This is a genomic window from Pseudoalteromonas sp. MEBiC 03607 (genome assembly GCF_004792295.1).
Classification (GTDB): domain Bacteria; phylum Pseudomonadota; class Gammaproteobacteria; order Enterobacterales; family Alteromonadaceae; genus Pseudoalteromonas; species Pseudoalteromonas lipolytica_C.
Genome location: NZ_SRRY01000001.1, coordinates 2,797,501 through 2,855,171, shown reverse-complemented (window position 1 = coordinate 2,855,171; position 57,671 = coordinate 2,797,501). Strand labels below are relative to the sequence as shown.

General features: G+C 39.9%; 36 protein-coding genes, 10 tRNA genes and 1 rRNA gene (2 of these 47 only partly in view). 33 read left to right on the top strand and 14 right to left on the bottom strand.

Annotation, left to right across the window (positions count from 1 at the left end; genetic code table 11):
• Nucleotides 1–2,741: the 3' portion of a TonB-dependent receptor gene (locus E5N72_RS13060; RefSeq protein ID WP_135925363.1), read on the top strand. 118 nt of this gene lie to the left of the window's left edge; 2,741 of the gene's 2,859 nt are visible here — the last part of the coding sequence; the start codon falls outside the window, past its left edge; it ends in the stop codon at nt 2,739–2,741.
• A gap of 59 nt (nt 2,742–2,800) precedes the next feature.
• Nucleotides 2,801–4,450: a sulfotransferase gene (locus tag E5N72_RS13055; protein ID WP_168246739.1), complete on the top strand. Its 1,650-nt coding sequence runs from the start codon at nt 2,801–2,803 to the stop codon at nt 4,448–4,450.
• Nucleotides 4,451–4,496: 46 nt separating this feature from the next.
• Here the strand turns inward: E5N72_RS13055 and E5N72_RS13050 are convergent, their stop codons facing one another.
• The 3 genes from E5N72_RS13050 to E5N72_RS13040 form a co-directional block, all read right to left on the bottom strand.
• Nucleotides 4,497–6,287, bottom strand: a complete 1,791-nt coding sequence (locus E5N72_RS13050) for a putative 2OG-Fe(II) oxygenase (RefSeq protein ID WP_135925358.1) — start codon at nt 6,285–6,287, stop codon at nt 4,497–4,499.
• A gap of 53 nt (nt 6,288–6,340) precedes the next feature.
• On the bottom strand, nt 6,341–6,778 hold the full coding sequence (locus E5N72_RS13045) for a hypothetical protein (protein WP_135925356.1): 438 nt from the start codon (nt 6,776–6,778) through the stop codon (nt 6,341–6,343).
• Between the two features lie 771 nt (nt 6,779–7,549).
• Complete coding sequence (locus E5N72_RS13040) at nt 7,550–8,725, bottom strand: DUF547 domain-containing protein (RefSeq protein WP_135925352.1); 1,176 nt, start codon at nt 8,723–8,725, stop codon at nt 7,550–7,552.
• Nucleotides 8,726–9,365: 640 nt separating this feature from the next.
• Between E5N72_RS13040 and E5N72_RS13035 the strand changes: the two genes are divergently transcribed.
• The 5 genes from E5N72_RS13035 to E5N72_RS13015 all read left to right on the top strand — a co-directional run bounded on the left by E5N72_RS13035 (nt 9,366) and on the right by E5N72_RS13015 (nt 22,157).
• The gene (locus tag E5N72_RS13035) at nt 9,366–12,002 is read left to right on the top strand and encodes a TonB-dependent receptor (protein WP_135925349.1); all 2,637 of its coding nucleotides are present in this window, start codon (nt 9,366–9,368) and stop codon (nt 12,000–12,002) included.
• 735 nt (nt 12,003–12,737) lie between these two features.
• On the top strand, nt 12,738–15,557 hold the full coding sequence (locus E5N72_RS13030) for a TonB-dependent receptor (RefSeq protein WP_135925347.1): 2,820 nt from the start codon (nt 12,738–12,740) through the stop codon (nt 15,555–15,557).
• A 150-nt stretch (nt 15,558–15,707) separates the two neighbouring features.
• Complete coding sequence (locus tag E5N72_RS13025) at nt 15,708–19,925, top strand: transporter substrate-binding domain-containing protein (protein WP_346763507.1); 4,218 nt, start codon at nt 15,708–15,710, stop codon at nt 19,923–19,925.
• A gap of 113 nt (nt 19,926–20,038) precedes the next feature.
• Nucleotides 20,039–20,344 carry an H-NS histone family protein gene (locus tag E5N72_RS13020; RefSeq protein ID WP_135925343.1) on the top strand — a complete coding sequence of 102 codons (306 nt, stop codon included), beginning with the start codon at nt 20,039–20,041 and terminating at the stop codon, nt 20,342–20,344.
• Nucleotides 20,345–20,411: 67 nt separating this feature from the next.
• Nucleotides 20,412–22,157, top strand: coding sequence for a DEAD/DEAH box helicase (locus E5N72_RS13015; RefSeq protein WP_135925340.1), 1,746 nt, complete (start codon nt 20,412–20,414; stop codon nt 22,155–22,157).
• Between the two features lie 26 nt (nt 22,158–22,183).
• On the opposite strand, the gene E5N72_RS13010 is transcribed toward E5N72_RS13015, so the two are convergent.
• On the bottom strand, nt 22,184–22,516 hold the full coding sequence (locus E5N72_RS13010) for a ribonuclease E inhibitor RraB (RefSeq protein ID WP_135925338.1): 333 nt from the start codon (nt 22,514–22,516) through the stop codon (nt 22,184–22,186).
• A 201-nt stretch (nt 22,517–22,717) separates the two neighbouring features.
• Between E5N72_RS13010 and E5N72_RS13005 the strand changes: the two genes are divergently transcribed.
• The 6 genes from E5N72_RS13005 (at nt 22,718) to E5N72_RS12980 (ending at nt 33,820) form a co-directional block, all read left to right on the top strand.
• Nucleotides 22,718–24,415: an autotransporter assembly complex family protein gene (locus tag E5N72_RS13005; protein WP_135926293.1), complete on the top strand. Its 1,698-nt coding sequence runs from the start codon at nt 22,718–22,720 to the stop codon at nt 24,413–24,415.
• On the top strand, nt 24,415–28,101 hold the full coding sequence (locus tag E5N72_RS13000; RefSeq protein ID WP_135925336.1) for a translocation/assembly module TamB domain-containing protein: 3,687 nt from the start codon (nt 24,415–24,417) through the stop codon (nt 28,099–28,101). Before E5N72_RS13005 ends, E5N72_RS13000 begins: the two co-directional genes overlap by 1 nt.
• 91 nt (nt 28,102–28,192) lie before the next feature.
• Complete coding sequence (locus E5N72_RS12995) at nt 28,193–29,065, top strand: peptidylprolyl isomerase (RefSeq protein WP_135925334.1); 873 nt, start codon at nt 28,193–28,195, stop codon at nt 29,063–29,065.
• 69 nt (nt 29,066–29,134) lie between these two features.
• A complete protein-coding gene (hrpA, locus tag E5N72_RS12990) occupies nt 29,135–33,025 on the top strand; it encodes an ATP-dependent RNA helicase HrpA (RefSeq protein ID WP_135925332.1) in 3,891 nt (1,296 codons plus the stop codon).
• Nucleotides 33,026–33,107: 82 nt separating this feature from the next.
• On the top strand, nt 33,108–33,515 hold the full coding sequence (locus E5N72_RS12985; protein ID WP_276605837.1) for a response regulator: 408 nt from the start codon (nt 33,108–33,110) through the stop codon (nt 33,513–33,515).
• A gap of 8 nt (nt 33,516–33,523) precedes the next feature.
• Entirely contained in the window at nt 33,524–33,820 is a 297-nt protein-coding gene (locus E5N72_RS12980; protein WP_135925330.1) for a PilZ domain-containing protein, read from the top strand.
• Here E5N72_RS12980 and E5N72_RS12975 read toward each other — a convergent pair.
• Nucleotides 33,817–35,007, bottom strand: a complete 1,191-nt coding sequence (locus tag E5N72_RS12975; RefSeq protein ID WP_135925327.1) for a class I SAM-dependent methyltransferase — start codon at nt 35,005–35,007, stop codon at nt 33,817–33,819. The two genes, E5N72_RS12980 and E5N72_RS12975, sit on opposite strands and share 4 nt — an antisense overlap.
• 135 nt (nt 35,008–35,142) lie before the next feature.
• Between E5N72_RS12975 and E5N72_RS12970 the strand changes: the two genes are divergently transcribed.
• Together E5N72_RS12970 and E5N72_RS12965 are read left to right on the top strand one after the other, a co-directional pair.
• Nucleotides 35,143–35,790: an HD domain-containing protein gene (locus E5N72_RS12970; RefSeq protein ID WP_135925325.1), complete on the top strand. Its 648-nt coding sequence runs from the start codon at nt 35,143–35,145 to the stop codon at nt 35,788–35,790.
• Nucleotide 35,791: 1 nt separating this feature from the next.
• Nucleotides 35,792–36,184: a VOC family protein gene (locus E5N72_RS12965; RefSeq protein WP_135925323.1), complete on the top strand. Its 393-nt coding sequence runs from the start codon at nt 35,792–35,794 to the stop codon at nt 36,182–36,184.
• Nucleotides 36,185–36,200: 16 nt separating this feature from the next.
• Here the strand turns inward: E5N72_RS12965 and E5N72_RS12960 are convergent, their stop codons facing one another.
• Both E5N72_RS12960 and E5N72_RS12955 read right to left on the bottom strand, forming a co-directional pair.
• Nucleotides 36,201–37,190, bottom strand: a complete 990-nt coding sequence (locus E5N72_RS12960) for a two-component system response regulator (RefSeq protein ID WP_135925320.1) — start codon at nt 37,188–37,190, stop codon at nt 36,201–36,203.
• The gene (locus E5N72_RS12955) at nt 37,187–40,516 is read right to left on the bottom strand and encodes a PAS domain S-box protein (RefSeq protein ID WP_135926291.1); all 3,330 of its coding nucleotides are present in this window, start codon (nt 40,514–40,516) and stop codon (nt 37,187–37,189) included. The genes E5N72_RS12960 and E5N72_RS12955 overlap by 4 nt, the downstream gene beginning before the upstream one ends.
• A gap of 136 nt (nt 40,517–40,652) precedes the next feature.
• Here E5N72_RS12955 and E5N72_RS12950 point away from each other — a divergent pair, with 136 nt between their 5' ends.
• On the top strand, nt 40,653–41,723 hold the full coding sequence (locus E5N72_RS12950) for a GGDEF domain-containing protein (RefSeq protein WP_135925317.1): 1,071 nt from the start codon (nt 40,653–40,655) through the stop codon (nt 41,721–41,723).
• Here the strand turns inward: E5N72_RS12950 and E5N72_RS12945 are convergent.
• Entirely contained in the window at nt 41,720–42,700 is a 981-nt protein-coding gene (locus E5N72_RS12945) for an ion channel (RefSeq protein ID WP_135925315.1), read from the bottom strand. The genes E5N72_RS12950 and E5N72_RS12945 overlap by 4 nt on opposite strands.
• A 101-nt stretch (nt 42,701–42,801) precedes the next feature.
• Here E5N72_RS12945 and E5N72_RS12940 point away from each other — a divergent pair, with 101 nt between their 5' ends.
• Nucleotides 42,802–43,482 carry a SprT family zinc-dependent metalloprotease gene (locus E5N72_RS12940; protein WP_135925312.1) on the top strand — a complete coding sequence of 227 codons (681 nt, stop codon included), beginning with the start codon at nt 42,802–42,804 and terminating at the stop codon, nt 43,480–43,482.
• A gap of 39 nt (nt 43,483–43,521) precedes the next feature.
• Here the strand turns inward: E5N72_RS12940 and E5N72_RS12935 are convergent.
• Nucleotides 43,522–43,606, bottom strand: a tRNA-Tyr gene (locus tag E5N72_RS12935).
• A gap of 44 nt (nt 43,607–43,650) precedes the next feature.
• Nucleotides 43,651–43,735 (bottom strand) — tRNA-Tyr (locus E5N72_RS12930).
• A 112-nt stretch (nt 43,736–43,847) separates the two neighbouring features.
• On the opposite strand from E5N72_RS12930, the gene E5N72_RS12925 reads away from it, so the two are divergent.
• Together E5N72_RS12925 and E5N72_RS12920 are read left to right on the top strand one after the other, a co-directional pair.
• Nucleotides 43,848–44,363 (top strand): VC2046/SO_2500 family protein, encoded by a 516-nt coding sequence (locus tag E5N72_RS12925; protein WP_135925310.1) that lies wholly within the window; start codon nt 43,848–43,850, stop codon nt 44,361–44,363.
• Nucleotides 44,364–44,520: 157 nt separating this feature from the next.
• Complete coding sequence (locus E5N72_RS12920; RefSeq protein ID WP_135925308.1) at nt 44,521–44,820, top strand: DUF6172 family protein; 300 nt, start codon at nt 44,521–44,523, stop codon at nt 44,818–44,820.
• Nucleotides 44,821–44,880: 60 nt separating this feature from the next.
• On the opposite strand, the gene E5N72_RS12915 is transcribed toward E5N72_RS12920, so the two are convergent.
• The 3 genes from E5N72_RS12915 to E5N72_RS12905 form a co-directional block, all read right to left on the bottom strand.
• Nucleotides 44,881–45,276 (bottom strand): hypothetical protein, encoded by a 396-nt coding sequence (locus E5N72_RS12915; RefSeq protein WP_235383619.1) that lies wholly within the window; start codon nt 45,274–45,276, stop codon nt 44,881–44,883.
• 192 nt (nt 45,277–45,468) lie between these two features.
• The gene (cysK, locus tag E5N72_RS12910; protein WP_135925303.1) at nt 45,469–46,437 is read right to left on the bottom strand and encodes a cysteine synthase A; all 969 of its coding nucleotides are present in this window, start codon (nt 46,435–46,437) and stop codon (nt 45,469–45,471) included.
• A gap of 194 nt (nt 46,438–46,631) precedes the next feature.
• Nucleotides 46,632–48,965 carry a carbohydrate binding family 9 domain-containing protein gene (locus E5N72_RS12905; protein ID WP_135925301.1) on the bottom strand — a complete coding sequence of 778 codons (2,334 nt, stop codon included), beginning with the start codon at nt 48,963–48,965 and terminating at the stop codon, nt 46,632–46,634.
• Nucleotides 48,966–49,180: 215 nt separating this feature from the next.
• On the opposite strand from E5N72_RS12905, the gene E5N72_RS12900 reads away from it, so the two are divergent.
• The 13 genes from E5N72_RS12900 (at nt 49,181) to E5N72_RS12840 (ending at nt 55,108) form a co-directional block, all read left to right on the top strand.
• Nucleotides 49,181–50,332, top strand: a complete 1,152-nt coding sequence (locus E5N72_RS12900; RefSeq protein ID WP_135925298.1) for a dicarboxylate/amino acid:cation symporter — start codon at nt 49,181–49,183, stop codon at nt 50,330–50,332.
• A 106-nt stretch (nt 50,333–50,438) separates the two neighbouring features.
• Nucleotides 50,439–51,089 (top strand): UvrY/SirA/GacA family response regulator transcription factor, encoded by a 651-nt coding sequence (uvrY, locus tag E5N72_RS12895; RefSeq protein WP_054553647.1) that lies wholly within the window; start codon nt 50,439–50,441, stop codon nt 51,087–51,089.
• Between the two features lie 8 nt (nt 51,090–51,097).
• Nucleotides 51,098–52,921: an excinuclease ABC subunit UvrC gene (uvrC, locus tag E5N72_RS12890; protein WP_135925296.1), complete on the top strand. Its 1,824-nt coding sequence runs from the start codon at nt 51,098–51,100 to the stop codon at nt 52,919–52,921.
• 42 nt (nt 52,922–52,963) lie between these two features.
• On the top strand, nt 52,964–53,509 hold the full coding sequence (pgsA, locus tag E5N72_RS12885) for a CDP-diacylglycerol--glycerol-3-phosphate 3-phosphatidyltransferase (RefSeq protein ID WP_062566986.1): 546 nt from the start codon (nt 52,964–52,966) through the stop codon (nt 53,507–53,509).
• Nucleotides 53,510–53,648: 139 nt separating this feature from the next.
• Nucleotides 53,649–53,724 (top strand) — tRNA-Gly (locus tag E5N72_RS12880).
• A 12-nt stretch (nt 53,725–53,736) separates the two neighbouring features.
• A tRNA-Cys gene (locus tag E5N72_RS12875) sits at nt 53,737–53,810 on the top strand.
• Between the two features lie 34 nt (nt 53,811–53,844).
• Nucleotides 53,845–53,931 (top strand) — tRNA-Leu (locus E5N72_RS12870).
• A 60-nt stretch (nt 53,932–53,991) separates the two neighbouring features.
• Nucleotides 53,992–54,067 (top strand) — tRNA-Gly (locus E5N72_RS12865).
• Nucleotides 54,068–54,106: 39 nt separating this feature from the next.
• Nucleotides 54,107–54,193: transfer RNA gene (locus E5N72_RS12860), tRNA-Leu, on the top strand.
• Between the two features lie 19 nt (nt 54,194–54,212).
• Nucleotides 54,213–54,288: transfer RNA gene (locus E5N72_RS12855), tRNA-Gly, on the top strand.
• An 18-nt stretch (nt 54,289–54,306) separates the two neighbouring features.
• Nucleotides 54,307–54,380, top strand: a tRNA-Cys gene (locus tag E5N72_RS12850).
• Between the two features lie 35 nt (nt 54,381–54,415).
• Nucleotides 54,416–54,502 (top strand) — tRNA-Leu (locus E5N72_RS12845).
• Between the two features lie 159 nt (nt 54,503–54,661).
• The gene (locus E5N72_RS12840; RefSeq protein ID WP_135925293.1) at nt 54,662–55,108 is read left to right on the top strand and encodes a hypothetical protein; all 447 of its coding nucleotides are present in this window, start codon (nt 54,662–54,664) and stop codon (nt 55,106–55,108) included.
• A 17-nt stretch (nt 55,109–55,125) separates the two neighbouring features.
• Here the strand turns inward: E5N72_RS12840 and E5N72_RS12835 are convergent, their stop codons facing one another.
• A complete protein-coding gene (locus tag E5N72_RS12835) occupies nt 55,126–56,544 on the bottom strand; it encodes a sodium:alanine symporter family protein (RefSeq protein WP_135925291.1) in 1,419 nt (472 codons plus the stop codon).
• Between the two features lie 649 nt (nt 56,545–57,193).
• Here E5N72_RS12835 and E5N72_RS12830 point away from each other — a divergent pair.
• A 16S ribosomal RNA gene (locus E5N72_RS12830) occupies nt 57,194–57,671 on the top strand; it runs 1,063 nt beyond the window's last position.

The following is a 57,671-nucleotide window of genomic DNA, read 5'->3' as shown; positions in this document are numbered from 1 at the left end:
AACGTATTGAGGTTACAGGTTCACGTATCAAACGTACTGATATCGAAACTGCAAGCCCTGTACAAGTTACAACAGCTGAAGAAATTGCTGTAGCTGGTTTTACTCGTGTTGAAGACATGATGAACAGCTTACCTCAGTTAGAAGCATCTAACACTGCATTCCAATCAAACGGTGCATCTGGTACAGCAACACTTGACTTACGTGGTATGGGTTCACAACGTACTCTTGTACTAATCAATGGTCGCCGTGTGCAAGCTGGTGGTATTTACACTCAATCAGCGGATATCAACCAAATCCCAGCGGCGCTTATCAAGCGTGTAGATGTGATGACTGGTGGTGGTTCGTCTACATACGGTGCCGATGCGGTAGCGGGTGTTGTAAACTTCGTAATGAACGACGATTTTGAAGGTTTTGAAGTATCATTAGGTTCAACTGCGTATCAGCATGACAACGATAATGACTACATCCAAGACCTTATGGATAAGCGTGGGTTTGATTATCCAAGCGGTAGCTCTGGTTTCGACGGTGCTTCATTTGACCTATCGGCTACGTTAGGTGGCTCATTCGATAGTGGTAAAGGCCATGCTGTTGGTTACTTCACATACCAAAAACAAAACGAGCTTCGCCAAGGTGCACGTGATTACTCATCTTGCGCATTAAATGCTGCAGGCACAGCGTGTGGTGGTTCTGGTAATGCTGTTGTTCCTAACTTCTACGTCTCTGCACCGACTGACTCTGGCGCATTTAACTGGGATGATTATGATTACTGGACACTAGGTTCAGATAGTAGCTTTATTCCTTCAAGTGGTAACGTTTACAACTACGCGCCAATCAACCACTTTATGCGTCCTAACGAGCGTCACACATTAGGCCTATTTACTAAGTATGAAATTAACGATCACTTCCAACCATTTATGGAAGCGATGTTTATGCGTGACCGCACTACTGCACAAATCGCAGAGTCAGGTACATTCTTTAATGAAAACTACGTTATTGACTATGATAGCCCGTTATTAACAGATGCACAGCGTCAAAGTCTTACAGATCGCTTTGGTCTAACTTCTGGTGATGAGTTTGCTACTTACATTGGTAAACGTAACGTTGAAGGTGGTCCTCGTGCAGATAGCTTAGAGCATAACTCTTTCCGCTTAGTATTAGGTAGTAAAGGTGAGCTAAGTGACCTTTGGTCATACGAAGCATTCGTACAATATGGTTCAACATCTTCATCTTCAGCATATGAAAATGACTTCTTCGGTCCACGTATCAGCACAGCACTTTCTGCAAACGGTGAAGATTGTGCGGCAACATCAGGCTGTATCCCTTACGAAGTATTCACATACGAGGGTGTAACACCTGAATCTGCAGGCGCCTTAACAGGCACTGCAATCCTTAACGGTGTAACTGAGCAGTTTATCGTGAATGGCTTCGTTACTGGTGAGTTTGAGTGGGGTCTTCCTTCATCAGATTACCCAATTGCAGCTGTATTCGGTGCTGAGTACCGTGAAGAGACATTTAGCCGTACAGCAGACGAAGTTTATGCACAAGGTTTACTACTTGGTCAAGGTGGTACAACTAAGAGCCTTAATGGTGAGTACGATGTAACAGAGGTGTTTGGTGAGTTAAGCTTACCGATCGTTGAGGGCATTACTGGTGTTGAAAGCTTATTAGTTGAATTAGGATATCGTTGGTCAGATTACAGCACGTCAGGCTCAGAGCCTACTTACAAAGTAGCAATGAACTGGGATGTAACTGAAAACTGGAAGATCCGTTCAAGTTACAACCGCGCTGTACGTGCAGCTAACAACGGTGAGCTATTCGCACAACAAAGCACTGGTTTATGGCCAGGAACAGATCCATGTGCGGGTGCAACACCATCTCTTAGCCAAGCAGAGTGTGCGAATACAGGCGTTCCAGCGTCTCAATACGGTAGCGTAGGTAAGAGCCCTGCTGACCAATACAATGGTTTCTTTGGTGGTAACCCTGAGCTTCGTCCAGAAATTGCAGATACAATCACATTTGGTGTTGTTGGTAACCCATTTGAAGGTTTCAACTTCTCAATCGATTACTGGGATATCGACCTAGAGGATGCTATCGGTAATATTGACCCTGAGCTTATCGTAGAGCAGTGTGGTAAAACAGGCCAGGCAGTATTCTGTGATAACGTACAACGTACGCCAGGTAGCTCTAGCCTTTGGATTGGTTCAGGCCAAGTTGTGGCAACAAACACCAACTTAGGTAAAATCCATTATGAAGGGGTTGATTTAAGTGCTAACTACGATTTTGACGTAGCAGGTGGCACACTTTCTACAAGCCTAATCGGTACTTATATGCTTACTAAGGAATTTGATAATATTCCAGGTGTAAGTGAGGTATATGATTGTGTGGATACACTAAATGATGGCTGTTACCCACAACCAGAATGGCGTCATGTTCTTACTGCAAGCTACGATACAGGCAGCTGGTGGAGAGCAACAGCTAAATGGCGTTACTTCAGTGCTGTAAACGAATATGATGGTGCTGATACTTTAGTTCAAGGCGGCATTGGTTCACAAAGCTACCTTGACCTTAAAGGTACATTTACAGTTAATGATTACACAACTGTGTTAGTTGGTGTGAATAACATCCTAGATAAAGAGCCGCCAATGGTAGGTGGTTCATTATCTACTAATGCGAACGCGATTGCTGGTTTCTACGACACATTAGGTCGTTACTTCCACGCAAGTGTAACGTTAAAATTCTAATTTGAATTAATTAATGTATGATAAAGCGAGCTTCGGCTCGCTTTTTTTATGGGGAAACAATGACACCAGAAGAATATACCTTTAACCAGGCTGTAGCTTTACTTCAGCAAGGTAAAGTTAGCCAGGGGATAGAATTATTAAAACCTCTAACACATAACAATGAGTTTGCTGAAAAAGTGTTACAGATCTTTTTTAAAGTTGCTATGCAGCAACAAGATACTGAAACAGCCATTGCATATTGCCAGCAACTGGTATCAATTGCCCCAACAAAGCTTGATTACGTACTCACCTTAGTACAATTAAGTTTAAGTTGTGGTGAGTTCAAAATAGCAAAAAGCGCGCTGCTACCTTTATATGAGGCAAACCCTAAGCAAGCTGATATTTGTTTTCAACTAGGTAAAGTAGAAAGAAAGCTTTATAACGCAGATGCGGCTACACGTTATCTTAAACAAGCGATGCAATTGTCTGAGCAGTTTAAAGTACCTGCACTGATTGAAATCGCTTTTATGCATAATGAGCAATTACATCAACCCGATGAAGCCGTACATTACTTAGAACAAGCTATTATCCATGATAAGAATAATCTACAAGCCCACTTTGCTTTAGCAAATATTTATGAACAGCTTGGTCATAAAGACAAAGCTAAACAAGGCTTTCAACGAGTACTAGCAATAGATGCATTAAATGCGATGGCTCAAGCAAGATTAGCCGATATTGAAACCTTTTCTGAACGCGATGCAATTGACTATGAACAAGCATGCTTAACTATATTGAAGCGTGAGTCAGATGATATAGCGTCTGCTGACCTTTATTATGCACTTGGTAAAGTGTTTAATGATTGCAAAAACTATCAGAAAGCATGGCATTACTATGTAAAAGCAAATCAATATAATAAAAAATACTTGCCTAAATATGTTCGCCAATCTGTCGAAGAGATTACTGACTTCACCTTAGCTCGTAATATTACTCTGCAAGAAGCTAACAGCTCGATAACACCCATTATAATTTGCGGTATGTTTCGTTCAGGCTCAACATTAATTGAGCAAATCATCAGTTCTAACGAGCGAATAGCTGCCGGCGGCGAAATTGCCTATTTACACTCGTCGTTATTTAATTTGATTGGTGATGTAAAGGCACTTGTTAAAAAGGCTAAACTGCCTGAGTTTGTCAATGGTTACATTGAGCAACTAACTCTAAGAAGCGAAGGTGCGCAGTATGTAACAGATAAACGCCCTGAAAATTACCTTTACTTAGACATCATCAAGCAGTTATATCCAAAAGCGAAGATTATATGGACAGAGCGAGATATTAAAGACAATAGCTTGTCAGCTTTTTTTCAGCATTTAGGCCCGAGCTTAAACTATGCAGTTTCACTTAGTGATACTCTGCACCATTATGAGCAGCAGCAACGAATTAAGTCGCATTGGCAGTCACGTTTTGGTAATAATGATATTTTTACTGTCAATTACGACCAGCTTGTTTGCTCACCTGAGCAGGTGTTAGTACCTCTGTTTAGTTTTTTAGGACTTGAATATAATAATGAAGCGCGGAGTTTTCACAATAAATCTGGAGCAGTTAGTACCGCAAGTGTATGGCAAGTTAGAAAGCCCCTGTACAAGTCATCATCAGGACGATTTGCAAATTATCTTGAATACATACAGTCCGATGAAGAATCATATTTAGATGCTAAAAAGCTTTTAAATAGTTAGCAATTATTTATCGAAAAAGACCATCAGTTTGATGGTCTTTTTTTTATTATTTTAAGGGCATGATATCACATGGAATAGTTAGCCGAGGTCTATTGCTTTTTAGTTGGTAGGTACCATGCCAAATATAGCTTGGGAATATAATAATTTGACCTTCCTCAGGGCATATTTCACGAGCTATAGACTCTCGTTCACCTAAGTTAAGACTGGTTTCTCCTAGCTTAAGCCAGCCATTTTTAGTGTCATCATCTTTACTCATCTCATCAGGAATAGAAATATAGCTCGGCGCTGATAACCAACCTTGAGGGTGGATATGATTAGCATGAAAACCGCCTTCTTCTAGTTTTACCGACCAACTACCTCTGGCAACAAAGCGTTTATGGTTACGTGCTAATAGAGGATGATTAGCATCCTCAGGAAGCTGCATCAAGTATCGATTAATGCATTGGCTCATAGATGACTTAAATAAATCAATAAGTTGGTTTGAGCGGTGTAATAAGTGACCTTGTGTTTGACTACCGCTGCGCACACTTTGATCTAATGGTTGTAGTTTATTTGTGTGAAGGCTGAACATTAGTTCCTGCAACTGCTTATTAAAATCAGCAAAGGTTTTAAAACCAGGCGGAGCAGGGAGCTCCATCACTTTAACGAATTTATCTAGGTCAGTTAACCAGTGATATTTATCATTATTTGATAAGCGCCAGGCAATACTTAAATATGCCCAAAGTTCTTGGTTATGAGGATTAAATTTTACAGCACCTTCTAAATGAGAGCTCGCTGAGCTGTAATCGCCTTGTTGTATGTAAAAGTTTGCTAGATCAATACAGTAACGTGCATTTTGTGGGGCTGCTTTAACGAGTTGTTGAAGTAGTGAAAATGCTTTTTCTTCGTCACCTATTCTATCTAGAATAATACTGTGGGCATGATGTAAATCTAAATTTTGCGGGTGGTTTTGTATTGCTTTACTGCTTACTAATAATGCTTCTTCTAATTTATCTAGTTGCAGTAGTTGGCCAATTTGAGAGTGGATCAGAACGGGGTTTGCATCATAGTTTTTGAAAGTTTGAGCATATGAACTCATTAACTGGCCCTGCGAGTGTTCCCAGTAGAGCTTATTTAGGCTTTCATGTGCAGGTACATAGTTAGGAGCAAGTTCTAAGCATGCCTTAAGATGAGCTTGTGCTTGTTCATATTGCTGTAAATCATAATATGTGCAACCAACTATGTAATGCAATTCGGCGCTTGGTTGCTGTTTTAAAAGCATTTGCAAAAGCGTTAACGCCTCGGAAAATTGACCTAAATTTCGATAATTACAGGCATGTTTATAAACGAAATGAAATTGCCCCTTTAATTGACCAGGCAATTGGGTTTGAAAATAGTCTTCGATGCGTTTTAAATCCCCCAATCGCTCGAAAAGCTCTAAAGTGAGCCAGTGATATCTAATTATTGTGCTTTGCGAAGGGGATGTTTCATTAATTAACTGCTCTGCTTTAAGTAATTCATCCTGATTAATTAGGCTCTCAATGTAATTAAGTCGTGGCTTTTCAAGTGACAAAGAAGCTGTGTTGTATTCACAAAACTGAATACAGTGTGCATATTTTTTTTGTTTACATAGTAGGTTGGTGTAGTTGTCTAAAAGGCCGACATGATCACTAAATAGGCTTAAGCCTTGCAAATAACATTGCTCTGCTTCTATTGTTTTGTTTACAGCTGATAAACATAAGCTATTTAATGTATACCAATCAGCGGTTTTGTTTGTTTGTAAAGAAAGAAGTTGTAATGCCTGCACATATTGTTGTTGATTGAACGCGCGCAAAGCTTGTTGAAATGTATTATCCACACTTACACCCTGTTTTTGCTTTATGTTAACAGGGTGTAGTATAAAGTAAAATGTTAGTCTTGATTTACATCAAGGTCTTTGATTTCTACAGTGCCTTTAATTCGTTCTTTCTGTTTATGTAATTTCTGGATTTTGTTCCAAATTTGCGGAGGATATCGGCCGAATTGAGCCAATCTTTTAGTCAACGGATCAGTCATAGAGCTACCATCTGGAGCACGAAAACCATATGTTCTTCCGCCAATGTCTGCTAACGCAGCCCTATTGGTAGCATATGCCGTACCATAAGCCCTTTGTGTACGATACAAATCAACTACCTGCCAATCATCTATTGTAAGCTTAAACCCTTTAGATGACTCCACAGCATCTTTTAAAGAGCCATTAGTATAGTGTTCAATATGAGACTTTAAATCTTGCTCAAAGTCGTCAAACAAGACTTCTGTTTGCTGGTAGTCGACGGATAGGTAAAGCCTATCTTTCCCTTTAATTTGCATACCTCGGTTAGAATTAACAAATTCCTCACCATTGTTTGCTAGTTAGTAATAAACTTTGCTTCCTAACATAGGCTTCTGGGCGTAAGTTTGGGCTACCGATATTCCCTTGATGAAAGCCGTACTTTACAATTGCTTTACTTTTGCCAAACTTTTTAAAGACAATGTTGTGTTGTATGTCATTTAAAGACAGGCTTTATCCCATATCAGGAATAAATTCCTCATCAAGTAATGAATTATCACCAAATAATAAATCTTCAGGACTGAAGATAGGGTAGTGCTCAATGAGTTTCTCAAATAATGCTGTGGTATATAAATTTAGCCAATAAGCCAGTTGCTCAGATAGAACGAGCTCATTGAGAGAGATTTGGTCAGGAACTCGTTCAAGGCTCAGGCGTATTTTTTAAAACCAGTTTTCAGGTTTGCCTTTACAACTTCTTCATAATAAAAACGATTTGCCTCTAAAGCTGTATCGTTATTTTTGTGTGCTCGGGTACGTGTGCCAATGCCTGACTGGCCTTTTCGAAAACCTCGGTCTGAGCGGCCTAAGTCAATAACCGTGATTTTAAGTAACTGATCTAAATCACCATAAGATATTGATAAATCACTATCCTAAGCCGAAATCGGCAAATTCTTCAGGTAGAGTGCCTAGTTTTGCTGTCGAGTGTGCAGTAAAGAAAATTGCGGTAATTAATAAGAGTGGTTTAAGCATAGCGAACTCCCTGTTCAGAAAAAGCCACCCGTCATATTCTTTTGACGAGCGGCCTTTTTATTTTAATTGTTTGAATCAAGGTCCTTAATTTCAACAGAGCCACTGTTATCTTGGCGCTTTAAGTTAAGCTTTTTGATTTTTTCTAACATTTCTGGAGAGAAACGGCCAAAGTTCATTGTACGCATCATGATAGAGTCGTTAATAAAGTTAATATTTACGGCTCCCATACCTGAGCTGCTACCATCTGATGCAACAGGAGCGGCTGAATTACTCACTACTGCATTTAGCATTGCTGCTGGGTTTGTTGACGCTGTCGCTCCAAAACTTCTTTCAGTTCCATAAAGATCAGTGATACTCCAGTCCTCGATGTCTACTTCGAAGCGTTTTGCGTATTTAACATCTGATTTCATTGAACCTTCGGCATAATCCTCTAAATGCTCTCTTAAGTCGGCTTCAAAATCATCAAAAAGAGGTTTTGCTTGTTCGTAATACTTAGACACATAAAGTCGATTTTTACGCTTGATTTGCATGCCCCGGTTTGAATTTACAAACTCTTCGCCATTATCAACTAGCTGGTGATAAACCTTGCTTCCTTTATAAGCTTCGTTACGAAGGTTCGGACTCCCAATATTGCCTTGATAAAAACCGTACATAACAATTGGCTTTTTCTTGCCGAATTTTTCGAAAACGATTTTTTGCTGGATATCATTTAATGACAATTTATAACCAGCAACCGTCAAAAACTCTTCTTCTAAGATTGAATCATCACCAAAAAGAAGATCTTCAGTATCACGGATAGGGTAGTGCTCAATTAACTTCTCAACCATTGCTGTGTTGTAAAGATTTAACCAATATGCAAGCTGCTCATCAAGGCTCAATTCATTCAAAGATACTTCATCAGGAAGCTTCTCTAAGCTAATGCGAATTTTATGGAAACCATCTTTAATCTCAGATTGAGATACACTTTCAAAAAGGAAGCGATTGGCCTCTAAGGCTGTATCGTTATTTTTGTGTGATTTCATCCGAGTGCCAATTGATGATTGCGACTTGCGTGAGCTTCTATCAGACATGCCCATATCAAGCACAGTTATTTCTAGTAACGCATCTAAGTCTTCGTAAGACACTTTAATATCACGGTTCAAACTAAAGTCTGAAAACTCTTCTGGTAATTTATCAATCTTTGCGAACGCTGAAAGTGAGCAAAAAGTAAATGTTATTAGTAAAAGTTGTTTAATCATTTTTTTTCCTTGTCATTTTAACAATCTAACTATTGCCGATTGTAACGTTTTTATCAAGTTTACATGTCCCTGATTTGATTGGTGAGTGTATATGTACTCTTTACTGATAAAGAAGGAAGGTTTTGTAATGCTTGGTGATTACTTTTAATGTCGTTAATAGAATGTTCATTCTATTAACTTTTGCATTGTTCATTCATAATCAGGAAAAATTTGTGTTTTTTGTCTTGTTTTTACGTTAACTCACCTTTTTTATTGCTATTTTTTATTTATTAAAAAATAAAATAAACAAATATTAATCTAAAATGCTTTTGCTGTATTGTTGATATTTTTGCACTTATCTTTGCCTAGTGGTTTTTGTTGTTCACATTAATGGTACAGGTGGTAAAAAGTTAACTTTTACATAATATCAATTAATTTAAGTGTTTATATATTTATTGTGGGTTGTTTATGGGTGTTAATGGTGTGTTTTTCTTGGTTTTATTGTTTGGTTTGTTGTTAAAAGTTGAACTTTTAAGTTACTAAAGTGTTGACCTGTTTGATGTGAGGATATTATTATCATGGCTCAAAATAGCTGCTTAATATGCATTTATCTTGAATAACTATAAATAATCCATGAAAAACATGGCTCAGGGAGAATAAAATGTTAAATAATAAGATCTCAAAAGCTGTTCGCTTAGCAGTGGCTTTTGGTGCAGCATCAACAGCGACATTTTCTGCAAGCTCTTTCGCTGCAGACGATGAAAACGCAAAAAAGGTTGAGCGCATCGAAGTGACAGGTTCACGTATCAAGCAAGTCGATATGGAAACAGCCTCACCAGTAACAGTTATTACTGCCGCAGATATTCAACTTTCAGGTGAAGCAACAGTTGCAGACGTACTCAACAACTCATCTGTAAATAGCTTCGGTTCATGGCGAGGTATGTCAGGTTACGGCTCTGGCGCAGCAGCAACTTCAAACGTAAACATGCGTGGTCTTGGTGCTAACTATACGCTTGTGTTGTTAGATGGTCGCCGTATGCCGGGTACAAGTTCATCGTCAGGTGCTGCAGCAGATACATCTCGTATTCCTATGGCTATTGTTGAACGCATTGAAATCCTTCGTGAAGGTGCATCTGCAGTATATGGCTCTGATGCTGTTGCTGGTGTAATTAACATTATCACTAAAAAAGACTTCAATGGCTTAAACTTCTCATATGATACAGAGTTACCTTCAGTTGATGGGGGCGACACTAACCGCTTTTCAGTGACAGGTGGTTATGCGTCTGATAAGGGTAATATCACATTAACTTACGAACACTATAAAGCTGATGCAGTTTACGACCGAGATATCTGGGAGTTAGACTCTGAGCTATATAATGCATTCTCTTCTTACAGCTCAGTTCCAAATGGCCAAGGAAAAGATTCTAAAAACTGGTACTCAGCCGATTTATGTGATGTTGCTGAAAATACTGTACCAAGTAGCGATGGCCGTTGTTTATATAGCTATGGTGCTGTTACAAAGCTTTTTGCTGATTCTGAGCAAGATTCAATTCTTTCAAACTTTAAGTACGAGTTAACTGACGATCTATATTTTCGTGGTCGTGCAAGTGCGTCAATGTCAAAAACTGATGCTCGTTATGCAGGGACACCTGTATCAACAACAAAACCAACTATGTATGCTGACAATCCTATGAACCCATATGGTGAAGATATCTCACTAAGCATGCGTTCAGCTAACTTAGGTAATCGTGACACACGTGTTGAAATCGCTAATATCGATTTTGTAGGTGGTTTAGTTGGTTATACCGAACTTGGTAACGGAGTTGACTGGGAAATTAATGCTCAGCGTAGTCGTTCTACAACTGAGTCTTTTAATCGTAACCTTATCAATGATCCCCTTGTACAATCTCTTATTGATACTGGCGAGTACGATATTTTTAACACAACAGGTATGGATTACGCTTCGTGGGATGCGCAAATGGCTGAGCTTTATGCCGGTGCAGCTCACATGGGTACTTATAAAGCAGAGTTCGAAAGCACGCAATTTGACGGTTTAGTTTCTACAACGTTTGTTGATAATGAATCATTCACTTTAGCAGGTGTAGTAGGTGCAGAGTTTGAAACTATCGACTTTACTCAGTATTCCGATCCTCTGTCTGCTTCAGGTAATGTCTCAGGTGGTTCAGGTGGTGATGATGTGTTTGCAACACGTGACCGTACTTCTAGCTATCTAGAGTTACAAGCTGCTTTCCCATTCGGTTTAGATTTAAACGCTGCTGTTCGTTATGATAAATATGAGCAAAAAGGTGACGTAGGTGCATCTGTTGTTGAAGGTGAGTTTGACAACGTAACAAGCCAACTGGGTGCTGCATGGCGTATTACTGATGACCTTCTAGTACGTGCAAGTTGGGGAGAATCTTTCCGTGCACCAAACATGGGGGAGATGTTCTCTAGCCAATCTCTAAGCTTTGAAACTAATTACGATACATTGTGGTGTGATAACCAAGGTAACGCTGCAAGTGATACAGTTTACTGTGCACCAAGCGGTTCACAGCATAAAACATGGTTTGGTGGTAACCCTGATTTAGAACCAGAAGAAGGTGAGTCACTGACTGTTGGTACAGTTTGGAATGTAACAGATGCACTTTCAATGGAAGTTTCTTACTATAAAGTAAAAATTGATAACCGTATTGCTGCGATCAGTACAGATCGTTTACTTTCAGATGAGATTGAAAATGGTTCTAACCCTGCTGTTGTTCGTGATGCAGAAGGTAAAATTGACGTAATGTACAGTTTTGACCAAAACATGGCTTCTTTAGAGACATCTGGGTTTGACTTTAAAGCGAACTATACACACGAAACTAGCATCGGTGACTTCTCATTACGTGGTGAAGCAAGCTTTGTTGAAGAGTTTGTTGAAATTACGGAAAAAGGTGCTGATCCTTTCGACTACGCTGGTCTTCAAGACTATCCTGAGTGGCGAGCTAATATGACCCTTGATTGGAAATATGACAATTTCGGCGCTGCATGGTCTTCTTACTACATCGGTCAGCAAGAGTCTGGTGCAGAAGAGTTTAATAACCCATCTTTAGCACCTGTTGCAAGTTACTTTAAGCACAATGCTCAAGTATCTTATACACACGACTGGAATGGTAAAGTAACATTTGGTGTTAATAACATCTTTGACCGTGAAGCACCAAAATGGTACGACGGTTTTTATGATTATCGTGATGCGTCAACATCATTATATGATGTGTTAGGCCGCACTATATTCTTGAAAGTAGAACAAACCTTCTAAGCTCTTTCATTAGTACTAGAATAAGTAAACAAACCCCGCTTTAATGCGGGGTTTTTATTTTGCTTTTACTATCATTAATTTTATATTCTAATTTAATATTAAATTTTTTATAGCTTAAAATATATTAAGACGATCTTTTTGAGTTTTTTAACCAGTCACAATTAAATGCGGTTGGTTGTTTTTTAATCTAAAGGTGTTTTATTCTTTAAAGAAAAATATATTGAAAGTATTAATGTTTTTTTTATTCTTTGTGTTTTCTCTAGCTATTAACTTAGCTCTGTCGATACACCGTTGTTGGTTCTCAGTTCAGAAGTCTTTTCGTTGTTTTTCATAAAAAGCCAAAAAGATACAGCGATAATTAGGCCCAAGCAGAAAAAGTGCGCTTTTCTTTGTAAGAAAGTAACATTTTGCTTTATACAAAAGTGTGAGACATTTTCCTTTGTTATTCTCAATAAATAGTGTTAATGAAATGTTCAAACGCTTGTTTTGCAGTGTTTTGTGCTTTTTGCTATTTCGTTTTCCTTGGTGTTTATTAATTTAATGTAAATTTTTCTGGGGTATAAATAGTACTTAGTTAATCATTAAAATTTACATCTATAATTGTAGGTTAAAAAGCTGTTGACCAAATGTTCTTCTCGATATTAGTATTAAATTCCCTTATGGGGTACTAGTACCTTTTAGGGGGTTAAATAACTTAAGTAGAGTCATAACAGGGATATGACCAGGGAGAATCAAATGTTAAATAATAAAGTTTCAAAAGCAGTGCAATTAGCAATTGCTTTTGGTGCAACCTCATCGGTTTTTTCAGCTGCGACGTTTGCAGCTGAAGAAGGTGTTGAAAAAGTTGAACGTATCGAAGTAACAGGATCGCGTATTCGTTCAACAGATCTTGAAACAGCGCAGCCAATTCAAACAATTAGCCGTGAAGATATTGCGAATCAAGGTTTTACTTCCGTGATTGATCTTATCGAAAACATGTCTGCAGCTGGTTCACCACCGATTAGCCGTTCTGAGCCATTGGTATCTGGAGAGAATGTCGGGGGCAACTATGTTAACCTTAGAAATCTTGGCGCGAGCAGAACACTTGTTCTTATTAATGGTAAACGTTTAGGTATTACCACTTCAGGCTATCAAGACATTTCAGCAATTCCTATGGGTATGGTCGAACGAATTGATGTGTTAAAAGATGGTGCTTCAGCAATGTATGGCTCTGATGCTATGGCTGGTGTAGTGAACATTATTACACGTAAAAACTATGAAGGCTTGGAGTTTACTGTTTATGGTGGTGGCTATGATGACGGTGATGGGGAAAAGAAAAACATTAGTATGGTAACGGGTTTTACAGGTGAAAAAGGCTCGATTACTTTGGGTGCAGAATGGCGTGACGAAGGTGAAGTTTGGGCCAAAGATCGCTCTTTCTCTGAAGTGTCATATCCAGGTTACGATATCCCAAATAACCGTACTTTAGTTGGTCAATATGGTCGTTTTTATTACAATGACCAATGGTGGGTTGCGAAACGTCCAGGTAATGCATCTTCATTCGATGATTTTGAGCCGCAAACATATGAGAATGGTTCAAGTATTTCTCAGCAACAAATGCACTTAGAGACACCACTGAGTGCACGTTCGCTTTATATAAGCTCTAACTATGAATTAGCTGATGATGTTCGCTTCACTAGTGATATCGGTTATAGTGAACGTGAAGCACTTCGTCAGGTGGCGGGCTACCCGTATCAATCAGCTTCTGATGGCTTTGTGCTAAGTGCTGATAGCTATTTTAACCCAGTCGGTGAGGATGTTTCATTTACACGTCGTGGCTGGGAAGTTCCACGCACAACTGAAAGTAGCCAAGACACATTACGCTTTACCGCCGCATTAGAAGGCTCATTTGAACTTGCTGACCGTTATTTTGATTGGGATGTTGGTGGTGTTTACAGTAAAAGTACTACTATTCAAGTAGATAATGGTAACTTTTATAAACCGGCAATTGAAGCATCTGTTGGTCCTTCTTTCTTAAACTCGTCGGGTGAAGTACAGTGTGGTACACCAGATGCGCCAATTTCTTCAGCTGAGTGTGTAGCATGGAACCCATTAGCTGGTTTTGGTGCTGGACCAGTTGCAAATTCTTTAGCAGATCCTGAAGTACAAGATTTCCTATATCCAACACTACATTATCGTGGTGAAACTCAAACTACTATGTACTTTGCGAATATTAGTGGTTTGCTTGCTGAATTACCTTCTGGTGCATTAACCTTTGCACTTGGTAGTGAGTATCGTAAAGAAACTGGGGAATATAACCCTGATGCGCTTGCTCAGTTAGGTCAAAGCACAACATTAGCATCTGGTGCTACAGGCGGTGGTTACGATGTAACTGAGGCATATGCTGAGTTAAATGTTCCAATTTTGTCAGATGTTGTTGGCGCTAAAGCATTAAATGTTAGCTTAGCAACACGTTATTCAGATTACAGCACGTTTGGTGATACAACCAATAGTAAAGTAGGCATTGAATGGCGTCCTAATGATGACTTATTAGTTCGTGGTACATGGGCTGAAGGATTCCGAGCACCTACAATTAGTAATTTATATGGTGGCGGTTCACAAACTTTCACTACAGGTTTTATCGATCCATGTGACTCTGTATATGGTACAGCTGCAGGTTCTGCGCGCTGTTTACAAGATGTGCCAGCTGATTATCGCCAGTTACAACAAGGTTTTGTACCTACTACTGGTCCTGCAGCTCAAACACCTGTTCCTTTCAATAGTGGTTCAAACCCACTTTTACAACCAGAAGAATCAACAAGTAAAACGGTTGGTTTTGTTTACAACCCAAGCTATGTTGAAAATTTAGATATTATTCTTGATTGGTGGAGCATTAAGATCACTGACACAGTTGTATCTGACTCACCGAATGAAATCCTAAAAGATTGTTATATTGGGGGTGATGAATCTCGTTGTTCTATGTTCTCACGTGACCCAAATACTTCAATTGTAAATGACCTTACTTATGGAACACGAAATGCTGGTTTTACTGAAACATCAGGTATTGATCTTTCACTAGCATATGCATTTGAAACAGGCTTTGGTGATTTCCGTGCAACCCTAGATGGCACGTATTTACTTAAATATGATTCAAAATCTACTAATGATCCAACGACTAAAGTTGAATCAGATGTAGGCCATGGAGACACATTTAGAACTCGTGCAAACTTTGGTTTGAACTGGACTTACGGTGACTTCAGTGCCAACTGGGGCATGCGTTATTTCTCATCAATGCGTGAAGATTGTTACTTTGAAGACCGTTGTAGTGATCCTAACTTCCAACGTGATTGGACAAATGGCGTTGTTGTACCTAAGAACAAAGTAGGCTCTACAACCTTTAATGACTTGCAGTTTACTTATAACACGCCTTGGGAATCTAAACTTTCAGTAGGTGCAAACAATGTGTTTGATAAGCGTGGACCTATTATGTATTCAGGCCCTAGCTCTACCTACTCTTATTACGGTGGTTTTGATATCGGCCGTCAGTTATATTTCCGATATACACAAAGCTTCTAATCTAATTTAAGCTAACTAAAGCCCGTTACACCGTAATGGGCTTTTTTATATACATAATATCTACGTATATCATTTCCTAAATGTCCGCTTAAATCTGAATTTAAATAGTCTTAACTTAAAATTGTTGAATGCTACTTACGCTGCTAAGATATAAACAGATTTTATAGTTTATTTGGCATTATTCTGGTTAAATTATTCATTATTTGTTTCGTTGTCATTAGTACTTTCTCAGTTACTTCTGCTGAACCGAAGCAACTTAAAGCAGGTATCGTTAGCTATAACTTTTTCCCGTATCATACGCGTGATGCTGATGGTCAGTTTTCAGGCGTGATTGTTGGCTACAGTAATGAAATTGCCAGCTTGCTTGGGGCTGAATTAGATTATGAAGTATATGCAAGTTTAAATGAGCTTTTAGATGCTTTGGAGGCAGGAAAAGTCGACTTTGCTGTTGGCTTAAATGAGACAAAACAACGCAAGAAGCATTTCTTATTTTCTACTCCGTTTATGGAATCGCCGCGCGGAATAGTGACAAAGCAAAAGATAGCCAACGATGCTTTAAAAAATTTGGCTAGCCTGCGCTGGGTTTGTATAACTGGCAGCTCACATTGTGAATATTTAGCCGAAAATGGCGCTCTGTTTATTAATCGCTTTATTCAACCTGAAGATGCATATAAGAAAATTGCTGATGGCACATTTGATGCGTTTTTGGGAGATTATTCTGCTTTATCTCATCAATTTAAAAATCGTACTCATGATAACTTAAAAGTAGTTAGCCCTATTTGGTTATCAAGTGAGACTCTGCATGTAATGTTTAATAAAAACAATACGCTGCTACGTAACCAAGTGAATTCTGTTTTGACCTCAATATCTCCAACAACTAAACAGTTGTGGGAAAGTGCTGCGAGCGAAGAGTACTTAGCTGCAAAGGCATATGGGCAGTTTAAGCGCGATTTTAACCGTATTAATGCCGAAGATATTAATAATTATTTACTGACATTTTCATTTATTGATGGCATTTATCCACTAAATTCAACAAACAAGAATGGTGAGGCCAGAGGGTATTTAAACGATACACTGCAACTTCTTTCACAGCGAAGTGACTTTCAATTTAAGTACATACCAGCCGCTAACTCTAGCGAGTTAGAAAAATTATTTTTAGCTAATAAAGTTGATATTATTCCTACACTTACACCATCTAAAATAGATGAAGGTGTACTAATTGCTTTACCTGCTCACTATAGTTTAGAAATGGTGTTAATTTCTAAGCGTTCAAGAGAAATTAAACGGATAGGATATTTTGAAACGTTTGCAAATCCATTAGAGAGGCTTGTGGTTAGTGAACAGCTTGATACCGTTTCATTCGATTCAATTCAAACTCTTTTTTATGCGTTAAGAAATGATAACATCGACGGCGTAATCTTGCCTCAAAGCATTGCCGCTTATCAATTAAATCAGTTTTATATTGGTGAATTTTACATCAATCCAAAATATCGTTATTCGCAGCCTATTTACTTTTTAGTAAATAAACACTTTTCTGAATTTGCCACTTTACTTGATAGTTTATTTAAAACATTAACAAGTAATGATTTTACTCATGTAGTCAATCGCCATGGTATTTTTAATATTGAGCAAGGCTACGATAAAAAAACGGTAAACACGACAGCAATTCTTGTTTTAATCCTGTTGGCAGTATCTGTTATTTACTTTATTAGCTGGCGAATAACAATTAATAGAGAAATAGTAAAACGCAAACACGCTGAACAGGTTGCACTAAGTAAACTTAACTTCACTCAAAAGCTGATAGATGACCTTCCTACCATGGTGGTGATACAGGATAAAGATCAACGTCGCATAATGTGGAATAAGGCTTATAAAGATAATTTTGCTCATTTATGGGATAAAGATAATCAATACCTACGTACTGATCTTGATGTGGTTAAGAAACTGCTTTCGCAAAACAGACAAAGTTTAAAGTCAGGAAAAGTGATAAATCAGCAAATAAACTACACCAATAATGAAGGACAAAACCTTGAACTTCTTTATACAAAAAAACCTTACTATGGTGTTGATGGTTTACTTGCAGGTATTATGACAGTAATTACCGATGTTACCGAGCATCACCAATTACAGCGTGAGAATAAATCAGTACAAAAACTACTACAAACAATTACCGATACTATCCCTGGCGGCGTTTTTCAGTACGAGTATTATGATAATGGTGAGGGGAGCTACACTTATATTAGCCGAGGCGCGCAAGAGTTATTAGGTATTTCAAATACAACCGTTAATCGTCGGGGTATGACAGGTTGCATATCGCCTCATATTGTTGATGAAGACAGGGTTAAAATTGCTAAAAGTTTTAAGCTTGCTAACAAACTTAATAGCATGATCGATATTGAGTTTAGAGTGAACCATTTAGGTCAGCAGATTTGGTGTCGATATATAGCAAATGCTGAGCCCAAAAAGCAGTCTTCGCAAGAGGGAGTTCGTTGGAATGGCATTCTATTTGACATTAATTTGCTAAAACGCCAGCAAGCAGACCTTACAAAGGCAAATCAATTAGCACAGCAAGCTGATTTAGCGAAAAGTCGTTTTATTGCAACCATGAGTCATGAACTGCGAACGCCTATTTCAGGCGTTAGTGGCTTTATTGAATTACTAAAAGCTTCAACGATGACTGATGAGCAATACCAATTAGTAGAGCACATTGATGGCTCTTTATTAAAATTACGCACTTTAGTTGATGATATTCTTTATTTTGCAAATACTAATGCGGGTAATATCGATGTTGAAATACGAAATGTAGATTTAGAGTCGCATTTATGCCGAGTTATACGCGCTCATGAATATCTTGCTAAGCAAAAAGGCATAGAATTCATTTTATCGTGGCGTACAGCGGCCTATAATTTAGCCTCTGTCGATATAAACCACGTGATGCAAGTTGTTTCTAACGTGCTAAATAATGCAGTTAAGTTTACCGAGCAAGGCACGATTAGTTGTGATGTTTTGTTTGAAAAAAACACCCTTAAACTTGAAGTATCAGATACCGGCAAAGGTATGACTGCTCAGCAACTAAAGCAAACATTTACCCCTTTTGAGCAAGCAGATAATTCTATTCAACGTCGCTTTGGTGGTGCTGGTCTGGGTTTAAGTCTTGCCAAGCAATTACTAGATGCAATGGAAGGTGAGATTAATATTTCTAGTACTTATGGGAAAGGCACCAATGTTTATATTACTGTGCCATTAACCCAAGTTAGCAAATCTAAGCTAAGTCTATCTTCTGTTACTTGGTATGTCTGTAGTCAAAATCAGCCTCTGTTAAATTGTTTAGACAGCATTGGTGTTCAATATAAGCAGCTAGATTGGCCATTAGATAAACATGCTTTTGAACAGGCAAAAAGTATATTTATTGATGAGTGCTATATGGTGGAACTTTGGGGTAACGACTGGCGAACAGAGATAAACCAAGCAAGCAATAAATACATTATTGTGTTAAGTCCGAATGGTACTCAAGCACCTGCAAAATGTAGCTGTCACGTATTAGCTGTAGACCCACTGTATCCAGATATATTAAGAGAGTTAATTGATAATATTCACACTAAAAGTAGTGAGCCAACCCGACTAGAAAATACTCCTGTTTATGGTCAAATACTGATAGCTGAGGATAATAAAACCAATCAACTATTACTTGAAAAGCAATGTCAAAAGCTTGGTATTAAGGCTGTAATAGTCGAGGATGGTTTCGCAGGGTTAAAAGCGCTTGAGAATAATCATTTTGACTTATTATTAACAGACTGCCACATGCCGGATTTAGATGGTTTTGGCTTAGCGAAAAGTATACGAGAAAAAGAGCAATTTAAGCATTTACCTATTATCGGTTTTACAGCTGACTCATCGAAAGAATGTCTAAAAAAAGCATTAGATTCAGGTATGAATAGCGTTCTTTTTAAGCCGTATAAACTAAATGAATTATATAATAGATTGGCTGAGTTTATTGACCTCAACACGAGTGATGTTGAAACCATTGATAATACATTTATAAATATACAAGGTGTTAAAGATAAGCAGCATTGGTTAACTGTTTTTGGAAATGAAAATGATGCAAAAATGTTAGCTGAGGTGTTTATAAACAGCTTACAAGAAGATGTGGATAATTTATCTACGCACTTAAAAAATCATGATATTGAAAAGATTTCTCGTTCAATCCATAAGCTTAAAGGTGGGATTGTTATGCTTCAATACCCACCGTTGTCAGAACTTATCGTGCAGACAGAAAATAGATTTAATCAACAACATGACACTTTGGTTGTCGAAGGGTTGATTTCAGAGCTACTTGACGTAATAGATAAAGTTAAGTTATGGCTTTAATATAATGAAAAGTGCTATAAAAAATAAGCATGCCATAGATTAATTTATGATTTAATTATATACTCATGAACGTTTAACATCTAACTTAAATTTTATATCCAAGAGAGCTCTAAATGAAAGAAATCCGATCTTTTGTTAAATCTGCGTCGTTAACTGAGCTTGAAAAAGCCAAGCAGCTAATTGACACAGCAATCGAGAAATATACTCAACAGCAAGAAGCTAAAAAAGAAGTACTCGATTTGTTAAAAGAAAAAGGACTTACATTAGAAGATTTACAAGATGTAGCAAGTACAGATAAGCGTACTAAAGTTAAACCAAAATATCGCATCGAGTATAATGGTGAAATCGTTGAATGGACGGGTCGTGGTAAACGTCCTAAAGCGTTCCAAGGTGTCGATCTAACTAAGCACTTGGCTTAATTTTTTGCTTTAAAGAATATGAAGGGAAGCGTATGCTTCCCTTTTTTATGTCGAATATTCCGATAAAATGAAGTACGTACTCAGACCCTACCAACAAGAGGCCGTAGAACGCACGGTTGCTCACTTTCGACAAACAGATGATGCTGCACTGATCGTATTACCAACAGGGGCAGGAAAAAGCCTTGTTATTGCAGAGCTTGCGCGCATTGCCAAACAAAAAATTATGGTGCTTGCACATGTCAAAGAATTGGTGGAGCAAAACGCAGAGAAATATATGAGCTTTGGCTTTAAGGCGAGTATTTTTTCAGCAGGTTTAAAGCAAAAGTCTTTAACAGAGCAAGTCACCTTTGCAAGTGTGCAGTCCCTGGCGCGCAATACCGATAAGCTGAGTGATGCCTACTCTTTGTTGATCATTGATGAGTGTCACCGTGTCAGCGGTGATGAACAAAGCCAATACGGGCAGGTGATAGCGAGTCTAAAAAAGCAAAACCCCAATCTTAAAGTGCTTGGCTTAACTGCGACACCTTTTCGTATGGGGATGGGCTGGGTTTATCATCATCATTATCACGGTTTTGTTAGAGGTGATAAAGATGCGCCATTTAAAAAGTGTATTTTTGAGTTACCACTGCGCTATATGATTAAGAACGGCTATTTAACGCCGCCGCATGAAGTCGATGCTGCTATTAGTCATTATGACTTTTCATCACTACCGAGTGATTCATTTGGTCGATACAGTATCGAAAATATGAATGCATTATTGAAAGATAACACACGGGCAACAAAAGCTATTATCAAGCAAGTTATAGAATACAGTGAACAGCGTCATGGCGTGATGATCTTTGCCGCAACTGTGATGCATGCCAAAGAAATTACCGGTTACTTACCAGAGCAAAATACTGCACTTATAACCGGCGATACCGATAATAACGAACGTGACCGAATTATTAATCAATTTAAAGCAAAACAAATAAAGTATTTGGTTAATGTATCTGTGCTCACGACAGGCTTTGATGCTCCTCATGTTGATTTCATCGCGATTTTACGGCCAACCGAATCGGTCAGTTTATACCAGCAGATTGTAGGTCGGGGCCTGCGCTTAAGTGAAGGAAAAAAAGACTGCTTAGTGATTGACTATGCAGGTAATGGTTTTGATTTGTTTTATCCTGAAGTGGGCAGTAAAAAAGCACAAAGTGATAATGAGCCTGTTCAAGTACTGTGTCCGGGTTGTGGATTTGCGAATATTTTTTGGGGTAAAACAGACTGCGAGGGCAAAGTGATTGAGCATTTTGGCAGACGTTGCCAAGGCTTGCTGGACGATGGTGAAGAACAAGTTCAGTGCGATTATCGCTTTCGGTTTAAAGAATGTGAGCAGTGTGGTGAACAAAATGACATTGCTGCAAGGCAGTGCCATTCTTGTGGTGCCATGATGGCAGACCCTGATGATAAACTACGAGAAGCACTAAATTTAAAAGATGCCTTGGTATTAAGATGTAGTGGTTTGTCAGCTCAGGTTCTCGCAAAAGGTTTACTTAAAATTAGTTATTATGATGAAGACGGTGCAAGTTGTGATGAGGTATTTAACTTAGCAAATGACACCGGACGATTTATTTTTAATAAGCAGTTTGGTAAGAGAGCAGCACCAGGTTTTACCCCAATTGAATGGCAAAGCGCTGAGCAGGTTGTCGATTTACAGCAGCAACTACTGGCCCCCGATTTTGTGATTGCGCGTAAAAATAAAAAATATGGTTGGAAAGTGGCAGAAAAGCTATTTGATTATCAGGGGAATTTTCGTAAAGCGAATCAACTAAATTGATTCGCTTACAAAATTGGCTGGCAGGCTTATTGTTCTTCAGCCATTAAACCCCAGCCATCACCATAACCATTATGGCCATTAGCGATGCTTTCTAAGTATTGCTCAGTTTGGCTAAGTAAAGTGTGATCTGGCACCATCTTCACGCGGGTAATTACTTCCCACACCCCTGTATCTGGGCATTTGGTTAACTCTGTTGAAGGAGCAAGCTCATCACTTGTAATCGCTTCAGCAAATTTTTCTGCTTCAGGTTTTTGTTCAAAAAGAATATAGAAATCGATGGTTTGCATACTGGTTAAATCGACACCAGCTTCAGCTATTTCAGCTAATAATTGACCGTTTTCGTCATCAGGGAAGTGCATTTAGTCGCTCATTCATTATAAATCTAGGTATTATCCGCTATTGTAGCGAAAATAATTGTTTAACGCGTACTAATTTTAGCATTTCAATTATGTCGGTGGCTATTGCACTGTGATAGTATCTTTTTGTACTCATTTTAGATTATGACTCCTCCAAAAAAGTAAGGATATTTTTTGTATACTCGGCATTTCTTTTTTGTCTTTTTGTTTATCTGCTTTTCATACAGCCAGCATGCATCGAGTGCGGCTACGGTTATTAAAGATTATAAAATTCAGGGGATCAGTGATGAGCTCGAAAAGAACGTTGAGCTTTACATAAAACAACTTATCGATGAAAAAACTTCCAAGGCATTAAAGCGTCATGCTAAAAGCCAAGTAGAAATGAGTTTAAAAGCCCTTGGCTATTACAAACCGACCATCAAAATTAGTTTCGATAACGCGCAGCAGCTATTAATTGTCGGTGTTGAACGAGGCCCTGTTACCCGAATTGCAGATATCAACGTAACTATCACTGGTGCCGGGAAAGATGACGCTGAATTTATGTCTGCTGTCAATAGTATCAAAATCAAGCAGGGTGACTTTTTAAATCACGGTAAATATGAGGCTGCTAGAAAAGGTCTTGAAAGCCAGCTATTAGAGTTAGGCTATTTTGATGCGAAGTGGCACGAGCATAAATTGGCCGTATCGCTAAAGAATAATAGCGCAAAAGTCATTTTTAATGTCGATACCGGTCCTCGCTATCAGTTTGGTGATATCACCATTGGGAGTGAGACTCCCGCTGAAAAATACATTCGTTCGCTGGCGGAGTTTAAACAAGGTCAGCCATATAAAGCGACCGAGGTTTCTGATTACAACTTAGCGCTATCGAGTACCCCTTATTTTGCGAGTGTCCGTGTGTATGCAGATATTGCAAAACGTAAAGATAATCAAGTGCCTGTTAATGTTGATGTATTACATAAGCCAGCCAATAGCTATGAAGTGGGTGGCGGTTATAGCACAGATCTTGGTCCGAAAGTTCGTTTTAAGTGGACCAAACCTTGGATCACCGAAGATGGCCACTACTTAGAAAGTAACCTAAATGTATCTGAGCGCCAGCAAGATATATCATTGGGCTATACGGTACCGGTCGACGATCCTAATGATGACCTTTGGCGCTTCTCTGTGGGTTACAAGCTCGAAGACGAATTAACTAATGATCTGTACAGCAAAATATTAACCGGACAGTTGCAAAGGCAATGGCTAACCGAAGACGACTGGGTGCGTACGGCCTTTTTAAGACGTGATTATGAAACTTATCGTATTGGCGATGAGGAGCAAAGTGCAAAAATGCTGATGCCCGGCATCAGTTATGCGAAAAAAGATACTGAAGGGGGTACAACACCTTCTGAAGGTTACCAATGGATGGTTTCGGCCGAATTTGGTTTAAAAGATATGATGTCTTCAACCAACATTTTGCGCTTACAACTGCAAAATGCCTGGCTAACTACTTTTGCAGATCGCCATATGTTGTTTTTAAGAGCCAACCTAGGTGCCATGCTGGTCGATAATATAAATGATGTGCCGTTATCACTGCGTTTCTATGCCGGTGGTGATCAGAGTGTACGTGGTTTTGCCTATGAATCTATTTCCCCAGAAGATGAGGAAGGGCGCTTAATTGGTGGTAAATATTTGATGAGTGGCACTGTTGAATATAACTATCAATTTGCTGAGCATTGGCGCGCAGCCTTATTTGTCGATAGTGGTACTGCGACTAATGATTTTAGTGACCGCGTCGAAGTCGGTGCCGGTTTTGGTTTTCGATATTTAACCCCTGTTGGCCCGGTGCGTATCGACCATGCTTGGGGTCTGACAAAAGAAAGCAAAAGTACCCGATTAAGTATTACCATAGGGCCTGAAATCTAATGAAGATGTTAAAAAAGATAACCAAGGTTCTATCAATCACGTTGGCAAGTCTGCTAGTTATTGTGTTTTGTTTGCTATTCACCGCGCCCGGTAATCACTTTATTGCATACACAGCGAATAAGTTAGTTGATGGCTTAACAATAAAGCTGCCATCTGGGCGTTTTTTATATAACGATGCGTTTGATGTTCACTTTGAAAATCAAGGCATCAAGCTTGATGCAAAGCAGCTAAAAATTGATTTGTTCTGGTGGCGTTGTGATGGCATTTGTCTTGATAATTTAAGCGCCCAGTCGATAGATTTAAATATTAAAAGCCAAGCTGCATCAACTGAGCAGGGCTCTGAAACAGAGCCTGAAGTTGCACAAGCCGCACAAATTAGCTTACCAATGAAAGTTGCTGTTAAGCGAGTTGCAATTAATCGCTTTAATCTTGCGCATCCGAGTGCCGATGTAACAGTCAACAAATTAAACTTAAGTGGTCGCGGTGAAGCATCGGATATTACAGTGGATACACTGACCATTGCTGATGTTGCTATGATGCTACACGAAGCAAAAAAGCAGCCTAAATCAACGCCATTAACAGAGCTGCCAGCATTACCATCCCTCGATATTACGCTACCGATTAATATTGAGTTAAAGCAATTTCAAATCAGTAAAGTTGCTGTTACCCCTTATGGCGCAGAAGAGGCTCAGCTTATTGAAAATATCGAGTTGATTGCGTCAGCTAAAGGAAGCGATATTAATCTTGAAAAGCTTGCTGCAGGTTATCAGCAATGGCAATTGCACTCTAACTTAGTGGCAGAGCTTTCGGGTGAAAATTCAATTGAGGGGGCTGTGTCTGTAAAAAGCATTGAGCATCAAGCTAAGTTATTAGTTTCAGGGCCGCTTGAGGATTTAAAGTTAGACCTAGTTACACAGGGAGCATACCCAGCAGAGTTAAAAGGGGCTGTGAACCTAAAACAAACAAATTACCCATTTGATTTAACTGGTCAAATAGCAAAGTGGCAAATAGCAACAGATACACAACAGCTGCAATTATCGGACTTTGATTTAAAAGCGAAAGGCCATGCCGATGCTTATGCTGTTGATTTGAGCCTAGTAACGCAGTTAGATGCATTACCGGCAATGACTGTGAAATCGCAATTACAAGGTAGTTTAACAAACGCAAAACTTGAGCAGTTAAGCCTTAATACTAACGACAGTAAAGCAGAAATTACCGCATCAGTTGATTGGTCAAATGGCGTAAAAAGCCAATTTAAAGGGGGTTTAAGCCACTTAAAAGCCCAATATTTAACGGATGCACTAAGTAGTGATTTGTCTGGTGAATTTAATGGTTCATTTAACTTACAAGCAAGTGAGTGGCAGCTTGCGCTGGATAACACACAATTAAATGGCTCTGTGAATGAAGTACCTGTGACCTTGCTGTCGGACTTTGAACTTGATAGCAGCTTGCATGCGAGTTTCAATAAACTAGAAGTGAAAAGCGGTAAAAATGAAATTGCTTTATCGGGTCAGGTAGATGATGTATGGCAAGTTGACGGCAAATTGCGTTTAGATGCAAGTGGTCAAGATATCTTGCCTATGCAAGGCAAGGGCTTTGCTGATTTGAGTTTGCGTGGTGAGCGTCTTGCGCCAACGGTTGATTTAAATTTAGTTCTTAATACATTGAGCTATCAAGATATTCAGGTTGATGGTTTAACATTAAAAGGGCAATTTGATTACGCTGCAGACTGGCAAACGGATGTGTCATTGGTGCTTGATTCTGCATCGATTAGCGAACACAAAATTAATCAAATTGAGTTAGACGCTAGCGGCGATAAAACAGATCACCATTTAACTTTTTTACTCGATGCAGACCAAGGCAAGGCGTCGTTTGATATTGACGGTAAATTTAATAAAGAAACCTGGCAAGGTGCGCTGAGCCAAATTCTTGTTACCGATAATCAGGTGCGCTTTGGCACTAATAAACCAATTAATATTCAAGTTAATACCAAGACATTTGACTTTAATGTCGCTGCACATTGCTGGCAAAGTGATAACTCAAAATTATGCTTTGAGACTTTGCAGCAAACTAAGCAGTTAGGCCAGTTAAATGCACAGCTTGCAGCGTTATCGATTGCTGAATTTAAACACTTCTTACCAGATAACTTGAAAGTAACAGGGGATGCAAGCGGGGAGTTTGTTGCCAACTGGAATAATGGCGCACTAAAAACCATTCGTGCCAATATCAAAACTCAGCAGCTTGAAGCATCCTTAATCGATGGTGCAAGTGTATATAAATTACCGGTTGAGGTTTTAGATATATCGGCAATGAGCGATGCACAAGTCGGTAAACTTAATGCCACTATTGATTCATCCGTATTAGGTAAAGTAACCTCAGAGCTCAACATTGATGATATTCAAAATCAACAGACCTTAGCGGGCGACTTGGTTATTGAGAAAATTGAGTTAACAAACTTACGACCCTTTATTGCTTCACTTGAGCAACTAACAGGCGACATTAAAGGTCGATTAGCAATCGCAGGTACTTTAAAAGAACCATTACTCAATGGTGATTTTGATGTCGAAAAAATCAACCTTGAAGGGGCAAACCTGCCTGTATCGCTGCAAAACTCTTATGTGAACATTGCCTTTAATAACCAAAGTGCGAAGCTGACAGGTGAGCTTAAAGATACCGAAGGGGGCGCGCTTAATTTATCTGGCGGTATTGATTGGCAGCAAGATTTACCTGACGTTGACGTGAAATTAAACGGTAAAGAGTTTTTTGTGCGTGCCCAGCAAGATGTCACCTTTAAAGTATCGCCAGATTTAACTATGTCTTTGAAGAATAATGCGTTTAATCTTGATGGCCAAGTTGTAGTGCCATGGGGTCGTATTGCCATTGAAGAGCTACCAGAAGGCGCTGTACAAGTCAGCGATGATGAAGTCATTGTTGATATTGAGCAGCAACAATCAGAAAAAGTCCCCTTTGACTATGCCATAAACCTAAAGGTGTTGGTTGAGAATGATGTGCGCGTTGATTCATTTGGATTACAGTCTAAAGTTGAAGGTGACATTAACATCAGCATGGACCAAGTTACACCGATGATAGCAACGGGTGAATTGAACCTTGTTCAAGGTACCTATCGTGCCTTTGGGCAAGACTTGCAAATTCGCACCGGTCAGGTGGGCTTTAGCGGCTCTATTGATAAACCGTACCTAAACATTAAGGCAATTCGTAATCCGGATAACACATCTAATGGCGTGATTGCAGGTATTACGTTAACTGGTAATGTCGAACAACCTTCATTAAAAGTGTTCTCAGAGCCTGCGATGGACCAAGCCCAAGCATTGGCTTATTTATTAAATGGTCAACCTCTTGATGAAGGAGACAGTTCAACCGATGCGATGCTCACCCAATTACTGCTTGCCCAAGGTGTAAACCGTAGTGAAGGTGTGGTATCTAAAATTGGTGAAAGCTTTGGTTTGTCTGATGTAAGCTTAAGTTCAAGCGGTAGCGGGGATGACACCAAAGTTGAAATATCTGGCTATGTTACACCAGGTATTCAAGTGAAATACAGTGTCGGCATTTTTGATTCATTAAGTGAAGTGGCAGTTCGTTATCAATTGTTGTCGCAATTGTATATCGAGGTCACCAGCGGCCTTTATCAAAATGTTGATATTCTTTATAAATTTGATTGGGACTAATACATCTACTTGGCACCATAAATCGCTTTTATTTGCTTATTAAGGCATAAGTTAATAGGCTGAGTTGTCAATTACTTAAAAGATAATAACAATGAAATTAAGTCTATTAACTCTGTGCCTTGGCGTAGTATTAGCTGCACCAATTGCTGCAAAAGAAACAAGCCAAAAACGTTCTGCTGGCGAAATCATTAAAACCGCAAGTAGCAGTGAGTGGCGAAAAGTCAGTGCCGAAAACGTTATTAAATTAACCTTACCTACAGGCGCTGCTTATATCGAACTAAACGATAAACTAGCGCCCATTCACGCAAATAACATGCGACAGCTTGCCAAAGAAGGGTTTTATCAAGGCCTGAGTATGTATCGCTTTGTTGAAGGATTTGTTGCGCAGGGCGGGGATGCCAGCGAAAGTAAACCCGTTAAAAATGCCAAAAAAGGATTACCTGCTGAGTTTTATCTACGCACCGAGACTCCTTTAGCGATTACAGAGCTTAAAGGACCTGATGGCTATGCCGCTAAAACGGGCTTTTTAAATGGCTTTGCTGTGGCACAAAACCAAAGCCAAACCGAAACATGGCAAGTACATTGCCCAGGAATTTTTGCTATGGCCCGCGGTAATGATATCAATTCCGGTGGTACCGAATTTTATGTAACCATCGGCAATAGCCAGCGCTATTTAGACCGTAATATCACTGTGTTTGGTCGTGTTTTAGAAGGGATGGAGCACTTTAATCTCTTGCAGCGTAAAGCCACTGATAGTCAGGCATTTAACCCCATCACAGATATGCAAGTATTAGCAGATATCAAAGACACAGATAACAGTGAATTTCGGGTGATGAAAACAGACTCAAATGCGTTTAAAGCCCTTATTGAAGCGCGTAAAAATCGAGTAGAAGCATGGTTTGTTGAAAGCCCTGATTACATCGACGTTTGTGCCATGCCAATTCCAACCGAACGGATTAAATAAAGCCATGACCACCTGATAGATTATTTGATACAATATCAGTCTATTGGTTAAGAAATATAAGGGTATCGGGTGGTTAACCTAGGTCCGCTGTTCGGCGAATTAAAAACGTGTTTACGCAAAGATCAATTCATCTTCAAAAAACGCCTACATGGCATCAAAAAAATCAACGATGAAACTAAGCAAGCGAGCATAGCGCAAAAAATAGCAGAAGATATTAGCCGTTCGCAGCAATTACGCGAGCATCGTTTGGCTGCTTTGCCTAAAGTGACCTACCCAGAACAACTTCCTGTTAGTCAAAAGAAAGATGATATTAAACAGGCGATTGCCAATAACCAAGTGGTGATCATTGCCGGTGAAACAGGTTCTGGTAAAACGACGCAGATCCCAAAAATGTGTTTAGAGCTTGGCCGCGGTGTTGATGGATACATTGGCCACACTCAGCCTCGTCGACTCGCGGCTAGAAGTGTCGCAAATCGTATTGCAGAAGAAATGCAATGCGAGCTAGGTCAACAAGTGGGTTTTAAAATTCGTTTTAGTGACCAAGTCTCCGACAATAGCTACATTAAATTGATGACAGACGGTATCCTGCTGGCTGAAATTCAACAAGATAGGTACCTAAATCAGTACGATACCATCATCATCGATGAGGCCCACGAACGCAGCCTAAATATCGATTTCATCTTAGGCTATTTAAAAAATTTACTGCCAAAACGCCCTGACTTAAAAGTTATTATCACCTCAGCAACAATTGACCCTGAGCGTTTTTCTAAACATTTTGATAATGCGCCAATCATTGAAGTATCTGGTCGTACATTTCCCGTAGAGGTTCGGTACAGACCAACCACTGAAATCAATAAAGACGACATGGAAGCAGATGGTGACCAACTACAGGGAATTTTTGATGCAGTCGATGAGCTTTGCGATGAAGGCCCCGGCGATATTCTGATTTTCATGAATGGTGAACGAGAAATCCGTGATACCGCCGATGCGTTATCGAAGCGAAACCTCAAAGGCACGGATGTTTTACCGCTATATTCGCGTTTATCAAACGCTGAACAAAACCGAATTTTTGCGCCGCACAGTCGCCGTCATATTATTTTAGCCACCAACGTTGCTGAAACGTCATTAACGGTGCCGGGTATTCGATATGTTATCGACCCAGGTACCGCGCGTATTAGCCGCTACAGCTATAGAACAAAGGTACAACGATTACCGATTGAGCCAATTTCACAAGCCAGTGCTAATCAGCGTAAAGGTCGTTGTGGTCGTATTGAAGCAGGTATCTGTATTCGTTTATACAGTGAAGAAGGCTTTAATTCGCGACCAGAGTTTACCGATCCTGAAATTTTACGCACCAACTTAGCTTCTGTTATTTTGCAAATGCTCGGCTTGGGACTTGGCGATATGCAGCAGTTCCCGTTTGTGCAAGCGCCAGATAGTCGCAATATCAACGATGGTTTAACGCTACTTGAAGAACTCGAAGCAATTAAGCCTGCTAAACGTCATAAAAAGACGGAACTCACTAAATCAGGCAGAAGTTTAAGTCGCTTACCTGTTGACCCGCGCCTAGCAAAAATGGTGCTCACGGCTGATGGCTTAGGCGCACTGCGTGAAGTGATTATTATTGTTGCAGCATTGTCGATTCAAGATCCAAGAGAGCGACCACAAGAAAAACGCGGCGCAGCGGATGAAAAGCATGGCCGCTTTGACGACCCTGATTCAGATTTTATCGCCTTTTTAAATCTCTGGAATTACCTTGAAGAGCAGCAATCTGAATTGAGCAATAGCCAGTTTAGAAAGTTATGCCAAAAGGACTTTTTAGCCTATATGCGTATCCGTGAATGGCAAGATATTGTTTATCAGCTATCAACGGTGTGCAATGAAATGGGCATGAAGGCCACCACCAATGTTGCTGATAGTGACCGAATCCATCAATCTTTATTAAGCGGTATGTTAAGTCATATTGGTTTTAAAGATGAAAAACAAATCTATAAAGGCGCCCGTAATAGCCAGTTTCATATTTTCCCAGGTTCTGGATTATTTAAAAAGAGCCCAAAATGGATTATGGCGGCGGAGCTTGTCGAAACCAGTAAGCTTTATGCTCGCATCAACGCGCGTATAGACTTGAAATGGGTGGAAGGCTTTGCACAGCATTTAGTGAAACGCAGCTACAGTGAACCGCACTGGGAGAAAAAGCCGGGTGCAGTTATCGCGTTTGAACAGCAAACCTTGTATGGCCTATTAATCGTTAATAAGCGCCGCTGTGTGTATAGCAATATTGATCCGAAAGTAAGTCGCGAGTTATTTATTCGCACCGCCTTGGTAGAGCAAGAACTGGGTCAAAATGAAGGTTTTTTACAATATAACCAAGAATTAATTGAAGATATTCAAGTTCTTGAAAATAAATCACGTCGCCGTGATATCTTGGTTGATGAACAAACCTTATTTGAATTTTACGACAAGAAAATTCCGCAAGATGTGAATAATCGTGCCGCGTTTAATAAGTGGTGGAAAGGGCAAAAGCAAAAAGATAAGCGCTTTTTGCATATGTCTCGAGAAGAGTTAATGCAGCATGGTGCAGATCATGTCACCGAGTTTGATTACCCTGATACTTGGCAGCAAGAAAACTTATTATTACCACTGGCTTATCATTTTGACCCAGGCCAAGCCGTTGATGGTGTGGCGGTACAAATTCCGGTGGCACTGTTAAACCAAGTACAAGAAACTGGCTTTGATTGGCATATTCCAGCATTTCGACATGAGTTAATTTGTGCGCTGATCAAATCACTACCAAAAACAATTCGTCGTAATTTCGTGCCTGCACCAAACTATGCCGATGCGGTACTCGCTGCAATCGAGCCAATGCAAGGTAACTTAATTGATGCAATTAGCACGCGTTTATTGCGTATGACTGGGGTGCGTGTTGAGCCTGATGCATGGGATTTATCAACCCTTGCTCCACATTTACGCTTACAGTTTGAAGTGCGCGATGAAAACGATAAGTTACTTGCTCGCGGTTTAAATCTGACTAAGCTTAAAGCTCAGTTGCAAGGTAAAGTGACGGATACCTTATCTAAAGTAGCTGACAAGGGTATAGAGAAAGCTGATTTGACCGAGTGGAGCTTTGGTGAATTACCAAGCTCTTACGTGAAAAAGCAAGGTCAATACGAAATTAAAGCGTTTCCGGCGCTGGTGGATAAAAAAGATTCAGCAGCAGTTGAGCTATTTGATACTGAACACAAAGCACAGCAGGCTCACCAACAAGGTTTACGCCGCTTGGTACTATTAAACGTGCCATCACCGATTAAATATTTACAGCAAAACTTACCGAACAAATCTAAATTGGGTTTGTACTTTAATCCATTTGGTAAGGTGAATGACTTAATTGATGACTGTATCGCAGCAGCCGTCGATAGCCTATTAACTAAATATGGCAACATCCGCACTGCAGAGGCATTTGAAAAGGCCAAAGAGCAAATTCGCGGCGAGCTTGGTGACACAGTTGTTGAGATTGCCACCCAAGTAGAGCAAGTGCTGAGTATAGCTCATGGCTTAAATAAACGTATGAAAGGACGCGTTGATTTAACCATGATTACGGCGCACGGTGATATTAAATCACAGTTACAAAGCTTAGTGTTCAAAGGCTTTGTAAGCCAGCACGGCGCAGCAAAAATGACAGATTTAATTCGTTACTTAAAAGCTATTGAACGTCGCTTAGAAAAGTTACCGGTTGATCCTAATCGCGATCGTTTATGTGTAATAGAGCTTGAAAAAGTGGCCGAGCAATATCAAAAACTTACTAACAAAATTCCAAAGGGGATGCCTGTACCAGAAGAGATTTCAAATATCTTTTGGATGCAACAGGAGTTGCGCGTTTCTTTATTTGCACAAACACTGGGGACACCCTATCCTGTATCTGCAAAGCGTGTACTAAACGCAATTAAAGAAAGTGAGTTATAATTAGTGTAAAGGTATTATGGTGAGGGTGAATCCTCATCAAATTGAGTCAAATACGTGACTACTAAAAGGAGAGAGTGTGGGCATTGAAAAGGAAAGACCGATTTCTATTCCTGAGCGCAGCATAAATCGGCCTCAACAAACTATCTTAATTGTTGATGATGAATATTTTAATTATGAGATGCTCAAAGCAAGTTTAGGAAATGAGTTTTCGCTAAGTTACGCGAGTTCAGGGGCCTCTTGCTTAACATCGGCTATTGCTGAGCCCCCTGATGCAATCCTTTTAGATGTATGTATGCCTGGCCTTGATGGTTATGACACGTGTCGATTATTAAAAAATACACCTGAAACAGCAAAAATTCCTGTGGTTATGGTGTCTGGACTTGAGACAGAGCTTGAGAAAAAAGCGGGTTTTGATGCCGGATGTGACGCCTATGTAGTGAAGCCATTTTCTGTTAAAACACTTATTGAGAAAATAAAAACACTGGTATAGGAGGCCATATGTTTCATGAGGAGAAACGTGACTTTCGCCGTATGCAAATTCACACCCCCGCAAAGTTAATTCCGCTAGAAGGCGGAGAGGGCAAAGAAGTTGCTGCAATTTGTACAGATTTAAGTGCCACAGGGTTAGCTGTGCAGCTTGATGATGTATTAGAAATAGGTAGCTTGTATCGAGTGTTAATTGCTTCTACAAGTACAGCAATTACTTCATTTGATGCAACAGCCCGTGTGATACGAGCAACCAAGGAGCAAGATGGCTCCTTGAGTGCCGGTTTAGAAATTGTAAATTTTAACTAGTAAACCTTACAGATCAGGCCTTTCAGATAAAAGCCTTCTGGGTAGCTGCCAGCAATTGGGTGGTCGGCAGCTTGGTTTAGTCGCTCCATGATCAATAAGTCTTTACCTGCATCAAGGGCAGCATCCGCAACCACTTTTTGAAATAAGTTTTGTTCCATTAATCCAGAGCACGAGAAGGTGAGTAAGGTTCCACCTGGTTTTAAGATTTGCATCGCAATCATATTGATATCTTTATAACCACGACACGCACCCGTTAATTGCGCTTTGTTGTCAGCAAATTTTGGTGGATCCATAACGATAGTATCAAATTGCACACCTTCATCACGGTATTGGCGTAATAACTTAAAGACATCTTGCTTCACAAAATCAACTTTAGATAAATCGAGGTTGTTGTGCTCAACGTTACGCTTAGCAGTATCAAGCGCTGGCTGTGACACATCTACGTTAGTAACGTGCTTACAGCCACCACGTAACGCATAAAGCGAGAAAGTACCTGTGTAGCTAAAGCAGTTTAATACTGTTTTGTCTTTAACAAAGCGCTCAAGAGCAGCACGACTATCACGTTGGTCTAAATAAAAGCCTGTTTTGTGGCCTTCAATAATGTCTACTTCGAGTTTAAGGCCATTTTCTTCGATGATGACAGGTTCTGTTGGTTCCTTACCCCAAAGTAGGCCCTTGATTGGCTCAAGACCTTCTTTAGTGCGAACATCAACATCTGATCGTTCATAAATATCGCAACCTGGGAAAATAGCCATCAGTGCAGCAACAATTTCACCTTTATGGCGTTCTGCACCGGCACTTAGTAGTTGACAAACAAGTACATTATCAAATTTATCGATAGTAATACCGGGAAGGTAATCAGACTCAGCAGCACTTAAACGAAAACCGGTTAAACCGCCTTCGCTGATCACCTGCTCGCGGGCTGCATAGGCACGGCGCAAACGTTTTTCAAAGAATGCTTGGTCAATGATTTCGTTTTGATCGAAGCTCCATACGCGAGCGCGAATTTGCGATTGCGGACTGTAAGCAGCAATGGCTAAAAACTTACCGTCATTGTCATAGATAGTGACAGTATCCCCTAGTCCTGGCTTACCTTTTACTTTTTTAATGGCTTTTGAGAACACCCATGGGTGTTTTCTTTTTAATGATTTTTCTCGTCCAGCTTGCAGGTAAATAGCAGATGACATAGGGATTCTCGCGTCAAACAAAAGGGGGCATAGTTTAATGAAGCACTGGCAAACATACAATGAATGTTTTGAACAAATCCAGTAAGCACGCTAAAGTAAGCATAATTTCAATTAGTTAATGGTAATAGCCTGTATATGCAGCCAGAAATAGACTTTGCAGCTTTAGAAACTCAGTGTCGAGATTTTATTATGTCTTTACTCCATGCCGATGTCGCACACGATATAAGTCATATCGAGCGTGTTGTGAGGGTTGCAAAACAGTTATGTATTGCCGAGCAGGCAGAAATGGCAGTAGTGTTACCAGCTGCTTGGTTACATGATTGTGTTGCGGTTGCAAAAAATCACCCAGACCGTGCAAAAGCATCGACTATGGCCGCAGACAAAGCGTTGAGTTTTTTAGCCTCAATTCATTATCCTGAGCAGTATTTTAGCGCAATTCATCATGCTATTGCGGCACATAGTTTTAGTGCCAATATCAAAGTACAAAGCGTCGAAGCGCAAATAGTGCAAGATGCTGATCGAATGGATGCATTAGGCGCAATTGGGGTAAGCCGCTGTATGAAAGTAGGGGGCTCAATTGGTCGCTACCTGTATCATAAAGACGATCCATTTTGTTTAAACCGCGAACCAGACGATACAAAATATACCCTCGATCATTTTTTCATTAAGTTGTTACACATCAGCGAGAGTATGAACACGCCATCAGCAAAGGATGAGGCTAAACGACGCACAGAATACATGCTCGCATTTTTAGAACAGTTGAAAACTGAGATAGGGGAGTAACATGGCTATTCCGTCACTATCTGGAGTTGATCACTGCCATTTAAATGTTGATGATTTAGCGGCTGCAGTAAAGTGGTATCAACAAGTACTTGGTTTTAGTGTGGTACCTGAACTCGCTTTTTGGGATGAAGGAAAAGGCCCTTTAACTTTAGAAGATCAAGCAAAGACGATTCGTTTGGCGCTATTTGAAGCAGAAGGCACAAGTAAAGGAATTGCCTTTGGCGCAGATGCAGCACAGTTTTTAGCGTGGCTTGAGCATCTAGCTCAATTTGATATTAAAACCGTTGTTGCAGATCATGGTGTTACTTACTCAATGTATTTTAAAGACTGTGCAGGTAACAGCCATGAAATTACTTCTCACGATTATGAAGCAATTAAAAAAGGCCTCAAATGAGGCCTTAAATACACTATTAGTTGCTGTAAGTGTTTTTGATTTCTATGATGCTGTCTATTTGACCGATAAATAAATCTATAAGTTGTGGGTCAAAATGCTTACCGGCTTCGTCTTTCAATAAGTCGATGGCTTCTTCAACTGACCAGGCTTTTTTGTAAGGGCGCTTCGACGTCAATGCATCAAATACATCTGCAATTGTGACAATACGTCCTTCAATACTGATCTCTTCGCCTTTAAGGCCATACGGGTAACCTGTACCATCCCATTTTTCATGGTGTTCAAGCGCAAGCTTATGAGCGAGCTGTAATAATGGCGAACTTGAGTTTTCTAGAATTTTAGCGCCAATGAGAGCATGTTGTTTCATATGCTCATACTCTTGCTCATTTAAACGTCCTGGTTTTAAAAGAACAGCATCAGGAATTCCTATCTTGCCGATATCATGCATAGGCGCTGCTTGCCTAAGCTGCTCTGCTTCATGCTCACTCATACCATAGGCAAGTGCTAATATTTTACTGTAACGGCTCATACGAGAAATGTGCTCGCCAGTGTCGGTGTCTTTGTATTCTGCGGCGCGGCCTAAGCGTTGGATCAAATCAATATGCGCCAGTTGTAACTGTTCAGCATGAACTAACGATAGATGGTTTTTTACACGAGCCTTTACAATCGCAGGGCTAATTGGTTTGGTAATATAATCGACTGCACCAAGGGCAAAGCCTTCAGATTCATCTTGCTCATGAGAGAGCGCGGTGACAAAAATGACTGGAATATGCGCTGTTTTGGGGTTTGCTTTTAATACTTTACAGACTTCAAAACCAGTCATATCTGGCATCATGATATCCAGTAAAATTAGCTTTGGTGGTTCATTTTCAACAAGCTGCAATGCAAGCTCGCCAGACTTAGCAAATGATAGCCGGTAATCTTTAGCGAGCACTTCTCTGAGCACTTTGAGGTTTGCAGGTTCGTCGTCGACTACAAGAATTCTTTCACGTTCTGAAACGGGAGTCATTTGTGTTCCTTAGCAGCTAAGAGGCATTGCTTTAACTCAGTTAAAGCCTGCATCGCTGCATCAAAATCAAAATTATCAAAATGCGCACAAATTTCAACAACCCTGTCTTTATACTCCGCTGGAGCCTCTGTTTGAACAAGGTTTAATAGTTCATCGTCTATTTCTGCGTGTTCAGCTTGCGTGAGCAGTTTATTAACTTTAGCTATTAATGCGCCTATGGGAATAGCGTGCTCCAGCGGTTGATCAACTTTTGACTGGTTAAGGTCCCCAAGCTGAGAGTAAAGAATACGCCATTCTTGTTCACACTCGTCAATCAGTGCAGCAAAGCTATCCTTTTCACGCTCTTTTTCAGCTAAAGTCAGTAGGTCTAATAATTTTGCAAGTGCTAAATTCCCAGCAACACCTTTTAATGTATGTAAAATTGATTTTTGCTCTGCTTCGCTGAGTGTGGATCCCTTAAGTCGTAGAATACTATGTTGGTGGTTAGCTAGGAATAAGCCAATTTCAGTATTTAGCTTTTCTTTCGAACCCCACAATAACACCCCTTTATCGTAGTTTATGTGTTTTTTATCATTACTTTCGTAGTAATCATGGGTAGTACTAATGTCTAAACCAAGTACTTTGGCTATTTCATGATTTAGTTGACTAATGTCCACAGGTTTATTCGCAAAGCCATTCATGCCAGCTTCTTTAGTTGTCAACTTATCTTGTTGAAGAACGCTTGCGGTGAGGGCGATAATTGGCGTAACCTTTAGTTGTTGTATTTGCTCTAATTCCCGTATCTTCTTACACGCGGTTAAACCATCACACTCAGGCATATGAATATCCATTAAAATGACATCGAAAGTTTGCTTTTCGAACGCTGCAATAGCCTCAAAACCATTGCTAGCGGTTGTGATAGTATGACCTGCCTGCGATAACAAGATTTTAAGTAGCTCGATATTTTGCTCAATATCGTCAACAACTAAAATTCGCAAAGGTGGTAAGGTGAGCTTACTGTGATTAAGCATATCAACTTGTTTTGCATCTCCCTCTTGTAAGGGGAGCGTGAAATAAAAACAACTACCTTGTCCTTCATCGCTAATTACATTGATAGTCCCACCCATTAATTCAACTAATTGCTTGCTGATAGTCGTACCAAGACCTGTGCCTCCAAAACGTCGAGTCATTGTGCCATCAGCTTGCTCAAATGGTTGAAAAATAGCATTTAAACGGTGTTTAGCAATACCAATACCTGTGTCTTTAATTTCAAAGAAGAGTTGATTATTTTGTGTTTTACTGACGCTGACTGTCACAGAGCCTTGCTCTGTAAACTTGATAGCATTGCCTAGCAAGTTATTCATAACTTGGCGAATACGTATTTCATCACCGATATAAACAGGTGCAACATCGTCGTTGATCTTCAGATCAAGCAGTAAATTTTTTCGCTTTGCTTCAAGCCAAAAAGTAGAAACGATGTTATCGAGCAGTGTCTGTAAATTAAAATGCTCAAGTTGTATGTCGAGTTTGCCCTTTTCTAACTTAGCGGAATCTAATACTTCATTAAGCAAGTGCAGTAATGAGCGTGCTGACTTATTAACGGTAATAATATGCTTTTGCTGTTCTTTACTTAATGGGCTATCCATTAAAATATCACTAAAGCCAATAATAGCATTCATAGGTGTGCGAATTTCATGACTCATATTTGCCATAAATGATTGCTTCGCATGAGCCGCAGCCTCAGCTTCTTGCTTTGCTTGCTTTAGTGATTCTTCATATTCATGACGAGCCGTGATATCGATTAATACACCATCAATGCACTTTTTATCAGTATCGACAGTTTCGTTTACTAATCCTTGCTCTAGTAGCCAGATAATCTTACCGTTGCGATGGCGAATGCGATATTCAACGGCGTATTGAGTGTTGTTTACTGCAGCATTTGAGATAATTTCATTAATAGATTGTTTATCATCGCCATGAATGATTTGCTCAAAATTAATTCGACCTGAAACAAACTCATCAGGGCTGTATCCCGTTAAATCTAAAACGCTGGGGCTAATAAACAGCATGCTCCAGTTTTCGTCTAATAGGCACCGAAATACAGCACCCGGCATATTATCCATTAAGGTGCGGTATTGTTTCTCTTTTTCTTCAAGACTTTGCTGCAAAGCACGCTGTTCTGTTAGATCAGTAATAAAACCGACAAACAGTGGCTCTTTGTCTGGTTGTTTTACTTCGCCAAGCCCTAACCGGATAGGAAATAAGTGCCCATGCTTGTGTTTAGCATAAACATTTCGGTTTACCCCGATGATTTTTTTAACTTCATGATTACTGCTATTTGATAAGTAGTCATCATGTTGAGCTGCAATATCATCATTCATTAGTATTTTTACATTTTTGCCTAACACTTCGTGTTGCTGCCAGCCAAAAATGTTCTCTGCTGCTTTATTAAAGCTCAATATCACTCCTTTGATGTTGATAGTCACAATACCATCAACAGCAGTGCTTAAAATGGCTTCTAGACGAGATTCTTCTGCAGACTTTTCAGCGAGTAGCAAGCGAAAACGCACCATACCGTTAAATATTCCGACTAGAGTGGTAAGTAATACGGTGGCGAATGAGACGCTAATTGCAATAAAAACCAGCTGCGATGTTTGGACATTTTCAGATAGCAGAGGGGATGTGGCTACAAACCGAGTTGCAGCCATACCCATGTAATGCATTCCTGATACTGCAAAACCAAATATAATGGCGCAAATAAGGCGATTTTGGAGCGCTGATAGTGCCTTGAAGTGATCACTCAAATGAAAACGTGAATACAACCCGATAAAAGATAAAAGGACAGCAACAATTATGGAGGCTGAAAACCAGCTAGGGTCATAGCGAAGTAGAGGGCTCATCTCCATTGCAGCCATGCCTGTATAGTGCATTGTGCCAATACCTGCTCCAAGTAAAACTGATCCCAAGGCCAATTTAATTGCACGCGGGATACCCGACATATAATGGCGCCTGAAGATTGAAAAGCATATGTAACAAGCTAGAAATGCCGGTAAGAAGGATAAAAACGTGAGTGTGGGGTCGTAATTAACTGTGGTACACAGAGAAAAAGCGAGCATACCGATAAAATGCATACTCCATATCCCACCAGACATTACTAATGCGCCCGTTGCACTGCCTAACCTTTGGTACGAGATAAACTCAGTCTTGTTTGCTAAATCTATAATATAAAGTGAAAAATAGGCGGCAAAAATAGCTGTTGCGATTGAAAGCGTCACTAATGTGGGGTCGTAGAGCCCATTAACAATTAAGCTGGGATTTTGATCGGTTATAAAAAACGTATTTATCATCATATTTATTCGTCACTGCCTTTATAACTAGTCTAATATAAATTGTTAGTTATTTTGAGAAAATACTCTAACTAAACTTCGTAGGTTTTAATTCCTTGGCTATATTTAGTTAAAAAGGAGTATTTTGAGGTGGTAAATGCGTAGAACTGAACAGACTTTAGTAGACCAAATGAAAATTAATGACGTTGAAATTCAGCACAGAATGAGTTTACTGGGGCTCACTTCGAAAAGTTTATCATCACTAATTAATTACAAACCAATTATTGAATCAGCGATTGAAGATGTGGTGAGTGATTTTTATAAAAAGCAAACAGAAGTCGATGAAATATCATTGTTAATTGGTGATGCCGATACATTAACCCGATTAAGAGATGCGCAGCGTCAATATATTATTGATTTATTTTGTGGTCGCTATGAGCATGAATATGTCAACAATAGACTAAGAATTGGTATGGTTCACAAACGTATTGGGGTAGAACCTAAACTCTATTTGTCGGCAGTTTGTACGCTTAAAGAACTGATCTTTGATGTGCTTAGAGATAAGATTAGTGACCACACTGAATTACAACAAACTCTAACGGTTATTGATAGATTAATTTATTTTGATACTACCTTAGTGTTTGATACTTACATAGATAGCTTAGTTGGAGAGATTGAGAACGCAAAACGTCGAACAGAAGTCTACGCAAAAGGACTTGAAGAAAAGGTCGCACAACGAACTCAAGAGCTTGAAAAGCTGGCTAAACTAGACCCTCTCACGAACCTTTATAATCGACGCGTAATGCAAGAGCTTTTACAGCGTGACTTAGCAAGAGCTCGGCGCCATAAATCACCGCTTACAATTGTCTATTTTGACTTAGATGACTTTAAATCAATCAACGATACGCAAGGCCATCAAAAAGGCGATGAAGTTCTCAAGTACATAGGCCAATATTTGTTGGAAAATATTCGTGAAATAGACGTTCCATGTCGTTACGGCGGTGATGAATTTTGCATCATTTTGCCAGATTGTGAAGTTGCTAGCGCAACCCATATCTGTGAAAAGCTAATAGGTATTTTTGAGGAGCAGTATCCGGAATTACATTTAAGTGTTGGCATAATCGCAGCCCCACTTGATAGCACTGTTGATGCAGAAGAACTAATTAACCGAGCAGATAAAAAAATGTATCAAGCTAAAAAGCACGTTGGTTCATACATTATGCTTTAGCGAGTCATACGTTTTACGAATACAACCACAAACAAAGCGAGAGAAAAACTACCACAAAATGCTTCTAATGCAGCAATAAATCGTGAAAAACCTATTGGAGTTATATCTCCGTATCCAAGCGTTGTGAATGTTACTACACTAAAGTAAAAACTATTCAATAAGGCAGATAAGTTGTCTTGCCAAGTGTTCTCAAGGCTAAGTTGCAAAATTGTATCGCTATAGCTGACACCGAATAGAAAGTAACAAATTGCGCAGCAGATTATCAGCGAAAGGCTAAAGCGAATAACGTTTTCAGGCTTTTCACCATACCCACAAAGCATATCAATAAAACTCGACGTAATTTGTTTTGTTGATCCTTTTGGATATTGGGCATGGCGCATTCTAAGCTCTTTATAAGTAAAGTTGCCAGCCAGTTCAAAAAGTCCTTGGTTTTCAGATGCCTTCCTTAAGTTTCGATATATCTCTTCGGATTGTTCGAACAAGTCACGAGCTTCATCATACTGTCTATTTTTGCGAGCTTTAATGGCCTGTGCTTCTTGCAGTAAATGCTCGCCTAAGTCGATATTGTCAATACGACTATCATTAAACTTAACCCCTAATAAGTTTGTATTCTTTAAATCGCAATAATGTAAGCTGGCATCGTGAAGATTTGCTTTCATTAATGAGGCGTTAGCGATTTTGTTATTAAAAAGGTGTGCGCCTGATAGGTTTGCTCGATAAAAGTTACAGTAGGATAGGTCATATCCCTCCTCATCATCCTGCTTAATAAGATTAAGACCACTGAGGTTAGCGCGCTTTAGCTGTAACCCATGCAGTAAACCGCCTTTTTTCGCATAACGCTCTAATTTCTGGGTTAGATCTAGTCCTGACTTATCAAACTTACTATCGTGCCAAAAACAGAATCCAGACCCCATATCGGTTTCCAAGCATTTCTTTCCTGAAGGCGAGGTATAACTACAACAAGGTTTATCAGACATAAACATGAAAATTATTTGTTGGTCATCTTTATAGATTAGCAGTTATTTTACAGGGTAAAATGGAATCCATACTTTTTATTAATTGAATTGGCTTATATTTGTTGAACTACACCCTAAAGCGCAGTAAACGCAGAACCACAGTGGCAATTAAAGTTGCTGAACAGAAACTCACTGTTTATGCGCCTTTTTATGTTCCACAAACTGAGATTGATGCCTGGTTAAAGACCAAGCAAGATTGGGTCGATGAACAAATTGCCAAACAATCCATTCATGCTGAACGCCGCCAACTTCCTCTTGTAAACGCGGCGATTAAGTTATTTGGACAAAATGTGCCGATAGTATTTGCTAAAGGCACTAAAAGCACTTGGCAACAAGATGCACAGTGTCGGCTTATTTTATCTATTTCATCACGGGTCAAACATCAAGAAGCAAACTATTTAGCACTGCTCGAGCAGTTTTTACACGAAAAGCTAGAGAGTTATATCGAAATGCGTGTTCATGATTATTGTTTGCAGATGTCTGAAGCTCTGCCCACAAAACTTAAAATTCAACATTATAAACGTCGTTGGGGAAGTTGTAATAAGCGTCGAGAGCTGACCTTTAATTTACATTTAGCGAGTGCACCGACATGGGTGATTGATTATGTGGTTGTACACGAACTTGCTCATCTTAAACATATGAATCACAGTGCTAAGTTTTGGCAACGTGTTAGACAGTTTTATCCAGACTATAAAAACGCTGAGCAATGGTTGAAACAAAATGGAAGTAGTTTGAGTTGGTAGCGATAAGCTAGAAAGAGTAAAGCTAGAAAGAGTAAAGAGTGGTGGAGGGAGCTGGATTCGAACCAGCGAAGGCTGAGCCGTCAGATTTACAGTCTGATCCCTTTGGCCGCTCGGGAACCCCTCCACACAGATTTTACTATTGCATTTGGCCCCACTACCAGAAGGAAGTGGTGGAGGGAGCTGGATTCGAACCAGCGAAGGCTGAGCCGTCAGATTTACAGTCTGATCCCTTTGGCCGCTCGGGAACCCCTCCAATGCAACGGCGCTGATAATAGCAAACTGGTTATTTAAGTAAAGAAAAAAACTAAAGAAAATTGGATTAATGCCGATAACTGATTAATCTGGAATCTATTTGGCTAAAGTCTATGCAAGTTGATGGTTTGTTGCTCAATGAGAGTCAACTCGATAATCGTCTTAATAAAAGTGTTCATGAACATCGCTCTGGTGAGTTTGCATTATTATTAGCAATGCTCTCACATGACGCACTTGATTTTAGTCAATTTCATCTACCTAAAACAGAAATAAGTAATCCTCACGTTTCAGAAGAGGTACTTAGAGCCCAGTTAGGGGCAGGTCCTGAGCAATCATTAGCACCAGAGCAATTTGATATGTTGATTGGTCAAGATAATGCTCTTCGATTACTTCAAGGTGGTCTTTCAGACATTCGCTTACGTCATTGTTTAGCACCTGAGCCATTGCATGTTCGAGATGATAAAAATCACATTCCACTAGAAGTGATAGACAATTGTGAGCCCGCAGTAAGAAAACGCTACCTTGATAAAAATCAACCAACTGAGCGTGCCCAAATTGACGCTGCAGCTTTTTACGATAGCTTAACAGAAGATGCTATTCATCAACCTTTGCATTTAATTTCAGCCTAATTGATTAACTACATTGTCACATAAATAAATTAATCTACACTTTAATAAGTAAATTCAAGCAACATAAGAAAAAATACAGCTAATTTTTTATGGCCTTGTTATACTGTGTGCCTATGGCTTAGCGCCATTGTCATTGAACCAAGCTATTAGGACTATAATGAAGAAGACATTCACGCTTAACCACGAGAAGATTAAGTACCCTCGCATGGTTGATGCAGCCAAACACGAAGTAAAAAAATATTTGAAACGTGAGCGTAATAAAACACTCCCAGCTGGTGCTGATTATTGGGCATTTGACTGTAAGTTTGGTGAATCAGCGGATGAAGCCGAAGTTGTTCACGTAGCAGAGATTAATAAATGTATTAGTGATATTGAAGCCAAAGGCTTAACATCGTTTTATGTTGAGATCTTAGCGCGTCCTGCACAGCGTCAACACCAAGAATTTGATGAAGAGTAATTTATACACGGAATCAAAAAATGGGCCTTTTTAGGCCCATTTTTACTTTAAGATAACTATCTATCGAGCAAATGGATCGGCGTTAATCTTTTCTATATACCAATTACCTTTTTTGCGGATCATTTTTACACTGCGCATATCATCCACTTTTTTACCGTTGAAGTAACCCGTAAAGATTAAATTAATATTAGCCTTATCACCGTACTGTTCACGTAAACTCATATTGGTCATATCAACTTCAATTACAACTTCGTCGTATTGCATGTTAATTAGGTTACGAGCGAATTGGTTTGCGGTGCCATAAGACTTCATAATGCGAGCCATTTTTGGAGTTGCGTATTCCATGGCTTGATTTAAATCGTTTTGGTTATACAGTGCATCAAAATAAAGCGTGGCTGTGTTGCCTGGGGTATTTTTTTCGCCCTGAGGTGACTCTTCAGAGCCACAACCCAACATTAAGCAACTACTCAATAGAGCAAAAATTAAGAGTACGTTTTTCATTATGCTTTGATTTGCTAGATTAAATAATTTTAAGTGTGTGACTAAATGACTGAGATGTAAAGTTAACTTAGTAAAATTGTGGGATTTATTTTTGCTTGGTAATAAAAAAGGATGCCTTGGCATCCTTTCTTAAATTAACTGCACTCGTTATTGAACTAACTCTTTTTCACTGAATTCTTCAGCAAATAATGGGCTAGATAAGTAACGCTCAGTAGCACTTGGTAAAATAACAACGATGTTTTTACCCGCATTTTCAGGTTTTTCAGCAAGGCGTTTTGCAGCAACCACTGCAGCACCAGACGAAATACCTACTAAAATACCTTCGTTTTTCATAAGCTCGTGAGCCATTGCAATTGCATCTTCATTTGATACTTGCTCAGCGGCATCAACAACTTCTAAATCAAGGTTGCCTGGGATGAAGCCAGCACCGATACCTTGGATTTTATGAGGACCCGGTTTAATTTCTTCACCAGCTAAGGTTTGGCTAATAACTGGAGAATTAGTTGGCTCAACAGCAACAGATTGCACGTTTAGGCCTTTCTCGAGTTTCAAATAACGGCTAACACCGGTAATAGTACCACCCGTACCAACACCTGCTACGAAGATGTCGATTTTACCGTCCATTGCTTCATAGATTTCAGGACCCGTTGTTTCAAAGTGAATTTTTGGGTTAGCTGGGTTTTCGAATTGTTGTAAAAGAATATATTTTCCAGGCTCGCTTGCTTGAATTTCTTTTGCTTTTTCAATCGCGCCATTCATACCTTTAGCGCCATCAGTTAAAACTAGGTTAGCACCTAACGCTTTTAATAGTTTACGACGCTCTAGGCTCATCGTATTAGGCATAGTCAGGGTTAATTTATAGCCACGAGAAGCTGCTACAAACGCAAGTGCAATACCTGTGTTGCCAGAAGTCGGCTCGATTAACTCTTTGTCTTTAGTTAATACGCCTGACTTTTCTGCTTCCCAGATCATTGAAGCGCCAATACGGCATTTAACACTAAAGCTTGGGTTACGTGATTCTACTTTAGCAAAAACATTACCTGAGGTTACGCGGTTAAGCTTTACAATCGGTGTATTACCAATTGTTAATGAATTATCTTCAAAAATGTTAGACATAGTGTTCCCTTGGAAGCAATTTATTCAATCGTGATCAACTAGCTTAGGCTATTGATCTGTAATAGTCACACTTTACTGTGACTATTAAAAAACGAAAGTAAAGTTTGGCTATAACATATAGCGAATAGGCTTATAGCATTTAGTAATAAGGTGGGAAAAGAAGGGCGCGCACCGAAAGGTGCGCTAATGGAGTCTTAAAGTAACCAAGCGTAGCTAAATTTAGCAAATAGGGTACGCTGCTCTTTAGTTATCGATGAAAGTTCATCATCTTGATAGCCATTATCAGAGTAACCTGCAAAGAATACTGTTTGCGGGTTCAGTTTGTAAGAATACAATAACTGGGTGGCTAACTTTTTATATTGGCTATCTACATCATCAATGTAATTAGCTTGATTACGTTCTAAATCGGTATAAATGACTGCAAGGCGTAAAAAGCTATTCACGTTAAACTGGTAAGTTAACCGCACATCACTTAAATTTGCGGTAAATACTTCGCTTCCATCTGCTTCCAGTTGCTCATAAGTATGACGTAAACGTACTTCAAAATGTTTACCAAGGTTCATATTCAGTACCGGGCGTATATGAAACTTATCACCAGTGCGGTTATTGGCTAAGTCAACGGCATTACCTGTATACATATATAAAGAAGCAAAGACCCCAGCGGTTGGTTTAAAATCACTGTAAAAGCCAACGCCATTTTCGCTAAATAAATCAGTGTTGCCGTCTATATCTAAACGTGATTTATCGTGTCGAAGACCTGTACGGTTTCGGTGTTCAACAGAGACTTCAAAAAAGCTTTGTAATGGGCCGCTGACAGAAAAGCTGGTTTGTGCTTCTTTTTCAAGAAGTTCATTATTTTCGTTGTGGGTAATATCCCAATCGGCATACAGGTTAGCGCGGTTCCACCAATTACCTTTATCACCATACCAGCGGTATTCGCCACCTGTAGTAAACTTTTTAAAATCAACTTGCGAGATAAAACCTAAGTCAGCTCTTAAATCAGCATCGCGATAATTATAGTCAGCAAATGCACGCCAGTACTTCTCATCATGTTGATACTTAACATAGTAGCCAGTACCCGATTGTTGTTCTTTACTTAAAACACGAAGTACACCTTCGTTATAGTCGCAATCACTATTTAATTCACAAATTACTTGCTCAGGTTGTAAACAGTTATCACCATCACATAACTCGCCAATAAAATCCTGACTGTATTGCGTTTGTGACTTTAATACTTGTACTAGGAAAACATCGTTCACTGTTGGTTTGTATTTACTATCAATACTATAAACCGTGTTTTTATAATCATCACTTTGTCTGTGAGTTGCTGTTGAACCAAGTGATAACCCTGATTCAAAGTCGTATCGGTATCGCAGAGCACCGTTTTCACTTTTCTCGTCAAGGGCGACAAGAGATGAACCTAAATTGCCCGGGATCAACACATTGGTTTGCGTATCATTGGCAATAAAACCGGCAAATGTATGGCCATTTTTGCTACCTGTGATCTTGGTTCCATAATCTGGTTGGGCAATATTACGGGTATGAATAAGGTTAAGTGTTGATGCAAAGTAGTCAGCGTTATCTAAAAAGAAGGCACGCTTTTCTGGGAAGAACAAGCTGAAATTATTATTCACACTCAATTGAGCAACATCCGCTTCAACCTGTGAAAAGTCAGGGTTAATCGTCGCATTTAAGGTAATATCTGGGGTGATCCCCCATTTAACATCCAGGCTGGCTTCAGTATTGTTCTCTGACTCCCAATCAGCCACTTGTGCGCCATCGATATCACGAGTCTCATTTTTGCCAAGCACCACAGATGGAATAATCGCCACGTTATTGCCTTGCTTTGCTTGTTCAAAACCTTGGTAACTTGGCATTTGGCAAATCCAACAATTGTTACCATGGTCAATTTGCATATTTGAGATACGCAAACGTTCACTACGCGGTAAAAATCGTAAAAACTCCATCGCCATCGTTTTGGTTGCTACGCTGTCGTCAAAATTCAATACGCGTAAGGGAATAGCCACTTCTACTGTGTAGCCTTTATCGTGAATAACACCAACACTATCCCAAATACCGTCCCATGATGAGCTTTCATGTTTAGTCAGTTCGTTTTCTATCGAGTCTTGTTGTACGCCAAGTGGGTTAATAAAAAACTGATAAGCTAATTGAGCATTATTGTATGAATCAATTTTCAGCCCCACTAAGTCATCATCCCATGCTGCATCACGATCACGATAGAAAGCGCGAATTAGTTCTGGATTTGGGTCGTTTGCTTCAAAGCCAATAAATAACGTCTCGCCATCTTCATAGACATAGGCGTGTGTGGTCACTGGGCTTTTGCTGTTTTCATAAGGCCATGTGACATTATCAATCGTGATTTTTTTTGCGTGTTGCCAACTTGGTTCATTTAGCTTTCCGTCAATTGTTGCTTGTTCCGCAACAAAAGGGAGGGTGATGGGTTGGCTGGTGGCCAAGGAAGTAAAAGGTGTGCTCAGTAGAGCGGCACTTAATATAGATTTATACATAAGAACTACACGGGTATTCAAAATTGCGAGCATGTTATTAACTTGCAACTTTGTTAACAAATGCAACGCGATAGGACGCATATATTTACGTTCAAATTAGATTCTGCGAAGCTGTGGTGGTAATTTGCGCAGTTAAACGTTAATTTGGCTGTTTTATAACAAAAGTAAACTAAAACGTGGTAAAAGGTTACCACCTAAAAATTGAAGTGATCGTTATGAATTTAATTCTAAAATTAATTGCTGGTATTGTTGCCGGTATTTTAGTGGGCTTGTATGTGCCGCTAACAGGTGTTGAACTCCTCTATACAGTAAAAGAAATAATAGGTCAGTTGATCACCTTTACCATTCCACTGATTATTTTATTTTTTATCGCATCTGGTATTGCTGGCTTACCAAAAGGTTCTGGCCACTTACTTGGCAAAACTGTCGGTTTTGCTTATGGGTCAACGATTATTGCTGGAACCTTAGCGTTTTTATTAGTCAGCGCCATGATCCCATTGTTTGATGGGGGCTTAACGTTCGAAGCTGAAGTAGCTACAGAAGTGGGCAGCTTTATTGATTTAGAAATTCCACCACTTATGAGCGTAATGACGGCGTTAGCTGCGGCTTTCATTTTTGGTATTGGTATGAGCCAAATGCAACTTGATATGTTGAAGAAAGTTTCTGATCAGGGTCGTGATGTAATTGATGGCTTATTAGCAAAGGTTATTATTCCAGCATTACCGTTTTATATTGCCGGTGTATTTGCAGAGATGACAGTCGCTGGCACTGTGGTAGATACGCTGCAAACATTTGGTATTGTATTACTTGCAGCATTGATCATGCATTGGTTATGGCTAACCGTTTTATATGTCTCAACGGGACTTTTATTAAAAAGAAACCCATTAGAGCTTGTAAAAAATATGCTACCCGCTTACTTTACTGCTTTAGGTACAATGTCGAGTGCAGCAACAATTCCTGTATCGCTGCGCTCAAGTAAAGCTAATAATGTAAAAGAAGATGTTGCAAACTTTACAGTGCCGTTATGTGCAACCATCCATTTATCGGGTTCAACAATTACCATTGTGACATGTGCAATGGCAGTGATGTTCTTATCACCGAATATGGATGTACCATCACTATTTGGTATGTTGCCATTTATTATGATGTTAGGTGTTGTCATGATTGCAGCTCCTGGAGCGCCGGGTGGTGCGGTTATGTCGGCATTAGGACTATTAACAAGTATGCTTGGTTTCAATGAAGGCGCAGTGGCATTAATGATTGCACTTTATTTAGCACAGGATAGTTTTGGTACAGCTTGTAATGTTACAGGTGATGGTATTATTGCGCTGTGGGTTGATCGTTTTAGCGAGAAAAACGCCGCATAAAATGATGAGTGAAACAATAATTTGATTTATTGTTTCACTCATTCTGTGCTAATGTGGCACATTAAATTTACACAAGCATGTATTTGGGTTATTTGAGGGTGTTCCATTGATTAATGTACTTTTAGTTGATGACCATGAGCTTGTACGGACAGGTATCAGACGTATACTTGATGATGTTCGTGGTTTTAAAGTGGTTGGTGAAGCTAAAACCGGTGAAGAAGCGGTGCAATTTTGCCGTCAACATTCGCCTGATATCGTGTTGATGGACATGAACATGCCAGGTATCGGTGGTTTAGAGGCAACTAAGAAAATCTGTCGTTATTGCCCTGATGTAAAAATTATCGTGCTGACGGTGCATTGTGAAGATCCATTCCCAAGCAAAGTGATGCAAATCGGAGCTCATGGTTATCTAACTAAAGGTGCCGGCTCTGATGAAATGGTTAACGCTATTCGTGCTGTAAATGCCGGCCAACGTTATATCGCGCCTGAAATTGCTCAGCAAATTGCCCTTGCACAGGTAAGCGGACGCACAGACGAAAATCCGTTTCAGAGTCTTTCTGAGCGTGAACTGCAAATTATGCTGATGATCACCAAAGGTGAAAAGGCACAAGACATAGCAGAGCGTTTGAACCTAAGTTCTAAAACAGTGAATAGCTATCGCTATCGCATGTTTGAAAAGCTAAATGTGGGTGGTGATGTTGAACTTACGCATTTAGCAATACGTCACAAAATGATCGACATTGATAGTTCGCATTAATTTGCTCAATGTCTGATTTCGAACCAGCCCGTTTTCTTAAAACACTATCAAGTGAGCCCGGTGTCTACCGAATGCTTGATAGTGAAGGGCAAGTTATTTATGTCGGTAAGGCTAAAAATCTAAAAAAGCGCGTAACTAGTTACTTTCGCAGTAATGTAACTGATAGTAAAACACGTGTCTTAGTAAGCAATATTTGCGGTATCGAAGTCACCCTGACTAACACAGAGACCGAAGCCTTATTACTTGAAAACAACTTAATAAAAAAATATCAGCCTCGCTACAACATTTTACTGCGCGATGATAAATCATACCCTTATATTCTTTTAACTGATCACAAACACCCGCGACTCGCTTTTCATCGTGGTAGTCGTAAAATCAAAGGCGAGTATTTTGGTCCATTCCCAAGTGCAGGGGCGGTATCTGAAAGCCTGCGTTTAATGCAAAAAATCTTTCCGGTTCGCCAATGTGAAGATGCCTATTACCGAGCTCGAAGTCGTCCATGTTTACAATATCAGTTAAAACGTTGCTCAGCGCCGTGTGTTAATAAAATTACCGATGAAGAATATCAACAAGAAGTCGATTTTGTACGTAAGTTTTTGTTGGGCAAATCTCATGAAGTCATTGCCGATTTAGTTACTAAAATGGAGCAAGCAAGTAAAGAGCTTAAATTTGAGCTCGCTGCAAAAGTACGCGACCAAATTATGTTACTTCGGAAAATGCAGGAACAGCAATCGATTTCCGGTAACCATGCCGAAATGGATGTGGTTGGCTTTGCGCATTTAAATGGTTTAAATGCGGTTCACTTATTAATGATCCGCGATCATAAGGTACTTGGTAGCAAAACCTATTTCCCCAAAGTGCCCAAAGACTCTGGGCAAGAAGAGATTTTAACTTCCTTTTTAGGCCAGTATTACTTAGCACCTGGTGCAACAGGGCGCATTGCCAAAGAAATAATCTTACCGTTTACAATCGAAGAGAGTGAGCCTCTAAGCGATGCACTTACGGCAATTTCTGAGCGTAAAGTGAGTTTAAAAGTCGCTAATCGCGGTGAGCGAGCTCAGTATCTTAAGCTTGCTAATAAAAATGCCCTTAACAGCATTAGTGTTAAGCAAAGCACGCAGGACTCAATTAATAAACGCTATGCACAATTAAAAGAAACATTACGTCTTGATGATATAAATCGTATGGAATGTTTTGATATTAGCCATACAATGGGTGAAAACACGGTTGCAAGTTGTGTGGTGTTTGATTCGCAAGGTCCAAATAATAAAGAGTATCGCCGTTTTAATGTTACCGGCATCACTGGCGGTGATGACTATGCTGCAATGGAATTTGCACTTAATAAACGCTACAACAAAGTAGTCGATGAAGAAAAAATTCCAGATGTCATCTTTATCGATGGGGGTAAAGGGCAATTATCTCGTGCTGAACAATATTTTGAAAACTGGCCACATAATAAAATGCCATTGCTGGTGGGTGTTGCAAAAGGCACAAGCCGAAAACCAGGTTTAGAAACGCTATTAATTGATGGTGGACGAAAAACAATACCACTTGATTCAGACGCGCCGGCACTGCATTTAATCCAACATATACGTGATGAGTCGCACCGTTTTGCTATTGCTGGGCATCGTAATAAACGTCAAAAACAACGCACGCAATCATTATTAGAAGAAATTACCGGTGTTGGACAAAAGCGCCGACAGGCATTATTAAAATATTTAGGGGGCATGCAAGGGGTAAAAGCTGCTAATATAGACCAATTAAAACAAGTTCCTGGGATCAGCCCTGAAATGGCTGAAAAGATATTTAATCATTTGCATGACAAGGCGTAGCCTTCGTGCGAATATAGTAAAAAAAGACATCTCCAAGTAGTTATGTGGAATATTCCAAACACACTCACAACCTTTAGACTTTTTCTTATCCCCATTTTTTTGGTGATATTTTATTTGCCTTTCTCATGGGCGTTTTTCGCAGCTGCGTTTGTTTTCTGGCTTGCGTCAATCACAGATATCCTTGATGGCTATCTTGCGCGTCGTTTAAATCAGTCAACGCCATTTGGTGCGTTTTTAGATCCTGTTGCTGACAAAGTAATGGTGTGTGCAGCACTGGTTGCTTTATCAAGCCATTATCAAAGTTTGTATATGACTATACCTGCATTAGTTATTATTAGCCGCGAAATCGTTATTTCTGCATTACGTGAATGGATGGCAGAGCAGGGTAAGCGTGACAATGTAGCTGTATCTAACATGGGTAAGTTTAAAACTGCGGCACAAATGCTAGCCATTATTGGTTTGATTTGGCAATTTGATACATGGATGATCTACTTAAGTTATGGTCTTTTATACGTTGCAACATTCTTAACGCTTAGTTCTATGCTGCAGTATTTAATGGCAGCATGGTCAGAATTGACCAAAAATTGATCCTAAGCGTATAATTACACACCGTTTTAGATAAAAAATAAGCAAACAGTTCAAAACTAGCATTTTTTATATTGACGCGTTTAATAATCTCTGTAGAATGCGTCCGTGTTGAGAGGGCATAGCCCCCAAGATAAAGAGAGCGGCACTAGCTCAGTTGGTAGAGCGCAACCTTGCCAAGGTTGAGGTCACGAGTTCGAGCCTCGTGTGCCGCTCCAATTATCTAATTTGGCGGAATGGCAGAGTGGCCATGCAGCGGATTGCAAATCCGTCCACCTCGGTTCGACTCCGGGTTCCGCCTCCATTCAACACTCCACGCGCTCTATGAGCAACCCGATGCCCGGGTGGTGGAATTGGTAGACACAAGGGATTTAAAATCCCTCGCTGGTAACAGCGTGCCGGTTCAAGTCCGGCCCCGGGCACCATTTTGTGGTTAACTACAATACCAAATGTAGTTATAAAAATAATATTAGAGTTAATATGATGCGGCACTAGCTCAGTTGGTAGAGCGCAACCTTGCCAAGGTTGAGGTCACGAGTTCGAGCCTCGTGTGCCGCTCCATATTAGCTTTATCCACTTGCTTTAAATAGCAAACCCGATGCCCGGGTGGTGGAATTGGTAGACACAAGGGATTTAAAATCCCTCGCTGGTAACAGCGTGCCGGTTCAAGTCCGGCCCCGGGCACCATTTTGATAAAGAAAAATTTGCGGCACTAGCTCAGTTGGTAGAGCGCAACCTTGCCAAGGTTGAGGTCACGAGTTCGAGCCTCGTGTGCCGCTCCAATTATTTGGAAGCGATAAGGCGGAATGGCAGAGTGGCCATGCAGCGGATTGCAAATCCGTCTACCTCGGTTCGACTCCGGGTTCCGCCTCCATATAATACTCCACATGCTCTTACGAGCGACCCGATGCCCGGGTGGTGGAATTGGTAGACACAAGGGATTTAAAATCCCTCGCTGGTAACAGCGTGCCGGTTCAAGTCCGGCCCCGGGCACCATTTACATAAAATACCTCTTCTCTATTTCACATATATTTCTTTTTATAATCTCATCAAATTATTTTTTTATTGCCAAAATAGCTTTATAGTTTCCTTAGTCTTTTTAAAACAGCTAACGCGTTTCAAGTTTTAATCAATAAATAGGATCAAGGAAAGATAATGGAGCAATTTAAACGTGGCTTAAATCAGTTTTGGGTGGGCGCAGTATTTGGGCTTTGTTTAGCAATCTCATTAGTACTCATTCCTGTTGCGATTATTATGTCGAACATTAACGACGTACTGAAAATTCATGAGGTGAGCGTGCTTGTCGATAAAGTATCGACTGTCTTCGATAAATCAGAACAAGCCATTAGTAATGCTAAAGCGGCGCTAACCGACTTTGATAATGACGTGGTGATGGCTATGCTCACCGCCGTGCAATCTTATCAGCAACAATCGCAGCCATTATTAACTGCAGAGCAAAAACAAGCATTAAAAGCGCAAATAAAAGAGCAGCTTGTTACACAGCTTGAATCCAAACTTAACGAACAGCAAATCACATTCATATTGTCTGTTTTTGAAAAATTAGCAAATACAAAAAAGGGAGCACAATCGCTCCCCAATTAAGTAATCACTTGGCTTGATTATTTGCGCCACGCGCCTTTAGGAATAGTTTGATCGAGCTTTTTGTTTTGCGAAGGATCGAAAGTAGGTAATTTACCTGCTTTACGTTGTGAGTTGTAATCCTTCGCAAGCCAAATAACGATACCCGAAAGCATAAATAAAGCGAAGACGTTAACAATTGCCATCAAGCCCATCGAAATATCGGCAAGCGTCCATACTAAAGGTAATTCGCCGAGCGCACCAAACATCACCATACCAAGTACTAATAATCGGAAGATCAACATGCCCGATGCATGGTTATGTTCTAAAAATAATAAATTGGTTTCCGCGTAAGAATAATTAGCAACAATCGAGGTAAATGCAAAAAACAAAATTGCAATCGCAACAAAGGTTGCTCCCCAGCTACCAACATGTTCTTCAAGGGCAGCTTGCGTCAATGCAATACCAGTCACACCTGAATCAGGTATAAGCTGTTGTGATAATAAAATAAGGGCTGCGGTTGCAGTACAAATAATAATTGTATCTACAAATACACCGAGCATTTGCACATAACCTTGTGAGGCTGGGTGCGGTGGGTTAGGTGTTGCCGTTGCAGCAGCATTTGCAGCACTACCCATACCAGCTTCATTAGAGAATAAGCCACGTTTAATACCCTGGATCATCGCCTGCATAACACCATAACCAATTGCACCAGCGCCTGCTTGCTCGATACCAAAGGCACTATTAATAACATGCATGAATACATTTGGTAGTAAATCGTAGTTCATGGCACATACATAGAGTGCAACTAGCAAATAAGCCAGCGCCATAAATGGCACAACCATTTCTGCAAAACGTGAAATAGTTTTTAAGCCACCAAAAATGATAATGCCAGACCCTAATACCAAGGCGATTCCGACAACATAGCTTGGAATCCCAAACGCAACATCAAATGCAGCAGCAATAGAGTTTGATTGAACTGCATTAAATACCAAACCAAAAGCAAGAATAAGGCAAAGAGAGAAAATGACTCCCATCCAACGTTTACCTAACCCATATTCCATATAATAAGCAGGGCCACCACGAAAGTTGCCATCTTCATCGACCGTTTTATATGCTTGGGCAAGGGTACTTTCTGCAAAACTTGTCGCCATACCTATTAATGCAATAAGCCACATCCAGAAAATTGCACCGGCACCGCCTAAATAAAGTGCAACGGCAACACCTGCCATATTACCCGTACCAACTCGCGCTGCTAAAGAAGTACAAAATGCTTGGAATGAAGAAATGCCATCGCCAGAACCTTGGCGGCTCTGAAACATCACTTTGATCATATGTGGGAATTGAGTGAATTGGATAAAACCGAGTCGAAGAGTGAAAAATAGCCCCGCAGCTATTAAAAGGTAAACCAGAATGTGACCCCAAAGGAGACTACTTATACTATTTATAATGTCTGTCATTTTTCTTGCCTTGTGAGCGAGTGGAAAATCTGCGGCGCAAGTTACCATAACAAGCGCGGAGAGTTTAGTTATTCTGCTAAAAATCATCAGTTATCCACAGTTGTTTGTGGGTAACATGTTTGCATTTGGTGGGTATCTGATTAATTTGAAAATAATCAAAAAAACCTTCAAAAAGTGCTTGCGTTAAAAGTCCATCTCCCTATAATGCGCATCCACTGACACGGCGGGCAGCAATGAAAAGCGCTGAACAAACTGACAGAGAGTTAAGTAAAACTTCGGTTTAAAACGGTCTAGAAAGAAAGTTTAAAATTAAGTGTTGACTCAAAAAATTAAGGATGTATTATACGCATCCCTCGAGACGCGAAAGCAACTCAAAACGTTCTTTAACAATATAAAGCAATCATCTGTGTGGGCACTCGTACAGATTGAGTTCTAACAGCAGATTCTAGTTCGCTAGATGACGCAAACAAATTTAGAGTCTCAATTGAACTGAGTGACCATATGTTATTAAAAGATTCAGCCTTGAGCTGTTTTGATTTTACTTTTTCAAAAGTGAAAATAATAACGCACAGTCAATTCGATATCGAAAGATATCAAAATTCAGAATTCATTGAGCATGGTTTGAAGTTTACTTCAAACAAAAAACTTTTAATTGAAGAGTTTGATCATGGCTCAGATTGAACGCTGGCGGCAGGCCTAACACATGCAAGTCGAGCGGTAACAGAGAGTAGCTTGCTACTTTGCTGACGAGCGGCGGACGGGTGAGTAATGCTTGGGAATATGCCTTATGGTGGGGGACAACAGTTGGAAACGGCTGCTAATACCGCATGATGTCTACGGACCAAAGTGGGGGACCTTCGGGCCTCACGCCATAAGATTAGCCCAAGTGGGATTAGCTAGTTGGTGAGGTAATGGCTCACCAAGGCGACGATCCATAGCTGGTTTGAGAGGATGATCAGCCACACTGGGACTGAGACACGGCCCAGACTCCTACGGGAGGCAGCAGTGGGGAATATTGCACAATGGGCGCAAGCCTGATGCAGCCATGCCGCGTGTGTGAAGAAGGCCTTCGGGTTGTAAAGCACTTTCAGTAAGGAGGAAAGGTTAAGTGTTAATAGCACTTAGCT

What these genes read in the sequence shown, in the direction of transcription:
- E5N72_RS13055 (WP_168246739.1), top strand. Translation starts at nt 2,801, where the DNA reads ATGACACCAGAAGAATATACCTTTAACCAGGCTGTAGCTTTACTTCAG.
- E5N72_RS12995 (WP_135925334.1), top strand. Translation starts at nt 28,193, where the DNA reads ATGAAATTAAGTCTATTAACTCTGTGCCTTGGCGTAGTATTAGCTGCA.
- E5N72_RS12965 (WP_135925323.1), top strand. Translation starts at nt 35,792, where the DNA reads ATGGCTATTCCGTCACTATCTGGAGTTGATCACTGCCATTTAAATGTT.
- E5N72_RS13015 (WP_135925340.1), top strand. Translation starts at nt 20,412, where the DNA reads ATGAAGTACGTACTCAGACCCTACCAACAAGAGGCCGTAGAACGCACG.
- E5N72_RS12955 (WP_135926291.1), bottom strand. Translation starts at nt 40,516, where the DNA reads ATGATAAATACGTTTTTTATAACCGATCAAAATCCCAGCTTAATTGTT.
- cysK (WP_135925303.1), bottom strand. Translation starts at nt 46,437, where the DNA reads ATGTCTAACATTTTTGAAGATAATTCATTAACAATTGGTAATACACCG.
- E5N72_RS12920 (WP_135925308.1), top strand. Translation starts at nt 44,521, where the DNA reads ATGAAGAAGACATTCACGCTTAACCACGAGAAGATTAAGTACCCTCGC.
- E5N72_RS12960 (WP_135925320.1), bottom strand. Translation starts at nt 37,190, where the DNA reads ATGACTCCCGTTTCAGAACGTGAAAGAATTCTTGTAGTCGACGACGAA.
- uvrC (WP_135925296.1), top strand. Translation starts at nt 51,098, where the DNA reads ATGTCTGATTTCGAACCAGCCCGTTTTCTTAAAACACTATCAAGTGAG.
- E5N72_RS12950 (WP_135925317.1), top strand. Translation starts at nt 40,653, where the DNA reads ATGCGTAGAACTGAACAGACTTTAGTAGACCAAATGAAAATTAATGAC.
- E5N72_RS13040 (WP_135925352.1), bottom strand. Translation starts at nt 8,725, where the DNA reads ATGATTAAACAACTTTTACTAATAACATTTACTTTTTGCTCACTTTCA.
- E5N72_RS13035 (WP_135925349.1), top strand. Translation starts at nt 9,366, where the DNA reads ATGTTAAATAATAAGATCTCAAAAGCTGTTCGCTTAGCAGTGGCTTTT.
- E5N72_RS12840 (WP_135925293.1), top strand. Translation starts at nt 54,662, where the DNA reads ATGGAGCAATTTAAACGTGGCTTAAATCAGTTTTGGGTGGGCGCAGTA.
- E5N72_RS13010 (WP_135925338.1), bottom strand. Translation starts at nt 22,516, where the DNA reads ATGCACTTCCCTGATGACGAAAACGGTCAATTATTAGCTGAAATAGCT.
- E5N72_RS13030 (WP_135925347.1), top strand. Translation starts at nt 12,738, where the DNA reads ATGTTAAATAATAAAGTTTCAAAAGCAGTGCAATTAGCAATTGCTTTT.
- E5N72_RS12905 (WP_135925301.1), bottom strand. Translation starts at nt 48,965, where the DNA reads ATGTATAAATCTATATTAAGTGCCGCTCTACTGAGCACACCTTTTACT.
- E5N72_RS12835 (WP_135925291.1), bottom strand. Translation starts at nt 56,544, where the DNA reads ATGACAGACATTATAAATAGTATAAGTAGTCTCCTTTGGGGTCACATT.
- E5N72_RS13045 (WP_135925356.1), bottom strand. Translation starts at nt 6,778, where the DNA reads ATGCAAATTAAAGGGAAAGATAGGCTTTACCTATCCGTCGACTACCAG.
- E5N72_RS13020 (WP_135925343.1), top strand. Translation starts at nt 20,039, where the DNA reads ATGAAAGAAATCCGATCTTTTGTTAAATCTGCGTCGTTAACTGAGCTT.
- E5N72_RS12975 (WP_135925327.1), bottom strand. Translation starts at nt 35,007, where the DNA reads ATGTCATCTGCTATTTACCTGCAAGCTGGACGAGAAAAATCATTAAAA.
- E5N72_RS12945 (WP_135925315.1), bottom strand. Translation starts at nt 42,700, where the DNA reads ATGTCTGATAAACCTTGTTGTAGTTATACCTCGCCTTCAGGAAAGAAA.
- E5N72_RS12915 (WP_235383619.1), bottom strand. Translation starts at nt 45,276, where the DNA reads ATGTTGGGTTGTGGCTCTGAAGAGTCACCTCAGGGCGAAAAAAATACC.
- E5N72_RS12925 (WP_135925310.1), top strand. Translation starts at nt 43,848, where the DNA reads ATGCAAGTTGATGGTTTGTTGCTCAATGAGAGTCAACTCGATAATCGT.
- E5N72_RS12980 (WP_135925330.1), top strand. Translation starts at nt 33,524, where the DNA reads ATGTTTCATGAGGAGAAACGTGACTTTCGCCGTATGCAAATTCACACC.
- E5N72_RS13000 (WP_135925336.1), top strand. Translation starts at nt 24,415, where the DNA reads ATGAAGATGTTAAAAAAGATAACCAAGGTTCTATCAATCACGTTGGCA.
- pgsA (WP_062566986.1), top strand. Translation starts at nt 52,964, where the DNA reads ATGTGGAATATTCCAAACACACTCACAACCTTTAGACTTTTTCTTATC.
- E5N72_RS12900 (WP_135925298.1), top strand. Translation starts at nt 49,181, where the DNA reads ATGAATTTAATTCTAAAATTAATTGCTGGTATTGTTGCCGGTATTTTA.
- E5N72_RS12970 (WP_135925325.1), top strand. Translation starts at nt 35,143, where the DNA reads ATGCAGCCAGAAATAGACTTTGCAGCTTTAGAAACTCAGTGTCGAGAT.